The organism is Halomonas denitrificans (assembly GCA_019800895.1).
GTDB lineage: Bacteria > Pseudomonadota > Gammaproteobacteria > Xanthomonadales > Wenzhouxiangellaceae.
This window is the reverse complement of record JAHVKF010000003.1, coordinates 857,674-915,344: the sequence shown is the minus strand read 5'-3', so window position 1 is coordinate 915,344 and position 57,671 is coordinate 857,674. Positions and strand designations below refer to the sequence as shown.

Annotated in this window: 49 protein-coding genes and 3 tRNA genes (2 of these 52 only partly in view); 21 read left to right on the top strand and 31 right to left on the bottom strand. The window is 68.1% G+C overall.

Annotated features, from left to right (window positions below; genetic code table 11):
• Positions 1–3,962, bottom strand: the 5' portion of a protein-coding gene (locus tag KUV67_12660; GenBank protein MBY6205735.1) for an NAD-glutamate dehydrogenase. The gene continues 1,030 nt to the left of window position 1, outside the view; 3,962 of the gene's 4,992 nt are visible here — the first part of the coding sequence; its start codon is at positions 3,960–3,962; its stop codon lies off the left edge, out of view.
• Positions 3,963–4,041: 79 nt separating this feature from the next.
• On the bottom strand, positions 4,042–5,205 hold the full coding sequence (locus KUV67_12655) for an acyl-CoA dehydrogenase family protein (protein MBY6205734.1): 1,164 nt from the start codon (positions 5,203–5,205) through the stop codon (positions 4,042–4,044).
• A 443-nt stretch (positions 5,206–5,648) separates the two neighbouring features.
• Between KUV67_12655 and KUV67_12650 the strand changes: the two genes are divergently transcribed.
• Both KUV67_12650 and KUV67_12645 read left to right on the top strand, forming a co-directional pair.
• Positions 5,649–5,735, top strand: a tRNA-Leu gene (locus KUV67_12650).
• A gap of 110 nt (positions 5,736–5,845) precedes the next feature.
• Positions 5,846–5,930: transfer RNA gene (locus tag KUV67_12645), tRNA-Leu, on the top strand.
• Positions 5,931–6,712: 782 nt separating this feature from the next.
• Here the strand turns inward: KUV67_12645 and KUV67_12640 are convergent.
• Entirely contained in the window at positions 6,713–7,051 is a 339-nt protein-coding gene (locus KUV67_12640; protein ID MBY6205733.1) for a cytochrome c, read from the bottom strand.
• Positions 7,052–7,062: 11 nt separating this feature from the next.
• Positions 7,063–7,371 carry a cytochrome c gene (locus tag KUV67_12635; protein ID MBY6205732.1) on the bottom strand — a complete coding sequence of 103 codons (309 nt, stop codon included), beginning with the start codon at positions 7,369–7,371 and terminating at the stop codon, positions 7,063–7,065.
• Between the two features lie 158 nt (positions 7,372–7,529).
• On the opposite strand from KUV67_12635, the gene KUV67_12630 reads away from it, so the two are divergent.
• Complete coding sequence (locus KUV67_12630) at positions 7,530–8,693, top strand: acyl-CoA dehydrogenase family protein (GenBank protein MBY6205731.1); 1,164 nt, start codon at positions 7,530–7,532, stop codon at positions 8,691–8,693.
• Between the two features lie 154 nt (positions 8,694–8,847).
• On the opposite strand, the gene KUV67_12625 is transcribed toward KUV67_12630, so the two are convergent.
• The 14 genes from KUV67_12625 to KUV67_12560 form a co-directional block, all read right to left on the bottom strand.
• Positions 8,848–9,423 (bottom strand): NifU family protein, encoded by a 576-nt coding sequence (locus KUV67_12625; GenBank protein MBY6205730.1) that lies wholly within the window; start codon positions 9,421–9,423, stop codon positions 8,848–8,850.
• Between the two features lie 44 nt (positions 9,424–9,467).
• Positions 9,468–10,517, bottom strand: a complete 1,050-nt coding sequence (locus KUV67_12620) for a hypothetical protein (protein MBY6205729.1) — start codon at positions 10,515–10,517, stop codon at positions 9,468–9,470.
• Positions 10,518–10,541: 24 nt separating this feature from the next.
• Positions 10,542–12,464 (bottom strand): polysaccharide biosynthesis protein, encoded by a 1,923-nt coding sequence (locus KUV67_12615; GenBank protein MBY6205728.1) that lies wholly within the window; start codon positions 12,462–12,464, stop codon positions 10,542–10,544.
• Positions 12,461–13,477: a hypothetical protein gene (locus KUV67_12610; protein ID MBY6205727.1), complete on the bottom strand. Its 1,017-nt coding sequence runs from the start codon at positions 13,475–13,477 to the stop codon at positions 12,461–12,463. Before KUV67_12610 ends, KUV67_12615 begins: the two co-directional genes overlap by 4 nt.
• Positions 13,474–14,646 carry a lipopolysaccharide assembly protein LapB gene (lapB, locus tag KUV67_12605; protein ID MBY6205726.1) on the bottom strand — a complete coding sequence of 391 codons (1,173 nt, stop codon included), beginning with the start codon at positions 14,644–14,646 and terminating at the stop codon, positions 13,474–13,476. Before lapB ends, KUV67_12610 begins: the two co-directional genes overlap by 4 nt.
• Positions 14,639–14,890 (bottom strand): LapA family protein, encoded by a 252-nt coding sequence (locus KUV67_12600; GenBank protein MBY6205725.1) that lies wholly within the window; start codon positions 14,888–14,890, stop codon positions 14,639–14,641. Before KUV67_12600 ends, lapB begins: the two co-directional genes overlap by 8 nt.
• A gap of 2 nt (positions 14,891–14,892) precedes the next feature.
• Positions 14,893–15,192: an integration host factor subunit beta gene (locus KUV67_12595; protein ID MBY6205724.1), complete on the bottom strand. Its 300-nt coding sequence runs from the start codon at positions 15,190–15,192 to the stop codon at positions 14,893–14,895.
• A 95-nt stretch (positions 15,193–15,287) separates the two neighbouring features.
• Entirely contained in the window at positions 15,288–16,955 is a 1,668-nt protein-coding gene (rpsA, locus tag KUV67_12590) for a 30S ribosomal protein S1 (GenBank protein ID MBY6205723.1), read from the bottom strand.
• 178 nt (positions 16,956–17,133) lie between these two features.
• The gene (gene cmk / locus KUV67_12585; GenBank protein MBY6205722.1) at positions 17,134–17,832 is read right to left on the bottom strand and encodes a (d)CMP kinase; all 699 of its coding nucleotides are present in this window, start codon (positions 17,830–17,832) and stop codon (positions 17,134–17,136) included.
• Positions 17,829–19,166, bottom strand: coding sequence for a 3-phosphoshikimate 1-carboxyvinyltransferase (gene aroA / locus KUV67_12580; protein ID MBY6205721.1), 1,338 nt, complete (start codon positions 19,164–19,166; stop codon positions 17,829–17,831). Before aroA ends, cmk begins: the two co-directional genes overlap by 4 nt.
• 4 nt (positions 19,167–19,170) lie before the next feature.
• A complete protein-coding gene (gene hisC, locus KUV67_12575; protein MBY6205720.1) occupies positions 19,171–20,295 on the bottom strand; it encodes a histidinol-phosphate transaminase in 1,125 nt (374 codons plus the stop codon).
• Positions 20,296–20,391: 96 nt separating this feature from the next.
• Entirely contained in the window at positions 20,392–21,405 is a 1,014-nt protein-coding gene (locus tag KUV67_12570) for an NAD(P)-dependent glycerol-3-phosphate dehydrogenase (protein ID MBY6205719.1), read from the bottom strand.
• 19 nt (positions 21,406–21,424) lie between these two features.
• On the bottom strand, positions 21,425–21,919 hold the full coding sequence (gene secB, locus KUV67_12565) for a protein-export chaperone SecB (protein ID MBY6205718.1): 495 nt from the start codon (positions 21,917–21,919) through the stop codon (positions 21,425–21,427).
• A gap of 82 nt (positions 21,920–22,001) precedes the next feature.
• On the bottom strand, positions 22,002–22,574 hold the full coding sequence (locus tag KUV67_12560) for a rhodanese-like domain-containing protein (GenBank protein ID MBY6205717.1): 573 nt from the start codon (positions 22,572–22,574) through the stop codon (positions 22,002–22,004).
• Between the two features lie 250 nt (positions 22,575–22,824).
• Between KUV67_12560 and gpmI the strand changes: the two genes are divergently transcribed.
• Complete coding sequence (gene gpmI, locus KUV67_12555) at positions 22,825–24,348, top strand: 2,3-bisphosphoglycerate-independent phosphoglycerate mutase (protein ID MBY6205716.1); 1,524 nt, start codon at positions 22,825–22,827, stop codon at positions 24,346–24,348.
• A complete protein-coding gene (locus KUV67_12550) occupies positions 24,345–25,517 on the top strand; it encodes a peptidoglycan DD-metalloendopeptidase family protein (GenBank protein ID MBY6205715.1) in 1,173 nt (390 codons plus the stop codon). The genes gpmI and KUV67_12550 overlap by 4 nt, the downstream gene beginning before the upstream one ends.
• Before the next feature lie 22 nt (positions 25,518–25,539).
• Here the strand turns inward: KUV67_12550 and KUV67_12545 are convergent, their stop codons facing one another.
• The 6 genes from KUV67_12545 to putA all read right to left on the bottom strand — a co-directional run bounded on the left by KUV67_12545 (position 25,540) and on the right by putA (position 34,182).
• Entirely contained in the window at positions 25,540–27,120 is a 1,581-nt protein-coding gene (locus KUV67_12545; protein ID MBY6205714.1) for an AbgT family transporter, read from the bottom strand.
• Positions 27,121–27,341: 221 nt separating this feature from the next.
• Positions 27,342–27,653, bottom strand: coding sequence for a DUF1820 family protein (locus tag KUV67_12540; GenBank protein MBY6205713.1), 312 nt, complete (start codon positions 27,651–27,653; stop codon positions 27,342–27,344).
• A 4-nt stretch (positions 27,654–27,657) separates the two neighbouring features.
• Positions 27,658–28,356, bottom strand: a complete 699-nt coding sequence (locus tag KUV67_12535) for a rhomboid family intramembrane serine protease (GenBank protein ID MBY6205712.1) — start codon at positions 28,354–28,356, stop codon at positions 27,658–27,660.
• Between the two features lie 79 nt (positions 28,357–28,435).
• On the bottom strand, positions 28,436–29,239 hold the full coding sequence (locus tag KUV67_12530; GenBank protein ID MBY6205711.1) for a general secretion pathway protein GspB: 804 nt from the start codon (positions 29,237–29,239) through the stop codon (positions 28,436–28,438).
• 146 nt (positions 29,240–29,385) lie between these two features.
• A complete protein-coding gene (locus KUV67_12525) occupies positions 29,386–30,993 on the bottom strand; it encodes an AAA family ATPase (protein MBY6205710.1) in 1,608 nt (535 codons plus the stop codon).
• A gap of 21 nt (positions 30,994–31,014) precedes the next feature.
• Positions 31,015–34,182, bottom strand: coding sequence for a bifunctional proline dehydrogenase/L-glutamate gamma-semialdehyde dehydrogenase PutA (gene putA / locus KUV67_12520; GenBank protein MBY6205709.1), 3,168 nt, complete (start codon positions 34,180–34,182; stop codon positions 31,015–31,017).
• A 242-nt stretch (positions 34,183–34,424) separates the two neighbouring features.
• Between putA and KUV67_12515 the strand changes: the two genes are divergently transcribed.
• From KUV67_12515 to KUV67_12490, 6 genes are all read left to right on the top strand, one after another.
• Positions 34,425–34,928 (top strand): DUF2244 domain-containing protein, encoded by a 504-nt coding sequence (locus KUV67_12515; GenBank protein ID MBY6205708.1) that lies wholly within the window; start codon positions 34,425–34,427, stop codon positions 34,926–34,928.
• Positions 34,929–35,070: 142 nt separating this feature from the next.
• Positions 35,071–35,886 carry a cytochrome c oxidase subunit II gene (gene coxB / locus KUV67_12510; protein ID MBY6205707.1) on the top strand — a complete coding sequence of 272 codons (816 nt, stop codon included), beginning with the start codon at positions 35,071–35,073 and terminating at the stop codon, positions 35,884–35,886.
• Between the two features lie 125 nt (positions 35,887–36,011).
• A complete protein-coding gene (gene ctaD / locus KUV67_12505; GenBank protein ID MBY6205706.1) occupies positions 36,012–37,625 on the top strand; it encodes a cytochrome c oxidase subunit I in 1,614 nt (537 codons plus the stop codon).
• A 1-nt stretch (position 37,626) separates the two neighbouring features.
• Positions 37,627–37,806 carry a hypothetical protein gene (locus KUV67_12500; protein ID MBY6205705.1) on the top strand — a complete coding sequence of 60 codons (180 nt, stop codon included), beginning with the start codon at positions 37,627–37,629 and terminating at the stop codon, positions 37,804–37,806.
• A 25-nt stretch (positions 37,807–37,831) separates the two neighbouring features.
• Entirely contained in the window at positions 37,832–38,398 is a 567-nt protein-coding gene (locus tag KUV67_12495) for a cytochrome c oxidase assembly protein (GenBank protein ID MBY6205704.1), read from the top strand.
• Between the two features lie 32 nt (positions 38,399–38,430).
• Positions 38,431–39,291 carry a cytochrome c oxidase subunit 3 gene (locus tag KUV67_12490; GenBank protein ID MBY6205703.1) on the top strand — a complete coding sequence of 287 codons (861 nt, stop codon included), beginning with the start codon at positions 38,431–38,433 and terminating at the stop codon, positions 39,289–39,291.
• A gap of 174 nt (positions 39,292–39,465) precedes the next feature.
• Here the strand turns inward: KUV67_12490 and infC are convergent, their stop codons facing one another.
• From infC to KUV67_12475, 3 genes are all read right to left on the bottom strand, one after another.
• The gene (gene infC / locus KUV67_12485; GenBank protein MBY6205702.1) at positions 39,466–39,984 is read right to left on the bottom strand and encodes a translation initiation factor IF-3; all 519 of its coding nucleotides are present in this window, start codon (positions 39,982–39,984) and stop codon (positions 39,466–39,468) included.
• A 167-nt stretch (positions 39,985–40,151) separates the two neighbouring features.
• Positions 40,152–42,077 (bottom strand): threonine--tRNA ligase, encoded by a 1,926-nt coding sequence (gene thrS, locus KUV67_12480; GenBank protein MBY6205701.1) that lies wholly within the window; start codon positions 42,075–42,077, stop codon positions 40,152–40,154.
• Between the two features lie 793 nt (positions 42,078–42,870).
• Positions 42,871–42,947: transfer RNA gene (locus KUV67_12475), tRNA-Val, on the bottom strand.
• Between the two features lie 120 nt (positions 42,948–43,067).
• On the opposite strand from KUV67_12475, the gene dnaE reads away from it, so the two are divergent.
• Positions 43,068–46,637 carry a DNA polymerase III subunit alpha gene (dnaE, locus tag KUV67_12470; GenBank protein ID MBY6205700.1) on the top strand — a complete coding sequence of 1,190 codons (3,570 nt, stop codon included), beginning with the start codon at positions 43,068–43,070 and terminating at the stop codon, positions 46,635–46,637.
• Positions 46,638–46,852: 215 nt separating this feature from the next.
• On the top strand, positions 46,853–47,839 hold the full coding sequence (gene cysK, locus KUV67_12465) for a cysteine synthase A (protein ID MBY6205699.1): 987 nt from the start codon (positions 46,853–46,855) through the stop codon (positions 47,837–47,839).
• Here the strand turns inward: cysK and KUV67_12460 are convergent.
• Complete coding sequence (locus KUV67_12460; GenBank protein ID MBY6205698.1) at positions 47,818–48,258, bottom strand: hypothetical protein; 441 nt, start codon at positions 48,256–48,258, stop codon at positions 47,818–47,820. The genes cysK and KUV67_12460 overlap by 22 nt on opposite strands.
• A gap of 84 nt (positions 48,259–48,342) precedes the next feature.
• Here KUV67_12460 and KUV67_12455 point away from each other — a divergent pair, with 84 nt between their 5' ends.
• On the top strand, positions 48,343–49,440 hold the full coding sequence (locus KUV67_12455; GenBank protein MBY6205697.1) for a PQQ-dependent sugar dehydrogenase: 1,098 nt from the start codon (positions 48,343–48,345) through the stop codon (positions 49,438–49,440).
• Here KUV67_12455 and KUV67_12450 read toward each other — a convergent pair whose 3' ends face one another.
• On the bottom strand, positions 49,441–49,893 hold the full coding sequence (locus KUV67_12450; GenBank protein ID MBY6205696.1) for an SUF system NifU family Fe-S cluster assembly protein: 453 nt from the start codon (positions 49,891–49,893) through the stop codon (positions 49,441–49,443).
• A 121-nt stretch (positions 49,894–50,014) separates the two neighbouring features.
• Between KUV67_12450 and KUV67_12445 the strand changes: the two genes are divergently transcribed.
• The 6 genes from KUV67_12445 (at position 50,015) to KUV67_12420 (ending at position 55,189) form a co-directional block, all read left to right on the top strand.
• A complete protein-coding gene (locus tag KUV67_12445) occupies positions 50,015–50,752 on the top strand; it encodes a hypothetical protein (GenBank protein MBY6205695.1) in 738 nt (245 codons plus the stop codon).
• Positions 50,749–51,318, top strand: a complete 570-nt coding sequence (locus KUV67_12440) for a PadR family transcriptional regulator (GenBank protein ID MBY6205694.1) — start codon at positions 50,749–50,751, stop codon at positions 51,316–51,318. The genes KUV67_12445 and KUV67_12440 overlap by 4 nt, the downstream gene beginning before the upstream one ends.
• Before the next feature lie 144 nt (positions 51,319–51,462).
• The gene (locus KUV67_12435; GenBank protein ID MBY6205693.1) at positions 51,463–52,815 is read left to right on the top strand and encodes a DEAD/DEAH box helicase; all 1,353 of its coding nucleotides are present in this window, start codon (positions 51,463–51,465) and stop codon (positions 52,813–52,815) included.
• Positions 52,816–52,919: 104 nt separating this feature from the next.
• Complete coding sequence (locus KUV67_12430) at positions 52,920–54,032, top strand: S-(hydroxymethyl)glutathione dehydrogenase/class III alcohol dehydrogenase (GenBank protein ID MBY6205692.1); 1,113 nt, start codon at positions 52,920–52,922, stop codon at positions 54,030–54,032.
• A gap of 26 nt (positions 54,033–54,058) precedes the next feature.
• Entirely contained in the window at positions 54,059–54,895 is an 837-nt protein-coding gene (gene fghA / locus KUV67_12425; protein MBY6205691.1) for an S-formylglutathione hydrolase, read from the top strand.
• Positions 54,896–55,000: 105 nt separating this feature from the next.
• On the top strand, positions 55,001–55,189 hold the full coding sequence (locus KUV67_12420; protein MBY6205690.1) for a hypothetical protein: 189 nt from the start codon (positions 55,001–55,003) through the stop codon (positions 55,187–55,189).
• A 51-nt stretch (positions 55,190–55,240) separates the two neighbouring features.
• Here KUV67_12420 and KUV67_12415 read toward each other — a convergent pair whose 3' ends face one another.
• On the bottom strand, positions 55,241–56,302 hold the full coding sequence (locus KUV67_12415; GenBank protein MBY6205689.1) for a hypothetical protein: 1,062 nt from the start codon (positions 56,300–56,302) through the stop codon (positions 55,241–55,243).
• A gap of 183 nt (positions 56,303–56,485) precedes the next feature.
• Between KUV67_12415 and KUV67_12410 the strand changes: the two genes are divergently transcribed.
• Positions 56,486–57,187, top strand: coding sequence for an alpha/beta fold hydrolase (locus KUV67_12410; protein ID MBY6205688.1), 702 nt, complete (start codon positions 56,486–56,488; stop codon positions 57,185–57,187).
• A gap of 41 nt (positions 57,188–57,228) precedes the next feature.
• Here KUV67_12410 and KUV67_12405 read toward each other — a convergent pair whose 3' ends face one another.
• Positions 57,229–57,671, bottom strand: the 3' portion of a protein-coding gene (locus tag KUV67_12405) for a uracil-DNA glycosylase family protein (protein MBY6205687.1). It continues 184 nt past the right edge of the window; 443 of the gene's 627 nt are visible here — the last part of the coding sequence; its start codon lies off the right edge, out of view; its stop codon occupies positions 57,229–57,231.

Sequence of the window (57,671 nt, the reverse complement as noted above, 5' to 3'; positions counted from 1 at the left end):
CCGCGGGCGACCCGCTCGCGCAGCTCTTCCTCGTCCGGCAGGTCCTCGAGGTCGCGGTCGATCACGCCCTGGTGTTCGAGCATGGTGATGAAATGCGCTTCGGCGCCGAGACGGGTCGAAGTCATCGACTCCATCATGCTCAGCGCCTGGGTCTGCAGGTAGTTGGAGCGCAGCACCAGCTGCTCGACCTCGTCGGTCATCTCGCGCAGCAGGGCGTTGCGTTCGTCCAGCGTCATCCGGCCGGCGGTCACCGCCTGGTTGAGCAGGATCTTGATGTTGACTTCGTGGTCGGAGCAGTCGACGCCGGCCGAATTGTCGATGAAGTCGGTGTTGACCCTTCCGCCGTTTAGCGCGAACTCGATCCGTCCGCGCTGGGTCAGGCCCAGGTTGCCGCCCTCGCCGACCACCCGGCAGCGCAGTTCGCGACCGTCGACCCGGACCGGGTTGTTGGCGAGATCGCCGACATCGGCGTTCGACTGCGACTGGGCCTTGACGTAGGTGCCGATGCCGCCGTTCCACAGCAGGTCGTAATCGGCGGTCAGCAGCTTCTTGATCAGCGCATGCGGCGCCAGCTCCTCGTCCTCGATGCCGAGCCACTCGCGGACCTCGGGCGAGATCGGAATGGTCTTGGACTGGCGCGAGAACACGCCGCCGCCCCTGGAGATCAGCTTGCTGTCGTAGTCGCTCCAGCTCGACCGCGGCAGCTCGAACATGCGCTTGCGCTCCTCGAAGGACGTCTCGGGGTCCGGATCGGGGTCGAGGAAGATGTGCATGTGGTTGAAGGCGGCCTTCAGGCGGATGTGTCGCGAGAGCAGCATGCCGTTGCCGAACACGTCACCGGACATGTCGCCGATCCCGACCACGTCGAAGGGTTCGCTCTGGGTGTCGAGGCCCAGTTCGCGGAAATGCCGTTTGACCGACTCCCAGGCGCCCTTGGCGGTGATGCCCATGCCCTTGTGGTCGTAGCCGTTCGACCCGCCCGAGGCGAACGCATCGCCGAGCCAGAAATCGTGCTCGGCGGAAATCGCGTTGGCGATGTCGGAGAACGTGGCCGTGCCCTTGTCGGCGGCCACCACCAGGTACGGGTCGTCGCCGTCGTGGCGCACCACGCCTTCGGGCGGCACGATCCGGTCGCCGTCGAGGTTGTCGGTGAGATCGAGCAGCCCGTTGATGAACGAACGGTAGCAGTAGACGACTTCGGCCATGATCTCGTCGCGGTCGTCGGTTTCGGGCAGCCGCTTCGGGAAGAATCCGCCCTTGGCGCCGACCGGCACGATCATGGTGTTCTTGACGGTCTGCGCCTTGAGCAGGCCGAGGACCTCGGTCCGGAAGTCCTCGCGCCGGTCCGACCAGCGCAGCCCGCCGCGCGCCACCATGCCGCCGCGCAGGTGCACGCCCTCGACCCGAGGCGAATAGACCCACACCTCGCGGAACGGCCGCGGCCGCGGCAGGTCCGGCAGCCGCGCCGAATCGAACTTGAAGCTCATGTAGTCGTGGGGCTGGCCGCGGGCGTCGAGCTGGAACGCGTTGGTCCGGAGCATGGCCCGGAACACGTCGGCGAAGCTGCGCAGGATGCGGTCCTGGTCGGCGCTGGAGATCGAGTCCATCGTTCGCAGGATGGCAACGCGGACGGTCTGCGCGTCGTCTTCGCGATCGCCCGTCTCGCGCGCAACGTACACGTCGTCGAGAAACTCGTCGAGGACCGGGTCGTCGATCGACTCGGCCAGTTCCTTGCAGTGGCTTTCCAGCTGCTTGCGACCTGCGGCCCGCTGCTTGGCGGTCTCCTCGGTGCGACTCGGATCGAAGCGCGCCTCGAAGTATTCGACCAGCAGGCGCGAGACCAGCGGCCAGGCGGCCAGGGTCTGCTCCATGTACGTCTGCGAGAACGGCGAACCGGTCTGCAGCAGGAACTTGCCGCAGGCCCGGAGCACGCTGGCCTGGCGCCAGCTGAGCTTGGCCAGGAGGACCAGGCGATTGAAGCCGTCGTTCTCGTTGCGGCCGCGCCAGGTCTGCTCGAAGGCGTCCTGGAAGTGATCGCGGACCAGGTCGAGATTGAGATCGGTCCCGCCCGGGGGACGCATGTCGAAGTCCTGGATCCAGATCACGTTGCCGTCGGCCATCTTCAGCTCGTACGGCCGTTCGGAAACGATGCGCATGCCGAGGTTCTCGAGCATCGGCAACACGTCCGACAGCGGGATCGGCTGGTCGTACTTGAACAGCTTGAACCGCAGGATGCCCTTGAGCCGGCGGCGCGGCTTGTACAGGCTCATCTGCAGGTCGCTGATGTGGCGAAGGCGCGCTGCGGCCATCACGTCGAAGCTGGCCACGTGGGGCGCCACGTCGCCCTGGTAGCTGAGCGGGAACGCCTGGCCGAAGCGACGCAGCAGTTCGAGGCCCTGCTCTTCGCCGCAGTTTCGTACCAGGATTTCACCGAGTTCGTCGGTCCAGGAGCGGATCGCCAGCTTGATCTTCGACTCGATCTCGGCCGTATCGATCACCGCCGGCGGTTCGCCCTTGGAGCGGACGATGACATGCATCCGGGCCAGCTTGGATTCGCCGACCTGGACCGAGAAATCGAGCCGCTCGCCCTTCAGCGCGCGTTTGAGGATGTTCTGCACCTTCTGCCGGTTCTCCGTGTTGAACCGGTCGCGCGGGATGAACACCATGCAGGAATAGAAGCGTCCGAAGCGCTCGCGCCGGATGAACAGGCGGGTCTGGGTCCGTTCCTGCAGGTCGAGGATGCCGGTGCTGAGCTTCAGCAGCTCCTCGGCGGTGGCCTGGAACAGCTCGTCCCGGGGCAGGGTCTCGAGGATGTGCAACAGCGCCTTGCCGGCGTGGCTGCCCGGCCGCAGCCCGGACATGCGCAGCACGTCGAGGACCTTGCGGCGGACCAGGGGCGTGTCCTGGCAACGGCGGATGTAGGCCCCGGACGTGAACAGCCCGATGATCCGCTTCTCCCCTGCCACGCCGCCGTCTTCATCGAAGCGCAGCACGGAGATGTAGTCCATGTAGCCGTCGCGGTGGACCGTCGAGCGACCGTTGGTCTTGGTGATGATGATCGGGTGGCTGACGTGCTTGCGGCCCGAATCCGAGTCGCGCGACAGCTCCCGGCTGGGCGAGGCGCGATGGTCCTCGCGCATCAAGCCCAGTCCGCTGCCTTCGACCACCTCGAGCAACCGGCGATCGTCGGACTCGGTGATCTCGTACTCGCGGTATCCAAGGAAGGTGAAGTGATCGTCGGCCAGCCAGCGGAAGAACTCGCGCGCCTCTTCCAGCTCTTCGTCGTCCAGCCCCGATCGGCTGTCGGCGAGCTCGCCGGCGATCTCCTCGGCCTTGCCCAGCATTGCCTTCCAGTCCTTGACCGCGCGGCGGACGTCGGCCAGCGTCGACCGGATCCGCCGTTCGATGCGCGCCAGCGCGTCGGGCGCGGTCTGCCGGTCGATCTGAAGGTGCATCAGCGATTCCGCGTGCGCGTTCGAATCGGTGTCGCCGGCAAGCGCCATCAGGTGACCGGCGGGATCGCGCTGGAGCGCGACCACCGGATGGATGATCAGGTGAACGGACAGGTCGAACCGCGACAGCGCGAGAACCACCGAATCCACCAGGAACGGCATGTCGTCGTTGACGATCTCGACGACGCTGTGGCTGCAGGTCCAGCCGTGCTCGTCTTCGGTCGGGTTGAAGATGCGCAGCTTGACGTCGCCGATGCGACGTTCCCGGACGAATTCGCTGAAGCCTGCGACGATCCGCGCCAGGACCTCCGGCGGCAACTCTTCCGGCTCGATCGCCGGCAGGTTGCGGAGGAACGCGCGGGCAAAGGCCGGATCGACCTTTCCCGGCTGCGCCTCGAGCGCATCGAGGACGCGCTGGACCTCCCGGCGGGTGCTGCTCTTGTCATGCTTGTCGTGCTTCTGGCTGTTGGCTGCGCCCTGCTTGCGGCGCGAGCGCCCTGACTCTGACATCTTCGTCTACCCCGACGTTGGATGCGTGGCGTGTGCGCGGCGGCGGCTCCCCGCCGCGCCCGACGCGATGATCTCGCGACTATCTCAGGCCGGTCTCCTGCCGGCCGATGACCATCCGCTGGATCTCGCTCGTGCCCTCGTAGATTTCCGTGATCTTGGCGTCGCGGAAGTAGCGTTCCACCGGCATTTCCTTGCTGTAGCCCATGCCGCCGTGGATCTGGACGGCCTGATGGGTAATGTACATGCACGCCTCGGACGCGACCAGCTTGGCCATCGATCCATCGACCGTGAAGCGTGCGCCGGTTTCCTGCGACTGGATCTTCGCCCAGGCGGCTCGCAGGGTCAGCAGGCGGGCGGCTTCGAGCCGGCACTTCATGTCGGCGATCTTCGCCTGGATCATCTGGAAGCTCCCGATCTCGCGACCGAAGGCCTTGCGGTCGCGCGACCATTCCAGGCTGGCCTTGTACGCGGCCTGGGCAATGCCGACGGCCTGCGCCGCGATGCCGATGCGACCGGCGTCGAGCACGCCCATCGCGATCTTGAAGCCCTCGCCTTCCTTGCCCAAGAGGCAATCGGCCGGACATTTGTAGCCGTCCAGTTCGATCTCGCAGGTCGCGGAGGCGCGGATTCCCAGCTTCGGCTCGGTCTTGCCGCGGGAGAAACCCTCGACGGTGGTGTCGATGATGAATGCCGACACGCCCTTGGCCCCGGCATCCGGATCGGTCATCGCGAACAGCACGATGTAGTCGGCATGCGGGCCGGACGTGATCCACGACTTGCGTGCGTCGATCACGTAGTGGCTGCCGTCGTCGGACTTGACCGCGCGGGATTTCATGTTGGAGGCATCGGACCCGGACTGCGGCTCGGTCAGCGCGTAGGCGCCGATCGCCTCGCCGGTAGCGACCGCGCGGACGTACTTCTGCTTCTGGTCCTCGGTGCCGTGCTTCAGGATGCCGTTGCAGAACAGCGAGTTGTTGACGCTCATGATCGTGCCGTGCGCCGCGTCGGCCTCGCAGATCTCCATCAGCGCCAGCGCGTAGCCGATCGTGTCGAGTCCGGCGCCGCCGTACGCCTCGGGAACCTCGATGCCCATCAGGCCGAGCTCGCCCATCGCCCGGATGTTCTCGAGCGGGAATTCCCCCGATTCGTCGAACTCGGCGGCGACCGGCGCGATCCGTTCCTGGGCGAACTCGTGCGCCGCGGCCTGGATCATCTGCTGTTCTTCGGTCAATCTGAAATCCATGCTGAATATCGTCCTTTCGGTGCGGGCCCAATGGCGAAGAATTCCGGCCGACCGACACCCGTACGGGGCCGGCCGAAGCTTCGCTCGATCAAGCGTTGAAGTATAGCACCGGGGCGTGGATCGACCCGTGTCCACGCGCTCGTTCCGCCAGGGCGCGTGAGCGGTTCGAACGGCCCGGAACGCTTCGCGACGACCCCCTCCCGCGGGGCGCGAAACGACCGCTGCTCCGGCCCCGGTCCATCGCGCCGATCGATGCCCGAACGTCGGCGAAACCGGGGCGTGAACGCCGCGGAAAAGCGGGTCGCGGATGTGTCGTTTTGTGACGGAGTACTCTTGACATGACTGCGTGACGGGTTAGAATTTCGTCTCCGGTCTGGGGTTCCCCCCTTCCCCGAGCCGGATTGTGGCCGAGGTTCCCCCCTTGCCTCGGCCACTTCTTTTATGCCGAGGTGGCGGAATTGGTAGACGCGCTAGCTTCAGGTGCTAGTGTCCGTTAGGACGTGGGAGTTCGAGTCTCCCCCTCGGCACCATCCCCAGGTGCACTTTCTCGAAACGACGCCCGGGTCGGTCGACAGCATCCTGTGACGCTCGACTGGCCGCCCCGCGGCCACGCCGCGCTACGCGCTACAATTCGCACCGCGCCGAGGTGGCGGAACTGGTAGACGCGCCAGGTTTAGGTCCTGGTGGGGCAACCCGTGGAGGTTCGAGTCCTCTCCTCGGCACCATGTTTCTATTATTTTGACCTGAGGTCGGTCGGGAGCCGTTGTGTGTTTCCACGCAACGGCCCTCGTCTCTGTGCGGCGCGGCGCCCTGACGCGCTGAACGCTCTTGTTGCCGGGTTCTCTGACGATCGAAAAGAGAATCGACCCCTAGAAGCATTTCGCCCCGCGCTTCGCGCTTGCGGGCGACCTTCTTTTGTCAGGCGCAACAAAAGAAGGTAAGAGCGCTCTTCAAAAGCGGGTCGTATCGAGGGGCGAAATCCCCGGGTACGCCGTGGCGACAATACTCGGTGGTCGGCCTCGGGAAAGGGGAAGCTGTTGGTCGCAACCTCCAGGGTTACCCAGGGTGGACGCGGTGAGGAAAACACTCCGGGCGGGCAGCGACCTCGGGATTGCTCCCTCCGACGAGGGGATCGGGCTTCGATCCCTCGCCCGGTAGCCAACGACTGGCGCTCGACAGCTTCTCGTGTCTCAGCGCGGTAAGCGATTTTCTGCGCCGCGCCTCGACCTGACGGGCAACCCCGCTCTCTTCGTACCGCTTTTAAAAGCGCTTTTGGGTACTTTTGAGACGATTGTCAAAAGTACCTCGCCAGCAAGCGGGCGCAGCGCGCGTGGCGAAACGCGTTTGAAATTGGCCGGCACGAGAGCCTCGACTCTACCGCAAGCCCTCCCCGTGGCGAGACTGCGCTGGAACGAAAAAGCCCGGCATCGTGGCCGGGCCGGGAAGTCTTGGGGGTCGTCACGACCGGCCGAGCCGGGGCCGGCTCGTCGGTCGGATCAACGCGGAGTCAGTCGATCGTCAGGTCGACGAGGCCGTCCTGGCTCGCGAACCAGGCCGCGAGGTCCTCGATGTCCTGATCGCTGAGGTTGGCGGCAAAGCCGGCCATGACGGCGTTCTGGCGGTCGCCCGAGCGGTAGGCCTTCAGCGCATGAACGAGGTAGTCGGCATGCTGGCCGGCGAGGATCGGGTAGCTCGGCTGGAGGGCTTCGTCGCCGTTGCGTCCGTGGCAGGACTGGCAGACCTGGGATTTCTCCAGGCCGCGCTGCGCGTTGCCTGCCGCCTGGGCGTCGACGGTGCCGAGGCCGGTGGCGGCCAGGACCGCGATGAATGCGGTGAGCTGTGCCATGCTGAACCGGTTCATGATGCGTCTCCTTCCAGCGTGGCCAGCGACGCGAAGTAGGCGGCGATGTCCTCGATGTCCTGGTCCGACAGGGTGTTGGCCTGGGCCTGCATGGTCGCGTGCTGGCGTTCGCCGGAGCGGTAGGCCTTCAGCGCCGCGACGATGTACTCCTGGTTCTGGCCGCCGAGCCGGGGCACCGTGTAGGTCGGGTAGACGTTCTTGTAGAACGGGATGCCATGGCAGCCGGTGCAGGTGTAGGAGAGCTGCTCGCCGCGGGCCGCGTCGCCGTCGGCCAGCGCAGTCAGCGGGAGCCCGAGCAGCAGCATCAGGGCGATCAGTCGACGTCGCATCAGTATCCATTCCGATTGGTTGAAACGATCCGCCCATTATAGCCGCCCGACCACCTCGCATGCAGGCGCGGGATGTACAATTCCGGTTCATGTCGGACCTCCGACCTGCCCCCTTCACACGACGCCGAATCGCCATGCCCGCACTCGATCCGCTCGACCTCTACCGTATCGCCGACGAACTGACCGACGAGGAGCGGATGATCCGCGAATCGGTGGCGCGCTTCGTCGACTCCAAGGCGATGCCGCTGATCGCGGAATGCTTCGACGAGGGGCGGTTTCCCTCCGAGCTGGTGCCGGAAATCGCCGAGCTCGGCCTGCTCGGCTCCAGCCTCGATGGCTACGGCTGTGCCGGCCTGAACTCGGTCAGCTACGGGCTGATCTGCCAGGAACTCGAGCGCTGCGATTCCGGCCTGCGCAGCTTCGTTTCGGTCCAGTCATCGCTGTGCATGTACCCGATCCACGCCTTCGGCTCCGAAGCCCAGAAGGAACAGTGGCTGCCGCGGATGGCCAGCGGCGAGGTGATCGGCTGCTTCGGCCTGACCGAACCGCACGGCGGCTCCGACCCGGCCAACATGAAGACCCACGCGAAGAAGGACGGCGACGACTGGATCCTCAACGGCGCCAAGATGTGGATCACCAACGGCTCGATCGCCCAGATCGCGATCGTCTGGGCACGGACCGACGACGGCATCCAGGGATTCATCGTCGAGACCGATTCCGACGGCTTCGAGGCCCGCGACGTCAAGGCCAAGATGTCGCTGCGCGCCTCGATCACCTCGGAGCTGTACTTCGACAACGTCCGGGTGCCCGACGCCAACAGGCTGCCGAACGTCAAGGGGCTGAAGGGCCCGCTGTCGTGCCTGACCCAGGCCCGCTACGGCATCACCTGGGGCCCGATCGGCGCCGCCCAGGCCTGCCTGGCCGAAGCGCTGCGATACGCCGAGGATCGAGAGCTGTTCAGGCGCCCGCTGTCGGCCAACCAGGCCGTCCAGCTGCGCCTGGCGGACATGGCCCGGCGGATCACCGGCGCACAGTTGATGTCGCTCCGCCTCGGCCGGCTCAAGGATGCCGGTGAAATGCACCCGACCCAGGTCAGCCTGGCGAAATGGAACAACGTGCGCATGGCGCTCGATATCGCACGCGAATGTCGCGACCTGCTCGGCGGCTCCGGCATCACGCTCGAGTACGTCCCGATCCGCCACATGCTGAACCTGGAATCGGTCATCACCTACGAGGGCACCGAGACCATCCATCAGCTGGTCGTCGGACGCGAACTGACGGGGCACAACGCGTTCTGAGGGCGGCGTCCGCGGCCGGGCCGCGAGCGACATCCGTGTCGTCCTGGTCAGAGCCGGCCGGATCTCGCCGGGCGGCCCGCCCACCGGATGGAATCACCGCATCCCATGGAAGAGAGCCGGGCCCGCCGGTCGCCTGCGATCAGTAGTCCGGCACTCAGTAATAGGGTTTGCTGCCGGTCGAATGATCGGTAGCATCGACTACGTTCCGGATTTCCGGCACGGCCTCGCGCAGCTGGGTCTCGATGCCCTGCTTCAGGGTCACGTCGACCATTCCGCAGCCATGGCAGCCGCCGCCGAACTGCAGGACCACGTCACGATCCTCGGTCACTTCCACCAGCCCCACCCGGCCGCCGTGCCCGGCGACCATCGGATTGACGCGCGTATCGAGCACCCAGGCCACGCGCTCGGACAGCGGCGCATCGGCTCCGGGCGCCCGACCCTTCAGGCCCGGGGCTCGGATGCTGAGTTCACCGCCGGTCTCGTCGGTCTCGAAATCGATCATCGCGCCGCTGAGGGCCGCGCTGCTGTCGCGTTCCACGAACAGGGTGAAGCTGCCGCAGTCGTGGGCCTCGTCGTCCGCGGCTTCACGACCGGCAGGACAGTAATTGAGCTCCACGTCCGCATGGGGCGTGCCGGGATCGCGAACCACCAGCCTCAGGCCGGTCTTCGGCGGTTGTTCTTCGAGCAGCCGGGCGAAGTAATCGCGCGCAGTGGGGGTCACGGTCAACATGGGCAATCGCTGCGAAACGTCTGCACGAAGTATATCGTACCGAATCAGTCCTGTTTGAGGCGACCGACCAGCCAGGGCAGCGAGCGGTCGAAGCGCACGTCCATGCCGCTGTGGGTGCCGTCGAACTCCTCGTGGCAATGGTCGATTCCCGCTGCCTCGAGCCGCCGGTGGAATTCACGGGTGCCGTAGTGGATGAAGTACTGGTCCCGGCTGCCGGCGTCGATCCAGAGCCCGCCGAGGGCCGCCAGCACGTCGAGGTCCCGGTCGGGCCAGTGGACCGGGTCGAACGCCAGCCAGCGTTGCCAGACCGCCTCGTCGAGCCGGGCGGTTTCCAGGTCGAAGGGCAGCGCGAGACCCAGCGGCCGGTCCGCGTCCGGCGAGTAGCTTGCCGCCAGGCACAGCACCATCAGCGTGTGGAACATGCGCCCCGATGGCCGTCTCGACCGCCAGAACGCCCGCACGAAGGCTTCCAGGTCGCGGTCGTGCCGCGCCAGCTCGTCGCAGGCGGCCGGGAAATCGCGCAGGTAGACCCGATCGAAGCCGGCATCGCCCGCGTGGCTGGCCACCGCACCGAACAGGCCCGGGCGGGTCCGCGCGAGGTGCAGCGCGCCGAAGCCCCCGGAGGACTTTCCGAAGGCGGCGCGGCCGCCGGGGTCGGCGATCGTGCGATAGCGCCGGTCCACTTCGGGGATCAGCTCGTCGGCCAGGTAGCGCGCGTAGTGGCCGATGGCCGGCGAATCGACGAACTGGTTGCCGCCGAGTGCGGTGTAGGTGTCGGGCATGACGCACAGCACGGGCGCCATCTCACCGCGGGCGATCAGACGATCGAGGCGCTGGGGGAGTGTTTCGCCGTGGTTGCGCCAGGCCACCTGGGCCGGGCCGGAACTGGTATAGGCCGGCAAGGACCACAGCACCGGGTAGCGGCGCCGATCGGCGTCGTAGCCGGGGGGGAGGTAGACCGCCACACTGCGCCGCGTCGGGTCGCCGAGCGGATTGCCGGCCAGCTCGGACGAGACGAACTCGAAGAACTCGACCCGCCCCCCTTCGTCGACCGGGCGTGGCCGCAGCGGCGGTGCGTGCCCCGTGTCCGTCATCCGAACTCCATCATCCGGGCACTGTCATCCGAGCGGGATCACCTTGCGCTCGCGCGCAGGCACGCGCTCGAGCTCGGGCACCAGCTGCATCAGCACGTCCCGGATGGCCTCCGAGTCGTACTGGCGGACCGCCTGCTCGGCCTGCCGCAGGCGTTGCTCGAAGCCGGCGATATCGGGATACGCGTTGCGGGCGAGGAGAATCTTCTCGTGACCGGTCTTGGCGTAGGCCTCGTGTTCGTGGAACAGTTCCTCGAACAGCTTCTCGCCCGGACGCAGCCCGGTGTAGACGATCTCGATGTCCCGCCCCGGTTCCTTGCCGGCCAACCGGATGAGCTGTTCGGCGAGGTAGCCGATCCGGACCGGCTCACCCATGTCGAGCACGAACACCTCACCGCCCTCGCCCAGCACGGCGGCCTGGAGGATCAGCTGGCCGGCCTCGGCGATGGTCATGAAGTAACGCGAGATTTCCGGGTGCGTCACGGTGACCGGACCGCCGGCGCGGATCTGCTCGTTGAACAGCGGAACCACCGAGCCCGTCGAATTGAGGACGTTGCCGAAGCGAACGGTGATGAACCGGGTTTCGCCGTCCCTCCCCTCCTCGCCGGCCTGGTGGCCCCGGGCGTGACGGTTGCTGTGCTGGCAATAGAGCTCGGCCACACGCTTGGTCGCGCCCATCACGTTGCAGGGGTTGACCGCCTTGTCGGTCGAGATCAGGACGAAGGTCCTGACCCCGTGACGCCGCGCCGCGTCGGCCATCCGCACGGTACCGAGCACGTTGTTCCGGAAGGCTTCCCGGACCTGGTTCTGCAGCATCGGCAGGTGCTTGTACGCCGCGGCGTGGAAGATCACTTCGGGCCGATGGCGGGACACCACGCGCTCGACGGTCGCCGGGTCGCAGACGTCGCCGAGCACGCTGTCCATGACCAGGTCGCGGAATTCCTTGCGCAGCCGGTAATCGATCCGGTAGAGGTTGTACTCGGAACTGTCCAGCACCACCAGGCCGGCCGGATCGAGCCGGGCGATCTGCCGGCACAGCTCGGCGCCGATCGATCCGCCGCCGCCGGTGACCAGGACCCGCTTTCCGGCCAGGCCCGAGCGGATCGCATTCCAGTCCAGCGAAACCGGATCGCGGCCGAGCAGGTCGTCGATCGCGACCGGCTTCAGGTCTTCGAAGCGGGTGATGCTGGCACCGAGCTCCTTGAGCGTCGGAAGGGTCTTGAACTCGATGCCGGCCTGCTCGCAGAGCTCGACGATCCGCTGCATCTGCATGTTGGTGGCCGACGGAATGGCGATCACCGCGAGGTCGACCGCGGCTTCGCGCACGACGCGCGGCAGACGGTCGATGCTGCCGATCACCGGTACGCCGTCGATTTCGGCGTTGCGCAGGCGCTCGTTGTCGTCGAGGAAGCCGACCACTTCGAAGCCGCCGCGGCGACGCAATTCGGGCAGCAGCAGGCGCGCCGACCGGCCCGCGCCGAGGATCACGGTGCGCTGGCTGGCGCGCCGCCAGCGGACCTCGGTCCGCATGTCCTTGATCGTCCTGAAGACCAGCCGGGGAAGTCCGAGCGCGAGCAGCAACAGCGTCGGATACAGCCACAGCAACGGCACCAGATCGCGCGACGGCACGTCCAAGGCGAGCAGCACGGTGGCCGCCGCGACCGCGCCCAGCAGCGAAGCCCGGACGAGGTTGCCGAGATCGGGAAGACTGGCGAAGCGCCACAGCCCGCGGTACAGGCCCACCCGCCAGTGGATCAGCGCCTGCAGCGCAATCAGCAGCGCGGACTCGGCCAGGAGCTGGGCGGTCGACGGCCACGCGACGCCGAGCACCGCTGCGGCGGCCCAGCGCGCCGCGAACCACGCGCCCACGGCCACGAGCAGGTCGTGGAGGATGACGAAGACCCGGATGTTCTGGTACCGCGGCGTACGCCTGAGCACGCGAAAGTTCATTCGTCCCTGTTCTCCGCCTTCGCTCGCTGCCTGGCCGCCGACCAGATCGCGAGCAGCATGACCCCTGTGCACGCTGCGATCGCCGCGTCCCACGCCGGAACCTTCGATGCGAGCACGAAAGCCGGCAGCACGACCGCGAGGTCGAGAACCACCAGTGCGCCGAGAACGCGGGCATGGCTCCAGCCCATGCGGATCAGGCACTGGTAGGCGTGATCGCGGTGCGGAGTATACCATTCACGTCCCGAAACCAGCCTCGCGAGCAGCGTCGCGGTAGCGTCGATCACGAACGGCGACACCGCGATTGCCGCGGCCCAGACCGACACGGATCCGGTCACGGTCCCGGCCAGCGCGAGGAAGGCGAGCACGTAGCCCAGGGTCAGCGAACCGGAGTCGCCGAGGAAGATTCGCGCCGGCGGCCGGTTCCAGAACAGGAAGGCCAGCGAGGCGGCCGCGAGCGCGCCGGCCAGGGCCCCGAGCCCGGTCTCGCCGGCATCCAGGAAGCCGAGCGCCAGCACCAGCCCGCTGAACGCCGCCTGGCCGCTCGCCAGACCGTCCGAGCCGTCCATGAAATTGAACAGGTTGATCATCCAGACGATGGCCAGCACGGCCAGCGGTGTCCAGGCCAGCCACGGTCCGATCGACTGCCCGGCGAACTCGATGACGGGCACGCCCCCCACGGCGGCGACCAGCGCGGCAGCGACGGCAAGCTGGACCGGCAGGCGGATCGCGACGCGCAGCGGCCGGTGATCGTCGGCAAACCCCAGTGCGACGATCGCCAGCAATCCGACCGGGAACGCCGCGCCGCCCGGAACCGGCGGAATCATCAGCGCAGCGGCGCCCACGCCGACGGCCAGCGCAACTCCGCCGCCGCGGGCGACCGGCGCAACGTGGCTGCGGCGCGGGCCCGGCTGGTCGATCAGCCCCCGGCGGCGGGCATAGGCACGCGCCAACGGAGTCAGCACCAACGTCAGCACGAATGCGGCGACCAGCGACATCCAGGAGGCCGCGGTCACTCGCCGAGCACCCCGATCACGGGCCGGGTCGATTCCCAGCCCCGGCAGCTCGGGCACTGCCAATGCCAGGTCTGGCCGCTGAAGCCGCAGTCGACGCAGCGGAACCGGGGCTGGCCGTCCATGAGGCGATCCATCAGCCGCGTCAGCAGGTCCGGGTCGATGGCATCGAGCCGCTGGCCGTGCCGGTGCATCAGATCCAGCAGATAGCGCAGACCGCGAACGCTCGGCCGCTTCTGCAGGCCTTCGAGCAGCAACTCGATGGCGACCTCCGGAGCGCGCTCGGCTTCGAGGCGCGCCAGCCCGAGCAGCGGTGCGGCCGTGGTCGAGCGCTGCTCCATCCGTTGCAGGAAATCGACCAGCTCCTCGGAGCGATCCAGTTCGGCATGGGCGTCGATCAGCCGCTCGAGGACCAGGGCGACCAGGTCGGGGTCCTGCTCGCAGGCCGCGCGGTCGGCCTCGATCGCCTCGGCCCAGCGCTTCTCGTCGAAGGCCAGGCGGGCTTCGATCAGGTGCGCCCGGGCGCAATCGGAGCGGTAACTGCGGGCCGACGCCAGGTGACTCCTGACCGTATCCCGATCGCCGGCCCGACGCGCCTGTTCGGCCAATTCACAGTGGAACTGCGCCGAAAGCGCGGCCGTCGATTCGCCGGTGACCCGTTCCAGGGTGCGAGCCTGGACGATCGCGCCGGGCCAGTCCTTTTCCTGCTGGTAGATCGCCAGCAGGCTGCGGACGGCGGTCTCCGAGAAGCGCCCTTCCCGCGCCAGTTCGCTGAACAGCTTCTCGGCCCGGTCCAGCAAGCCGGCGCGCATGTAGTCCTCGCCCAGTTCGAGCAGCGCCTGGGTCCGGTGCTGCTCGGACAGCTGGGAGCGGGTCATGATGTGCCGGTGAAAATGGATGGCCTTGTCGACCTCGCCGCGGCGACGGAACAGGTTGCCCAGCGCCAGGTGGGTCTCGACCGTATCGCGGTTGACATCGGCCAGGCGGAGAAAGACCTCGATGGCCTTGTCGGGCTCCTCGTTGAGCAGATAGTTGAGGCCGCGGAAGTAGTTCTTCGACAGGGACCTGTCGTGACGCCGCTGTCCGGGATCCGGGTAGCGCCTCGCCAGCCACCAGCCGCTGGCTGCAGCGACCGGCAACAACGCGAGCGCGATCCAGGTCAGTTCATTCATCGGTCGGCAACGTCGTGCCGACTGATGGCGCCCGGCGCCGCCGTCCCAACCGGCCCAGAACGGCGCCGGCGAGAAGTCCGATCAACATCCCGAGCCCGACCGCGGCGGCCACGACCGCACCCAGCGAGGCTTCCCAGCGCACAAGGCCGAGATCGAGCACCACCGGATCGGCGTTGAGCACGCCGAGCAGCAGCCCGAGCGCCGCGCCCGCGATCACGATCAGGGCGAAGAACCAGCGCAGCATGGTCAGTCCCGCGCCGCTTGCGCGGCGTCGTTGACGCGCTCGCGAAGCTCCTTGCCGGGCTTGAAGTGGGGAACGTGCTTTCCCGGAAGAGCGACCGCTTCGCCGGTCTTCGGGTTGCGCCCCATGCGAGGGGGGCGGAAATGGAGTGAAAAGCTGCCGAACCCGCGGATCTCGATCCGGTCGCCGCTTGCCAGCGTCGCACTCATCTGATCGATGATCGACCGAACCGCAAGGTCGACGTCCGCGTGACTCAGGTGCTTCTGGTCAGCCGCAAGCTTATCGATCAGTTCCGACTTGGTCATGGGTCGACGGGGTCCCTTCAGCCGAATGGTTACGGTTCGAGTGCCGGTTGCAACGGGCCGCCGCGCGGCGCGGCGGCCCGGAAGGTAGGCGTGGATCAGTCCTTGCCGAGCTGCTCGCGCAGGAGTTCGCCCAGCTTGGTGCTGCCGGCCTTCGGCGCCTGGTACTGGTCGACCGCATCGGCGAGTTCATCCTCGTCCTTGGCCCGAACCGACAGCGTCAGGTTGCGGGACTTGCGGTCCAGGGCCACGAACTTGGCTTCGACTTCGTCGCCGACCTTGTACACCTTCGTGGCATCGTCGACGCGCTCCTTGAGCATGTCGTTGGCCTTCAGGTAGCCATCGACGCCGTCGGCCAGCTCGACGACCGCACCGCGTTCGTCGATCTCGCGCACGCGACCGGTGACGATCGAACCGCGCGGATGCTCGGCCATGAAGGTCGCGAACGGATCCTGGTCCAGCTGCTTGATGCCCAGCGAGATGCGCTCCCGCTCGGGATCCACGGCCAGCACCACGGCTTCCACTTCCTCACCCTTGCGGAAGTTGCGGATCGCTTCCTCGCCCGGGGTCATCCACGAGATGTCGGACAAGTGGACCAGGCCATCGATGTCGCCTTCCAGGCCGATGAAGATGCCGAAGTCGGTGATCGACTTGATCGTGCCGGAGACCTTGTCGCCCTTGTTGTGCAGGGCGGCAAAGGCTTCCCAGGGGTTCGGCTTGACCTGCTTCATGCCCATCGAGATGCGGCGGCGCTCCGGATCGACGTCCAGCACCATGACCTCGACCTCTTCGCCGATGTGCACGACCTTGTTCGGGTTGACGTTCTTGTTGGTCCAGTCCATTTCGGAGACGTGGACCAGGCCCTCGACACCATCCTCGATCTCGACGAAGCAGCCGTAGTCGGTGATGTTGGTGACGCGGCCGAACAGGCGCGAGCTCGGCGGGTAGCGCCGATCGATGTTGTCCCAGGGATCCTCGCCCAGCTGCTTCAGGCCCAGCGAGACGCGCATGCGTTCGCGGTCGAAGCGCAGCACGCGGACTTCCAGCTCGTCGCCGACCTCGACCACTTCGGACGGATGGCGGACGCGCTTCCAGGACATGTCGGTGATGTGCAGCAGGCCGTCGATACCGCCGAGGTCCAGGAACGCGCCGTAGTCGGTGAGGTTCTTGACCACGCCCTTGACGACCGCGCCCTCTTCCAGGCGTTCGATCAGGTCTTCGCGCTCGGCGGCGAACTCGTGCTCGACCACGGCGCGGCGGGAAACGACCAGGTTGTTGCGGCGACGATCCAGCTTGATGATCTTGAACTCGAGGTCCTTGCCCTCGAGGTAGCTCGGATCGCGCACCGGCCGAACGTCGACGAGCGAGCCCGGGAGGAATGCCCGGATGCCGTCGATGCTGACGGTGAAGCCGCCCTTCACCTTGCCGGTGATCTGGCCGATGACGTTCTCTTCCTTCTCGGACGCCAGCTCCAGCGTGTCCCAGATGCGGGAACGCTTGGCCTTCTCACGCGAGAGGCGGGTCTCGCCGAAGCCGTCCTCGACGGCGTCCAGCGACACTTCGACATCGTCGCCCAGCTCCACTTCCAGCTCGCCGTCCGGCTTGCGGAACTGGTGGATCGGGACGATGCCCTCGGACTTCAGTCCGGCATTGATGACCACGACGTCGTCGCGGATATCGACCACGCGGCCGGTGACGATGGCACCGGGGCGCAGGTTGGCTTCATTCAGGCTCTGTTCGAATAGTTCGGCAAAAGATTCAGTCATTGAAATACGAAGGTTCCTGCAAGAGGCCGGTGCAACGGGTTCCTTGAAATGTTGGGGTTGGGGCCCGGCTTCTTGTCGTCTGCGCCCCACTCGGGCGCTCGTGAGTGAACGCGCCCAGGAGCCGATCTCCGGCCCCTGCGACGCACGCTTGGGTACGACTCTGGTCGTGCGGTACTTCTTAAGTCCTTTCCGGCGGCAGGTCGAGGCAACGCCGAACGCGTTCGAGAATGGTCGCGACGACCTCATCCAGCCCCATGACGGTCGAATCGATCACGATCGCGTCCGAGGCCGGGACGGTCGGTGCGACGCTCCGCTCGCGGTCGCGTCGATCCCGTTCCTGCATGTCCCGAAAAAGACGCGCAAGAATAACAGGTTCCCCTTTTTCCTTCAACTGGTTATAGCGCCTGCGCGCGCGTTCCTCGACGCTCGCCTCGAGGAAGACCTTGACCGGCGCGTCGGGGAAGACCACGGTGCCCATGTCGCGCCCATCGGCCACCAGCCCGGGCGCCCGCCGGCAGCCCCGCTGCAGGTCCAGGAGGGCCTCGCGGACTTCGGGGATCGCCGCGACCTTCGACGCCATCACGCTGACCGGCTCGGTGCGCAGGCGGTCGCCGACCGGTTCACCGTCGAGCAGGACGTCGATTCCGTCACGGCCCGGCCGGAATTCCAGCGGCAGATCGCGGCTCAGCTCGATCAGCGCCTCGCGCTGTTCGGCGGCGATGTCGCGGTCCAGCGCGGCCAGGGCGACCGCGCGGTACACCGCGCCGGAGTCGAGCACGCGCCAGCCGAGGGCGTCGGCGACGCGTGCCGAGACCGCGCCCTTGCCCGCCCCGGAGGGTCCGTCGATCGTCAGCACCGGCGCGGTGTCCTCGCTCATCGCTCCTCGACCTCCACATGACCTTCGTTTTCGACTTCGACCTCGGCCCCGAGCGCGCGCAGGTCGTCGACGAAGCCCGGGTAGCTGGTCGCGATCCAGTCCGCACCGTCGATCTCGACCGGCCCCTCGGCGACCAGGCCCAGCACCGCCAGGCTCATCGCCACGCGGTGATCGCCCGCGGCGTCGACCCGTCCTGCGCGCACGGCGCCGCCGACGATCGTCGCCCCGTCCGGGGCTTCCTCGACCTCGACGCCCAAGCGACGCAGCTGGGTCGTCATCACCGCGATGCGGTCCGACTCCTTGACCCGCAGCTCTTCCGCACCGCGGATCCGGGTGGTCCCGGCGGCGACCGCCGCCAGCGCCATCAGCGCGGGGAACTCGTCGATCGCCAGCGGCACCAGTTCCGGAGAGATGTCGAGCCCCCGAACGGGGCCGAGCGAACGGATTTCGAGGTCGGCGACCGGTTCGTCGCCCGCTCCGCCCTCGACCCGACGCACCTCGACCGCGCCGGACTCCACCATTCCGGCAAGAATCTGCAGCACGCCGTCACGGGTCGGGTTGATGCCGACGCCCCGCAGCAGGATCCGCGAGCCTGGAACCAGCAGCGCGGCAATCAGCGGAAAGGTCGCCGAGGACAGGTCGCCGGGCACGGTCACCTTGGTTCCGGTCAGTTTCGCCGGCCCTTGCAGCGCGGCGCACAGTCCCTGGACGTCGACATCGACGCCGAATGCCGGCAGCAGCCGCTCCGTGTGATCGCGCGACGGCGCCGGAGACACCACCTCCGTGCGGCCCTCGGCGGAGAGACCGGCCAGCAGCAGCGCCGACTTGACCTGCGCGCTGGCCACGCCGAGCTCGAAATGGCCGCCGGTCAGTGCGCGCGGCCGCACGGTCAGGGGCGCGCAGCCCGCGGTGCTTTCGATCGACGCACCCATTCGGGTCAGCGGCTCGACGATGCGTGCCATCGGACGCGCGCGCAGCGACGCGTCGCCGGTCAGGACCAGTTCGGCACCTCGCAGCTCCGGCCGGCCGGCCAGGGCGCCGGTGAGCAGCCGGATGCCGGTCCCCGCGTTGCCGAGATCGAGCGGTCCGTTCGGTGCATGCAGTCGTCCGCCACGGACCAGGATCCGGTCGCCGCGGCGCTCGACCTCGGCGCCCAACGCCTGCATCGCGGCCAGGGTCGCGCGCGTGTCCTCGCCCTCGAGAAAGCCGACGATCTCGGTCTCGCCGTCGGCCAGTCCGCCGAACAGCGCGGCGCGGTGGGAGATGGACTTGTCGCCCGGCGGCGTGATCTCGCCGGCCAGCGGGCCGCGCGCCGGATGGACCCGCAAGCGCATTGGGTCAGTCCCCGAGGATGTCGCCGAGCGCGTCGAGCAGCCGGCGATTCTGCGCTTCCGTGCCGACGGTGATGCGCAGGTAGTCGTCGAGCCCGTAGTTGCCGACCGGACGGACGATGATGCCGCGGCGCAGCAGCGCCTCGTTGAGCTCGGCGCCCGGGCGATCGAAGCGGGCCAGGACGAAGTTGGCCGCCGACGGCACCACGGCGACGTCCAGCGCCTCCAGGCCTTCGCGGAGCTGAACCAGGCCGGCGGCGTTCAGGGTCCGCGATCGCTCGATGAAGGCGTGATCGCCGAGCGCGGCCCGGGCGGCGGCCAGGGCCAGGGAGTTGACGTTGAACGCCGGCCGGACGCGGTTCAGCAGGTCGGCCACGCCCGGGTTCGACAGCGCGTAGCCGACGCGCAGGCCGGCCAGCCCGTAGGCCTTCGAGAAGGTCCGGGTGACGACCAGGTTGGGGAACTGCTCCAGCCAGGTCGAGGCATCGCCCAGTTCGTCGGACTCCGCGTATTCCGTGTAGGCCTCGTCGACGACGCAGATCACGTGCCCCGGCAGCGAGGCCAGGAATTCCCGGATCCTCTCGCCGGAAAGCCAGGTGCCGGTCGGATTGTTCGGATTGGCCAGGAACACCAGCCGCGTGTCGGCGTCGATGCGCTGGTACATCGCGCGCAGGTCGTGGCCCAGCGCCATCGGATGATCGGCGGGCAGCGCCGGTGCGACCGAGGCTTCGGCGCCGACCATCTGGGTCGCGATGGGATAGACCGCGAAGCAGTACTGCGAAAACACCGCCTTCAGGCCCGGCGCCAGAAAGGCCTGGGCCAGGAACACGAGCACGTCGTTCGAACCGTTGCCCAGGGTGATGCAGGCCGGGTCGACGCCGTGCTTCTCGGCCAGGGCGGCCTTCAGGTGGAAGCCGTTGGCATCCGGGTACAACCACAGGTCGTCGATCGCCTCGCGCACGGCCTCGAGCGCCCGCGGACTCGCGCCGAGGGGATTCTCGTTGGACGCCAGCTTGATCGAGTCGGACACGCCGTACTCGCGCTCCAGTTCCTCGATCGGCTTGCCCGGCGTGTACGGCTTGAGCTGGCGCACGCCCGGCACGGCCAGCTCGTTGTAATCCAGCGTTTCCATCGACCCTCCTGGGTTACCGCTGTCCTGACGTTTCTGATGAATGCGATCCCTCGGATGCGTCGACCTGAATCCGTCGAGGCCACCGCACGCGCGGGTTCAATCGGTTTCGGCCTTCGGCTCGCGCTCCATCAGCACGCGTACGCCCTTGGCCGCGTTCCAGCCCTTGAACAGGATGCCGTGAACCTGCTCGGAGATCGGCATCTCGACCCCGGCGCGTTCGGCCGCACGCATGACCTCCTCGGCGGCGCCCACGCCTTCGACCACCTGGCCGATCTCGGCCCGGGCCTCGTCGGCGGTCGCGCCCTTGCCCAGCGCCAACCCGAAGCGCCGGTTGCGCGAGGCATCCCCGGTACAGGTCAACACCAGGTCTCCCATGCCGGCCAGACCCATCAGGGTCCGGGTGCGACAGCCGAGCGCTTCGCCGAGGCGCATCAGCTCGGCCAGGCCGCGCGTGATCAATGCCGCCCGCGTGTTGTTGCCGAGACCCAGCCCGTCGGCCATGCCGCAGGCGATGGCCAGCACGTTCTTGACCGCCCCGCCCAGCTGGGCGCCGACCAGGTCGGCGGTGTAATAGGCGCGGAAGCTCGAGCCGTGCAGCAGCGCGGCCCAGTCGCGGCCGAATTCCGGTGTCGAGGCGCCGACGGTCACCGCCGTGGGCAGTCCGCGTGCGACTTCACCGGCGAAGGACGGACCCGACACGGCGGCCAGGGGAACGCCGTCGCCGAGCCGCTCCACCGCCAGCTCGCTGAGCAGGCGGCCGGTCCCGGGCTCGAAGCCCTTCGTGGCCCAGGCCAGACCCGTGTCCTCGCGGACCGCGGACGCGACGGCCTCGAGGCTCTCGGCGAACGCGTGGCTGGGCGTGACCACGAGAATCCGCTCGGCGCCCTCGAGCGCCTCGTCGACGCCTGCCACGGGGCGAATCGAGGCGTCCAGTTCGACGCCGGGCAGGTAGCGGGCGTTGCAGCGGTCGCTGCGCATCGCCGCGACGTGGTCGCGATCGCGCGCCCAGAGCCGGACCTCGTGGCCGACCCGGGCCAGCTGGATGGCCAGCGCGGTCCCCCAGGAGCCCGCGCCGAGCACCGCAACGGTGCGACGCTCCGACTCGCTCACCGCACGACTCCCGTCGTCATCACTCGGCCGCGCCGTTCGGCGCCTGCTCCGACTGCTGCTGCTGGACGCGCTGGGCGTAGATGGCCTCGAAGTTGATCGGCTGCAGCGGCGGCGCGACGAAGCCGCCGGCGGCGATCAGGGTGCCGACCTGCGTGCGGGCATAGGGGAACAGCACGTTCGGGCACATCACGTTGATCACGTAGGGCAGCTGCTGCTCGCTGAAGCCGGCGAACTGGAACACGCCCGAGTAATGCACTTCGGCGATGAACGCGGTCTTCTCGCCCTGCTTCGCCGTCACGGTCACGGTCAGCACCACTTCGTAGCGGTCGTCGCCGAGCTGGTTGACCCGCTGCGCGAGGTTCAGGTTCATGTCGGGCTGGCCTTCGGCATTCTCCATGCCCATGGCGCCCGGCGCCTCGAACGAGGCGTCCTTCAGGAACACGTGCTGGACGGCCATCTGGGCCTGCTGCTGGGTTTCGCCGCCTGCGGCGGTATCGATCTGTTCGTCTGCCATGTCTGTCGGTTCCTCGAGAGTGTCTGTTGAAAGTTCGTGGCCCGGCGGTCGTGCCGGCTCGCGGGCGCTGCGGCCCGTCGAATCAATCGCTGCGGGCGCTGTCTCGCGCGCTGTCCGCGGCGCGATTCGACTCGTCGGCACCGGGATCGGTCCCGCGCTTCGCGTCCGTGCCCTTCCCGCCGTCTGCCTTGCCCGCCTTGCGGCCCGTGGACTTCGGCTTGGACCGGCCCTTGCCGCGCGTCACCGGCTGGTTGTCGGAGCGCCACTGGGCGAGACCGCCCTTGAGCACGTGGACCTGCTCGAACCCGAGCTTGGTCAGGCGCGAGGCCATCTGCGGCGAGACCTGGCCGTTCTTGCAGTAGAGCAGGACCGGGCGGTCCCTGTATTTCATGAGCTTCTGGTTGCCCGCCTCGAGTCGCGACGGCGTGACGTTCTCGGCGTTGAGGATGTGCCCCTCCGCATAGTCCTTGCTGCTCGAAACGTCGAGGATCAGCGGATCCTCCCGGTTCATCAGCAGGATGGTCTGGTGCGTATCGAGCTCTTTCCAGCGGCGGGCCATCCGGCCCATTTCGCTGGCAATCAGCGCGGCCAGCACAACCGCGAACGCGCCGGTCAGCACCGGGTGGTTTCCGATGAAGGTCAGGACCTGTTCCATGGATTCTCTACGGGTCGTTCCGTGCAAACCGCCATTATCCCGCATTCCCGCCGGCCCTGCTGGAGCGCGCCGCCTTCCCTTCGGGGCGTGTGGGATAATTCCCGGATTCGGGACTCCGGGCCGACACCGCGGTGTCTCCCGCGACCGGGCGCCGAAGCGGGGCCGGATCAGCGCTGGAGGGAGCCCGGCCGCACGCCGGGAGGAACCGGACCCGAACGCCGACCGATACCGTAGCGAGACGCCCAACGAAATGACCGCCCGAACTCCATTGCTGCTGCTCATCCTCGACGGCTGGGGCATTCGCGAAGCCGCCGCCGACAACGCGATCAGCACCGCCGACACCCCGAACTGGGACCGCCTCTGGGCCGACGATCCGCACGCCCTGCTCGAAACGTCCGGCGAGGCGGTCGGGTTGCCCGCCGGCCAGATGGGAAATTCCGAGGTCGGCCACATGAACATCGGCGCCGGTCGGATCGTCTACCAGGACTTCACCCGGATCACGAAGGCGATCGAGGACGGCGAGTTGACCGAAAACGCGGCGCTGAAGAAGGCGATGACCGAATCCGGCGACCGCACGCTGCACCTGATCGGTCTGCTCTCGCCGGGCGGCGTGCACAGCCACGAAGATCACCTGTTCGCGACGCTCCGGATGGCCGCCGAACTTCACCCCGGGCCGATCGCCGTGCACGCCATCCTCGACGGCCGCGACATGCCGCCTCGCTCGGCCGCCCCGTCGCTCGAGGCGCTGGAACGCGAGGTCGGCGCCATCGATCGGGCCCGGGTCGCCACGGTCGGCGGACGCTACTTCGCGATGGATCGCGACAACCGCTGGGACCGGGTCCGGCGGGCCTGGGACGCGATCGTCGACGCACGCTCCGAGCTACGTTCCGAGCGGCCGTCCGATGCGCTCGAGGCCGCGTACGCACGCGACGAGAACGACGAGTTCGTCCAGCCCACGCTGATCGGCGACGGCGTACCGATCGAAGACGGCGACGCGGTGATCTTCTTCAACTTCCGCGCCGACCGCGCCCGGCAGTTCTGCCAGGCCCTGGTCGATCCCGCGTTCGACGGCTTCGAGGCCCGCCGACCTGCGCTTTCCGTACTGACGACGATGACCGCCTACATCGACGGGCTGCCGGCCGAGGTCGCCTTTCCGCCGACCCGCATGGACCACCTGCTCGGCGGTGAACTGGCCCGGGCCGGCCTGAGGCAACTGCGGATCGCCGAGACCGAGAAGTACGCGCACGTCACCTACTTCTTCAACGGCGGCGAGGAACAGGTGTTCGACGGCGAGGACCGGGTCCTGATCCCCTCCCCCGACGTCGCCACCTACGACCTGAAGCCGGAAATGAGCGCGCCGGAACTGACCGATCGCCTGGTCGCCGCCATCGGTGCAGGCGACCACGACGTCATCATCTGCAACGTGGCGAACCCGGACATGGTCGGCCACAGCGGCATCTTCGAAGCCGCGGTGCAGGCCGCCGAGGCGGTCGATCGCCTGCTCGGGCGGGTGGTGAGTGCCGTCGACGAGGCCGGCGGCGAACTCCTGGTCACCGCCGATCACGGCAACGTCGAGCAGATGCTCGATCCCGAGACGGGCCAGACACATACGGCGCACACGACCAATCCCGTACCGCTGGTGTTCCATGGGCGGGCCGCCACGGTCGAGGCCGTCGGCAGCCTGCGCGACATCGCGCCGACGATGCTGACGCTCCTCGGGCTCGCGGTACCCGGCGAAATGACCGGCCGAGCCCTGGTTCATCCGGAGGAATGAAGCGCAAGGAGTGCCAGCTGCGAGCGGCGGCGTTCAGTGCACTCGTCGTCGGTGCACTCGTCGTCGCTCCCCCGGCGCCGGCCCAGGTCTCGCAGCGCGAAGCATCCGAGATCGAGACCGAACTGGCCGAACTGCGCGCCGAGATCGAGGCGATCCGCGAAACGCTCGAGCAACAGCGCTCGGTCGCTGCCGATGAGCAGGACGCCCTGGCCGCGTCCGAACGCGAACTCGCCGCCCTGGCCCGCGACCTGCGCGAAACCGAATCCGAACTGAGCGAGGCCCGCGCCGCCGTGGCCGAGCTGCAGGACCGCGCCGAAGAACTGCAGCTGCGCATCGAGGAGCAGCGCGAGCGGCTGGCCGCCCAGCTGCAGGCGGCGTACCGGCTGGGTTCACGATCGCGCCTGCGCACGCTGCTCAACGCCGAGGACCCCAACCGGATCAGCCGCCAGCTGGCCATGCACGGCTACCTCGGACGGGCCCGCGCGGAACTGGTCGACGCCCTGATCGCCAGCCGGCGCGACCTCGACGCCGTGCTCGACGCGCGTCGCGAGCGGGAACGGGACCTGGCCGCTCTGGTCGAGCGGCAACAGGCCTCGCTGGCCGCCCAGCGCTCCGCCCGCGAAGAGCGCGAGATCGCCCTGGCCGAACTGCGCGAACGGATCCGCACCGACGAAGCCCGCCTCGCTGAACGCCGCACCGCGGCCGCCGAACTCGAAACGCTGCTCGACCGCCTGGCCGGCGCCCTTGCCGATATCCCGCCAGAACTGGCCGCACCCCCCTTCGCCGACCTGCGCGGGACCCTGCCGATGCCAGTGCCGGGCCGAGTGCGCGCCGCGTTCAGCGACGCCCGCAATGCCGAGTCGACCTGGCAGGGCTGGCTGATCGAGGCGGAGACCGGGGACGAAGTGCGCGCCGTCGCCTACGGCCGGGTCGCCTACGCGGACTGGTTGAGGGGCTACGGGATGATGCTGATCGTCGATCACGGCGACGGCTGGATGAGCCTCTACGGCCACAACCAGGCGCTGCTGGCCGACGTCGGCGACTGGGTCGAACCCGGCCAGGTCGTGGCCCTGGCCGGCAGCTCCGGCGGCGAGACGCGCGCCGGACTCTATTTCCAGCTGCGTCGTGACGGCGAGCCGGTCGACCCGGCTCGCTGGATCCGGCGCTGAACGGGCCGGCTCCCGACGTCGATCAGCCAGCCGGGTACGGGTAGACGTAGCTGGTGCCCGGGCCGAGCGGCAGGCCCAGCATCCAGTAGCCGATCAGGAAGACCGACCAGACCAGCAGGAACACCACGGAGAACGGCAGCATCAGCGACACCAGCGTGCCGATGCCGGTCGACTTCACGTAGCGCTGGCAGTACACCACGACCAGTGGGAAGTACGGCATCAGCGGCGTGATGATGTTGGTCGACGAATCGCCGACCCGATAGGCTGCCTGGGTCAGCTCCGGCGAGAAGCCGACCTGCATCAACATCGGCACGAAGATCGGCGCCAGCAACGCCCATTTGGCCGACGCCGACCCGACGAACAGGTTGACGAAGCCGACCAGCAGGATGATGCCGAACAGGGTCAGCCCGCCCGGCAGCGCCAGCTCGCGCAGGAAGTTGCCGCCTTCCACCGCCAGCAGCACACCCAGGCCCGAGCGGCCGAACTCGGCCACGAACAGCGCGCAGAAGAACGCCATGACGATGTAGTAGGCCATCGAGCTCATCGTCGTCGACATCGCGTCCACGACGTCCTTGCTCTTCTCGAAGGTGCCGGTCATGTAGCCGTAGATCACCCCCGGCACCACGAAGAAGATGAAGATCAGCGGCACGATCGACTGCATGATCGGCGCCGAGAACTGGGTCAGTTCGCCGGTCGCGGCGTCACGGAACGGCGAACCGCCCGGAATCAGCGCGAGGACCAGGAGCACGAAGCCGATCGCCATGACGGCGGTCGACACCCACATCGCCCGGTTCTCCTTCGTGCTGATGTCGTGCATCTCGGGCATCTCCTCCTTGTCGCCGTCCAGCGGCGTGTCGGCGAGGCGCGGCTCGATGATCCGGTCGGTGATCCACCAACCGAGCAGCACGATCACCAGACACGAGGCCGAGGTGAAGTACCAGTTGATCAGCGGGTGGAGTTCCACGCTCGCGTCGGCGAGCTGGGCGGCCGGCAGCGTGAAGCCCATCAGCAGCGGATCGATCGCCGACGGGATGAAGTTCGCCGAGAAGCCCCCGGACACACCGGCGAAGGCCGCCGCGATGCCGGCCAGGGGGTGGCGACCGGCGGCGTAGAAGATGATGCCGCCGAGCGGAATCACCACCACGTAGCCCGCGTCGACCGCGGTATGGCTGATGATCGCGATCAGGATCAGCATCGGCGTGAGCAGCATCTTGGGCGTGAACGCCAGCAGCTTCTTCAGCAGCGCGTTGATGTAGCCGCTCTGTTCGGCCACGCCGACCCCGAGCATGGCGACCAGGACCACGCCCAGCGGCGCAAAGCCGGTAAAGGTGTCGACCATGGTAGTCAGGAAACTGACCAGGTTCGAACCGGTCAGCAGGTTGGTGATGGTGATGGCCTCACCGGTCGACGGATGCTGGGCGCCGAACTGAACGCCGGACAGCAGCCAGGACAGGATCCAGACCACGATCATCAGCAGCAGGAACAGCATGGCCGGGTCGGGCAGCTTGTTGCCGACGACCTCGATGAAGTTCAGCGCGCGATTGAGCCAGCCGCCCTCGTTGGTGGTTCCGCCGTTGTCGGACGGCTTCGATTCGGTGTTCATTGCGGAAGGCTCCCCGTGGTTGTGCGGATCATCGTGATTGTCGTTTCGTCGTTGTCGTTGTGCCGGTCGTGGTGTGGACCGCGATTCCGGGGCCTGCATCGGCCCGGCGCCTGCGGGATCCGGGGTCCGGAGCGACCGGATGAAGCGGCTGCGGGCGCGCCGGGAAAGCTACCACAACCGCCCTGCCCCGACCAGTTCCGCGCCGGCGGCGCCGTCCGGGCCTAGCGCTTGCGTCCGGGACCGTCGACCGGCAGCGGCGTGACCTTCTCGCCGCTGGTCCGGTCGCGGATCACGCTGGCCCCGCGCTTCTTCACCTTCTCGATCCGGATCACCGACTGCATCGGCAGCAGCAGCTGCTCCGTGTCGGCGAACTCGCGACGCATCCGTTCCTCGGTCGGATCGATGACGACCCCGGTCTCGGTGTCGAACAACAGCTTCGTCACGGTCACGAAGCCGACCAGGTGGCTGGACTCGACGGCCTCGGCGAACAGCTCGTAGACCTGGCCCCGGTTCAGGAACACGATCTTGTACATCGATTCAATCCTCTTTCGAGTCGAGCCGCGGGTTGCGTCTCAAGCGGAACAAGCCCGCGACCGCGACGCCGGACAGGAAGCCGGCGACATGGGTCCACCAGGCCACTTCGCCCGACTGCGGGCCGAACACCCAGTAGAGCAACTGGAGCGTGAACCAGGAGCCGATCACCAGCAGCGCCGGAATCCGCGCGAACTGGAGGAACACACCCAGCGGCAGCCACAGGCCGATCCGTCGGGTCGGGAACAGGCCCAGGTACAGACCGATCACCGCCGAGACGCCGCCGCTGGCGCCGACCACGGTCCGGCCCAGATCGGGGCTCCCGAGCACGACCGAGAAATTGGCCAGGGCGCCGAGGAGCACGAACGCGAGCACGAACTGCGCGTGGCCGATCGCACGTTCGACGGGAATACCGAACACCCACAGGTAGGCCAGGTTGCCGACCAGGTGGAGCCCGCTGGCATGCACGAACAGCGCGGTGAACAGGGCGCCCACCTGGCGCAGGTCTCGCTGCTCGCCCCCGGACAGGGCAGCGCTGACCTGGTCGGGCGAGAAGCCCCAGAACTCGAGCCAGTTGCCCGCCGCCGGTCCGATCTGGAGCAGGTGGACGCCCCACATCAGCGATGCGACCAGCGAAACCCCGAACACGCCGCCGGGAAAGCGCGAGGCGCGCGAACGCCGTTCCGTGCGGTGGACGACGCTCACCGGCCCCCGCAGGGTCGAGGCCCCGCGCCGACCGCCGGCCAGTGCGCCCGATTGCGCGGCATCCGGGGCCGGGCCGTGCTCATTCGATCCGGATCCGGTAGTTGCGGTACCCGACCACGATGCCCCGCGGCCTGATTTCCTCGAGCTGCACGCCGCGCGCCAGGGCATCGCCTTCGCCGTAGCGCTCGCCGTCGACCAGCACGAAGCGATCGGCCGGATCGGGCGCGAACACGTGGACCGCCACCTCGATCCGGGGGAATTCCGCACGCAGGCCTGCCGGAAGCTCCCACGGCAGAATGCTGTCGTCTCGCGACGCCGTGGCCGGGGCATTTCCGGCGACCTCGGGAGCGTTCTCGAGCTCCTCCCGCGGGCGACCCGCTGTCTCGGCCGGCGCGCTCGAAGCCGCTGCCTGCGTTCGCGGCGACGCATCGAGCGCGGCCGCCGCATCGTCGAGAGCGGATTCCGGCGGCTCGGGGCGATTCGCAGTCGCGGCGCCGCTCGGCGCTGCGGATTCCACGCCGGCAGCCGCGGTGGGCTCGCCGTCCAGCGTCGGATCGGGCTCCGGAACGGCGTCGGCCCCTTCGCCTGCCGCCGGCGTCCGCGGCGCGGCCGCGAGCGACGCCTCCGCAGGCTCGATCGCGGCGGCAACCTCCGGCGAGGTTTCAACGGCGGGTTCCGGGGCCGGACGCCGATACACCGGGGCGACCAGCTGCTGCTCCGGTTCGAGTTCGGGTTGGGGGTCGTCGTCGGCCGAGCGCGAGCCAGCGTCCGCCGCGGCCGGCGAATCGGCCCAGGACCGCCACGCCGAGGCCAGTTCCGCCGAGCCGGGCCGGCCCGCGGCCCACCAGGCGGCCGCAAAGAGCAGCGCCAGCAAGATGAGCACGAGGACGAGCCAGGGGCCGCGGCGGCGCGAACGCGGGGCCGATGCCCGCTCCCCGGCCGCGGGACCGGTCGGCAGGCCCAGCGGCGGCGGCGACCCCGTCGTCCGCCGCTTTTCCGATTTCCTGAGTGCCTCGAGCAGCAGCGACATCAGCGCGGCCCCGCCGGCGGTTCATCTGCACCGTCGTCCGATGTCGCGGGCGCCGTGGCCCCGGTCGGTGCCAGCGCGCCGTTCGCCGCCACCGTCCCGGCCGACGGCGCCGTCATGTAGAGCCGGGTGACCGGGCCGATCATGCCGTCTTCGCGCAGCCCGTTGCGGCGCTGAAAGCCCCGCACCCAGTCCTCGAAGGCCGCGTCGTAGCGATCGTCCAGGGCGCCGTTCCAGGGCGATTCGGCATGCGCAGCGGCGGTCCGCTTCAGCGATTCGATCGCCGCATCGCGTTCGCCGCTGCGCCAGATCCGGCCGCTGTCGGGCCAGATCGCGAGAAACTCACCACGCCACCGCCGCTCCACCGCGTCCGACGGCACGCGGAAGTCCTGGCCCGACTGGCGGATCCGCAGCTGCCGGTCGCCGAGCGCGACCAGCAGCACCATCGCGTCCTCCGGCTCGGCCAGGCGCAGCAGCACCGGTCGGCCGAGGTCGCGGATCAGGGCCAGGTTGCCCCGCAGGCGGTAGCAGGCCAGGCCCTCGGCGTGCTGGTCGCGGCAGGCGGTCTCGACCAGCGCGGCGTCCACGCCGGGCCAGAGCGCGGCGGCTTCGCGCATCGCATCAATGGCGCTGGCATCGTCGAGCACCTGCCTCCACATCGGCTGCGGCTCGTCCGGCGGCGGTTCGGCGGGCACCCGGTTCAGGGACCAGACCACGCCCGCGGCAACGACCAGCACCAGCACCACCGCGGCCAGCGAAAGCCCCGCGGTCAGGCTGCGTCGACCGCCCTCCTCGTCGCCGACCACCACCTCGCCGGCGGCCCGATTGATCAAGGCCGGCGTGATGCGGTCGCTCTCGGCCGCGTAGCCGGCCATCAGCGCGCGATCGGCAATGATGTTGATCAGCCGCGGCACGCCGCCGGAGACGTGGTGCAGCGTGCGCAGCGCCGCCGGCGTGAACGGGCAGCGCTCGGCGCCGGCGATGGTCAGCCGGTGACGCACGTATTCGGCGGTCTCGGTCGGCGCCAGGGGGGCCAGGTGATAGCGTGCGGTGATCCGCTGCGCGAGCTGGCGCAGCGACGGGCGCGACAGTAGTTCGCGCAACTCCGGCTGGCCGAGCAGGATGATCTGCAGCAGCTTGTCGGTGGCGGTCTCGAGGTTGGTCAGCAGGCGGACCTGCTCCAGGGTCTCGCGGCTCATGTTCTGCGCTTCGTCGACGATCAGGACCGCGCGCTCGCCGGCGGAATGGATGTCGAGCAGCCGCCGGTTGAGGCGCTCGTTGAGATCCTCCAGGCTGCCGTCGGAGTCCTCGAGCGGAACCGCCAGCTCGCGGCAGACCGCGCGCAGGAGCTCGCGCGGCTCGAGCATGGGGTTGAGCACCAGCGCGATGTGCGTGCGTTCGGGCACCTGCTCGAGCAGCAAGCGGCACAAGGTGGTCTTGCCGGTGCCGACTTCGCCGGTGAGCTGGACGAAGCCCCCGCTGCCGCCGCGGCCGATGCCGTACAACAGGTGCGCCAGGGCGTCCTGGTGGCGCTGGCTCAGGTAGACGAAGCGCGGGTCCGGGGTGATCGAGAACGGGCGCTCGTCGAGACCGTAGAACTGTTCGTACATGTCAGCGGGCTGCGCTCATGGTCAGTCCGACAGCACCATCAGCGAAGCGTTTCCTCCGACGGCCGCGGTGTTGATCGTGCGCACGCGCTCGACGGCAAAGCGCGCGAGGTAGTGCGGGCCGCCGGCCTTCGGTCCGGTGCCCGAGAGGCCCTCGCCGCCGAACGGCTGGACGCCGACCACGGCGCCGGTCATGTTTCGATTGACGTAGGCGTTGCCGACATGGACCCGCCGGCACAGGGACTGCTGGACCCGGTCGATGCGGCTGTGCACGCCCAGGGTCAGGCCGTAGCCCGTTGCGTTGATCGCGTCGATGACCTTGTCGATGTCGCGCGCCCGGTAGCGCACCACGTGCAGCATCGGCCCGAACACCTCGCCGTCCAGGCTCTCGATGCCGCTGATCTCGTAGGCGCGCGGCGCGAACCAGAACCCCTCGGGCCGGCGCCCTTCCAACGGCACCTTGGCGAGCAGCTTGGCGCCCGATTCCATCCGGTCGGCGTGCGACTGCAGCATCTGCAGCTGCGAGGCGTCGATCACCGGGCCGATATCGCTCTTGAGGTGGCCGGGCCAGCCGACGCGCAGCTCCTTCATCGCGCCGGCCAGCATCGTCAGCATATGGTCGGCGACGTCGTCCTGCACATACAGCACGCGCAGCGCGGAGCAGCGCTGGCCGGCCGACAGGAACGCCGACTGGATGACGTCGCGGACGACCTGTTCGGCCAGGGCCGAGGAATCGACGATCATCGCGTTCTGGCCGCCGGTCTCGGCAATCAGGGTCGCCAGCGGGCCGTCGCGCTCGGCCAGGGCCCGGTTGATCGCCCGCGCCGTCTCGGTCGACCCCGTGAAGGCCACCCCGGCGATCCGCGGATCGCGGGTCAGCGCCGCACCCAGCCGCCCGTCGCCGGGCAGCATCTGCAGCACGCCCTCGGGAATGCCTGCCTGGTACATCAGTTCGACGGCGCGCGCAGCGACCAGCGGGGTTTGCTCGGCGGGCTTGGCAATGACCGCGTTGCCGGCGACCAGCGCGGCGACCACCTGGCCGGTGAAGATCGCCAGCGGGAAGTTCCACGGGCTGATACAGACGAACACGCCGCGACCGTGCAGGGACAGCTCGTTGTGCTCGCCGGTGGGCCCCGGCAGGACCGTCGGCCCGGCGAACTCGCGGCGTGCTTCCATCGCGTAGTAGCGGCAGAAATCGGCGGCCTCGCGGACTTCGGCGATGCCGTCCTTCAAGGACTTGCCGGCTTCGCGCACGCACAGGGCCATCAGCTCGTCGCGATGGTCCTCGAGCAGGTCGGCCAGGCGATCCAGCGTGGCGGCCCGGTCGGCGGCCGGCGTCGCATCCCAATCGCGCTGCTTCGAAAGCGCCACTTCGATGGCCGGGCCGGCGGCTTCGGGTACCGCGAACGCCACCTCGCCGACCCGATCCTCGCGATCGGCCGGCGAGCGCACGACGCGGGCGGCTTCCGACGGCAGGCCGGAAACGCCCATCGGCGCGGCCCGCCATTCGCCGCTGCCGGTGGCCTTCATCTGCTCGGCCAGGCGTTCCAGATCGCCCTGTCGGGCGAAATTGATGCCGCGGGAATTGCACCGGTCCTCGCCGAACAGATCGACCGGAAGCGGGATCTTCGGGTGCGACAGCACGTCGAAGCGCTCGACCGCCTCGATCGGGTCGGACACCACCTCTTCCGGCGGCAGCCGCTCGTCGACGATGCGATTGACGAAGGAGGTGTTCGCGCCGTTCTCGAGCAGGCGCCGGACCAGGTACGGGAGCAGGTCCTTGTGGTTTCCGACCGGCGCGTAGACGCGGCAGTGGCCCTGGAACCCGTCGTTGTCCAGCACCTCTTCGTAGAGCTCCCGGCCCATCCCGTGCAGGCGCTGGTACTCGAAGTCCGTGCGCGACCCGGCCATTTCGCTGACCGCGCAGATCGTGTGCGCGTTGTGCGTCGCGAACTGCGGGTAGAAGGCACCGGGCAGATCGAGCAGCTTGCGCGCGCAGGCCAGGTAGGACACGTCCGTGTTCGGCTTGCGGCTGAACACCGGGTAGCCGTCGTGCCCTTCGACCTGGGCGAACTTGATCTCCGTGTCCCAGTAGGCGCCCTTGACCAGCCGGATCGGAATCCGGTGACCGGTCCGCTCGGCCAGCTCGGCGAGCCAGTCGATCGCGGCCCAGGCGCGCTTCTGGTAGGCCTGCAGCGCCAGGCCCAGGCCGTCCCAGCCGGCCAGCGATTCGTCGGCCAGGACCGCGGCGAACACGTCCAGCGACAGCATCAGCCGCTCGGCCTCCTCGGCATCGACGGTCAGCGCGATGCCCGCATCGCGCGCCCGGCGGGCGAGATCGAGGAGTACGGGTGCGAGCTCGTCGAGGACCCGCTGGCGCTTGGCCGGCTCGTAGCGCGGGTGCAGCGCCGAGAGCTTGACCGAGATGCTCGGCACGTCGAACACGTCGCGCTCGTCGCCGGCCTTTCGGATCGCCGCGCCGATCGCGTCGATCGCATCGGCGTAGGCCTGGCGGTAGCGCTCGGCGTCCTCGGCGGTCAGCGCCGCCTCGCCGAGCATGTCGAAGGAATAGCGGAAGCGGCGGTTGCCCTTCTTCCCCGCGCGATCCATGGCCTCGGAGATCGTCCTGCCCATCACGTACTGGTGGCCCATGATGCGCATGGCCTGGCGAATCGCCAGGCGCACCACCGGTTCGCCGGACTTGTTGGCCAGCCGCGCCAGGACCGAGCTGAAATCGCGCCGCGCGGACTGCCCCACGCGAACCATCCTGCCGGTCAGCATCAGGCCCCAGGTCGAGGCGTTGACGAACAGCGATTCGCTCTTGCCGAGATGGGTTTCCCAATTGGCTTCCGACAGCTTGTCGGCGATCAGCGCTTCGGCCGTATCGGAATCCGGGATGCGAAGCAGCGCCTCGGCCAGGCACATCAGCACCACGCCCTCCTCCGACGACAGGTCGTACTCGCGCATGAACGCTTCCATCGCGCCCTGGTCGTCGGCGCGCTTGCGGACCCGGCGAACCAGGTCCACGGCACGGTTCGAGATTGCCGCGCGGGCGTCGGTGCCCAGGCGAATCTCGGCCAGCAGCGACGGCACGTGCTCCGATTCCGGGACGGCCCAGGCCTCGTCCATGGCCCGGCGGAGGGGATGGTCGGGCAGATCGCCCGGATCAACGAAAGGAAAGTCTGCGCTCATCGCGGCCCGCTGCTCCAGAAAAAGGTGGCGAAAATACGAGTCGGTCGGCGCCCGAACAGCGTCCGGACGGGGCCGCTCGGGGCGGCCGGCGCCAGTGTAACGCAACGTCACGCCCGTGCGATTCCGCCCGCACATCCGGCGCCGACGGAGCACGACATCCGTGAACGCCGGCAACGCCTCGAACGATCCGAATCCGTTACAATACGTCGTCTGAGGAACCGCCTGTTCGACGGTCGAACCCGATGCTGAAAATCGAAGCAGCCAGCGGCGCAAGCGGGACCCGCCGCGCCGAGTTGCTTTCGAACCTTTCACTGACCCTCGACCGGCTGGCCGTCGTGTTCCTGGTGCTCAGCGCGATCACGCTGCTGGTGGCCCTGCTGCCGACGCTGATGGGGTTCTGGCCGGTGTTCGCGATCGCGATGGTCCACCTGGCGATCGTCGGCTGGTGTTTCCGGCTGGCCTGGCGGGGGCACTGGCATCGACAGGAAGTGTGCGTCGATGCCGACCGCCTGACGCTGGTCGACTGTTCCGCTCGAGGACGCGTCGAGCGAAGCTGGCCGTCGAGCTGGGTGCGGATCGACGTCGACCGGAGCGGCATCGATCCGCGACTGTTCATCGGCATGCACGATGAACGCACCGAGATCGGCGCGTTCGTGCCGGCCGAGGAGCGTCTCGAAGCGGCCCGGTGGTTGCGCGAGACGCTGGCGGACTGCCGGACCGCCGCGTCCCGCCGGGACGACCGATGACAGCGACCGGCGAAGGGCGTCGCAAGCAGGTTGAGCGACACGGACGAAATGCAAGAATTCAAGCGCGAATTCCACGAATCGTAAATCGACAACGAGCGAGTTCAGGATGAAGAGAACCAACGAACTGATCGTCGGCCTGGCCATGGTTGCGGTGATTGCCGCAGTCACCTGGGCTCTGTTCGCCGTGGGCGACAACATGACGCCGGGCGTGACGCCGTTCAGCCAGGACGTCTACCAACTGCACATGGTGATCCTGGGCATCGTCACGGTCATCGGCGTGCTGGTGTTCGCGGCGATGTTCACCTCGATCTACCTGCACCGGAAATCCAAGGGCGCCGAGGCCGCGCAGTTCACCCACTCGACCAAGGCGGAAATCACCTGGACGGTGATTCCCATCCTGATCCTGGTCGTGATGGCGATCCCGGCCACCCGGGTCCTGATCGACATGGAAGACACGAGCGGCGCCGAACTGAACATCAAGGTCACCGGCTACCAGTGGCTGTGGGGCTACGAGTACATCGAGGACGAGATCCAGTTCTACTCGGCCCTCGACCGCGACAGCGCGCTGGCCCGACAGATCGGCTCCGGCATCGACCCTGCAGAGGTCGAAAACTACCTGCTCGAGGTCGACAACCGGGTCATCGTGCCCACCGACACCCGGATCCGCTTCCTGCTGACCTCCGACGACGTCATCCACTCCTGGTGGGTGCCGGACCTCGGCTGGAAGCGCGATGCGATCCCCGGCATGGTCAACGAAGCCTGGACCCTGATCGAGGAGCCGGGCGTGTACCGCGGCCAGTGCACCGAGTTGTGCGGCAAGGACCACGGCTTCATGCCGGTGGTCATCGAGGCCGTGCCGCCGGAGGAGTACCGCGCCTGGGTCGACAGCCAGAAGGCCGGAATGGCCGCCAGCACGACCAGCGGCGCGGTCGCCGACAGCGGTCCGGCCAGCCCCTGACCGGCCCGACCCGGCACGCCATCGAGGCACGGAACCACGCAGACGAATGAATCCGCGACCTGCGGGTCGCGTACGGAAAACGCAGCAGCCCACTGTTCGCAGTTACCTGTTTCAAGGGATCGCTAATGACGACGCAAACCGCACACGTTGACGACCATCACCACGATCAGCCCAAGGGCCTGAAGCGCTGGCTGTTCACGACCAACCACAAGGAGATCGGAACGCTCTACCTGTTCTGGTCCCTGGCCATGTTCCTGATCGGCGGTGCGATGGCGATGGTCATCCGCGCCGAGCTGTTCTCGCCCGGACTGCAGCTGGTCAACCCCGAGTTCTTCAACCAGATGACCACCATGCACGCGCTGGTCATGATCTTCGGCGCGGTCATGCCGGCCTTCGTCGGCCTGGCCAACTGGATGGTGCCGCTGATGGTCGGCGCGCCGGACATGGCGCTGCCGAGAATGAACAACTGGTCGTTCTGGATCCTGCCCTTCGCGTTCCTGATGCTGCTGTCGACCCTGTTCATGCCGTCGGGCGGCCCGGCCTCGGGCTGGACGCTGTACCCGCCGCTGTCGCTGCAGGGCGGCAACAGCTTCGCCTTCGTGATCTTCTCGATCCACCTGATGGGCATCTCGTCGATCATGGGCGCGATCAACATCATCGCGACGATCCTGAACATGCGCGCGCCGGGCATGACCCTGCTTCGCATGCCGCTGTTCGTCTGGACCTGGCTGATCACCGCCTTCCTGCTGATCGCCGTGATGCCGGTGCTGGCCGGCGCGGTGACCATGCTGCTGACCGACCGCTTCTTCGACACCAGCTTCTTCAACGCGGCCGGTGGCGGCGACCCGGTGATGTACCAGCACATCTTCTGGTTCTTCGGTCACCCCGAGGTCTACATCATGATCCTGCCGGCGTTCGGGATCATCTCCGAGATCATCCCGACCTTCTCGCGCAAGCCGTTGTTCGGCTACACCGCGATGGTCTACGCCACGGCCTCGATCGCGTTCCTGTCGTTCATCGTCTGGGCGCACCACATGTTCACCGTGGGCATGCCGCTGGGCGCCGAACTGTTCTTCATGTACGCGACCATGGTCATCGCGGTGCCGACCGGCATCAAGGTGTTCAACTGGGTATCGACCATGTGGCGCGGATCGATGACCTTCGAGACGCCGATGCTGTTCGCGATCGGCTTCGTCATCCTGTTCACGATCGGCGGCCTGTCCGGCGTGATGCTGGCCATCGTGCCTGCCGACTTCCAGTACCACGACACCTATTTCGTGGTCGCCCACTTCCACTACGTGCTGGTGACCGGTGCGATCTACTCGATCATGGCCGCGACCTACTATTGGCTGCCGAAGTGGACCGGCAACATGTACGACGAGCGGCTCGGCAAGATCCATTTCTGGTGGTCGACGATCTCGGTCAACGTGCTGTTCTTCCCGCAGCACTACCTGGGCCTGGCCGGCATGCCGCGCCGTATCCCGGACTACGCCGTCCAGTTCGCCGAGTTCAACCTGATTTCCTCGATCGGCGGCTTCGCGTTCGGCCTGGCGCAGCTGCTGTTCGCCTGGATCGTCATCAAGTGCGTGCGCGGCGGCGAGAAAGCCACTGCGCGGGTCTGGGAAGGCGCTCGCGGCCTCGAGTGGACCGTGCCCTCCCCGGCTCCCCTGCACACCTTCGACACGCCGCCGGTCGTCGACGACTCCGTCGCGGTGCACGAGGACAAGGTGCCGGGCTGACATGGTCGACCGCACGGACTCGAACCGCACGGATCCCGAGCGCGGCGGCACGGCCCGCCGCGACGACGACCGGGACGCACGACGGCGGGGCGTTCGACGCACCGCCATCGCGCTGGCCGTCGTCGCGCTCGCGGTCTACGGTGCGTTCATCCTGAGCGGCGTCTTCGGACGCGCGGTGTAACCCGGCTTCTCCGGACATCCATCCCATGAGCCAGAACGCAAGCGATCGGAAGGAAACGAACACTGCACGCACCGCCGGCAAGCTGGCGCTGCTGGCCGTCGCCATGTTCGGCTTCGGCTACGCGCTGGTGCCGCTCTACGACAAGTTCTGCGAGATCACCGGCATCGGCGGCCGGACCGGCGACGCGGTCGCCGAAGTGGTCGATGCGGGCGACTCGGATCGCACGATCCAGGTCCACTTCGACTCGAACGTCAATTCCGCCCTGGCGTGGGAATTCCGACCGATGGAGAAGTTCATGGACATCCAGCCCGGCCGGATGTACGAGACCGCCTACATCGCCCACAATCGCAGCGACCGGACCCTGGTCGCCCAGGCCGTACCCAGCGTGGCGCCCGGTCAGGCATCGCTGTATTTCAACAAGACCGAGTGCTTCTGTTTCGAACAGCAGCTGCTGGCGCCGGGCGAATCACGCGAAATGCCGGTCCGCTTCTACGTCGATGAGAAGCTGCCGGGCGGGATCGACCTGATCACCCTTTCCTATATCGTCTACAAGAACGAGGATGCGACCGAGCAGGCGTCCGTCGGACCCTGAACGATTCGCCCCGAAACCCACCGGGAGTCAACATGGCAAGCGCAAACTACTACGTCCCCCACACCGCCAAGTGGCCGATCGTCGGTTCGATCGGTCTTTTCCTTCTGGTGTCGGGCTTCGCCAACTGGATGAACGGCAGCGACCTCGGTCCGTGGATGGCCATCGCCGGCGCCGCGACCGTGATCCTGATGATGTTCGGCTGGTTCGCCGACGTGATCAAGGAGTCCGAGTCCGGCCTGTACAACAACAAGGTCGACGCCTCGTTCCGCCAGGGGATGATCTGGTTCATCTTCTCGGAAGTGATGTTCTTCGCGGCCTTCTTCGGCGCGCTGTTCTACGCCCGGGTGCTCTCGGTGCCCTGGATCGGCGGCGAAGGCACCGGCGTGATGACCAACCAGCTGCTCTACCCGGACTACCAGCCGGCGTGGCCCACCAACGGGCCGGCCAACATCGGCGGCGACTTCCAGACGATCGGGGCCTTCGAGCTGCCGCTGATCAACACGCTGATCCTGCTCACCTCGGGCTGGACCATCACCATGGCCCACTGGGCACTGAAGAAGATGCAGCGCCGTGCGCTGGTGCTCTGGATGTTCGCGACCGTCGCGCTGGGTGCCCTCTTCCTGTACCTGCAGGCGGCAGAGTACGTCCACGCCTACCAGGACCTGGGCCTGACGCTCGGCTCCGGCATCTACGGTTCGACCTTCTTCATGCTGACCGGCTTCCACGGCCTGCACGTCACGGTCGGGTCGATCATGCTGCTGGTCATCGCGTTCCGCTGCATGAAGGGCCACTTCAAACCCGACCACCACTTCGGTTTCGAAGCGGTGGCCTGGTACTGGCACTTCGTCGACGTGGTCTGGCTCGGCCTGTTCGTGTTCGTCTACGTGGTCTGACCGGGCCGCCCGGTTCCGGGCCACAACCCGACCACGAAAAAGGGGCCCGGCGGGCCCCTTTTTCGTATCCGGCAATGTGCCGACGTGTCTTCTTCGAGGGATGCGGCCAGCCCGTCGAACGAGCCGTCGAACGATCACTCGTACGGTCGGCCGCGCATCCTCATCGCCTGACGATCATGTCTTCTTCGGCGCGATCATCATCACCATCTGGCGGCCTTCCATGCGCGGAAACTGCTCGACGGTGATCTCGCCTTCCATGTCGCCCTCGACCCGCTTGAGCAGGTCGCGGCCGAGATCCTGGTGGGCCATTTCGCGGCCGCGGAAGCGCAGCGTGACCTTGACCTTGTTGCCTTCCTCGATGAAGCGGCGCAGGTTGCGCATCTTCACGTCATAGTCGTGGTCGTCGGTGCCGGGCCGGAACTTCACTTCCTTGACCTGGACCTGCTTCTGCTTCTTCTTCTGGGCCTGCTGCTTCTTCGATTCCTCGAAGCGGAACTTGCCCCAGTCCATGATCCGGCACACCGGCGGATCCGCCTGCGGCGCGATCTCGACCAGGTCCATGCCCTCTTCCTCGGCCAGCGCGATGGCGTCCTGGATGCTCCGGATGCCGACCTGGTCGCCGTTGGAGGCGACGACTCGCACCTTGGGCGCGGTAATGTCCTGGTTGCGCCGGGTCTTCTTGTCAGTGGCGATGTGGATGTCTCCTTAGCTGTGGATTGAGTTTGTTCGGTGTAACCGCTTCGGCCCCGCCGTTCCGGGCGGGCCTGACATTATGGCCAATCCCGGCCCGATGCCGGCAAACGTCTGCCGGAGGCCGGGCGAACATTGTCGCAGGCCTGCGGCAATGCGGAGAACCGGTGTCAGTCCGCCGGATTCGTCCGACCGCGCTGGGCGACCCACTGACCGAGCTTGTCGGCGAAGGCCTCCAGGCGCATCGAGCCGAGGTCGTTGCCGCTTCGCTGGCGGACGGCGACCGTGCCTTCCTCGACTTCGCGGTCCCCGACCACCAGCAGGAACGGCACCTTGGCCAGGGTCTGCTCGCGGATTTTAAAACCGATCTTTTCGTTCCTCAAGTCGGCCTCGGCGCGGAACCCGAGCTCCTCGAGCCGCCGTGCCACGCCCTGGGCGTACTCGGCCTGGGCGTCGGTGATGTTCATCACCACCGCCTGGACCGGCGCCAGCCACACGGGGAGGTTGCCCGCGTAGTGCTCGATCAGCACGCCGATGAATCGCTCGACCGAGCCGAGGATGGCCCGGTGCAGCATCACCGGCACCTGCTTCTCGCCGTTCTCGTCCACGTAGGCCGCGCCCAGGCGGCCGGGCATCGAGAAATCGACCTGCATCGTGCCGCACTGCCAGACCCGGCCGATGCAGTCGGTCAGCGAGAACTCGATCTTCGGGCCGTAGAAGGCGCCCTCGCCCGGCTGGATTTCATATGGAATTTCAGCGGCTTCCAGCGCTTCCTTCAGCGCGGCCTCGGCCCGGTCCCAGACCTCGTCGGAACCCACCCGCTGCTCGGGCCGCGTCGACAGCTTGACCTGGATGTCCTCGAAGCCGAAGTCCTTGTAGACGTCGAAAACCAGCTCGTTGAAGGCCAGCACCTCGTCGCGCATCTGCTCGGGCGTGCAGAAGATGTGCGCGTCGTCCTGGACGAAGTTGCGCACCCGCATCAGCCCGTGCAGCGAGCCCGACGGCTCGTTCCGGTGGCAGGAGCCGAACTCGGCCATGCGCAACGGCAGGTCGCGGTAGCTCCTGAGGCCCTGGTTGAAGATCTGCACGTGGCAGGGGCAGTTCATCGGCTTGACCGCGTAGGTGCGGTCCTCGGACGAGGTGATGAACATGTTGTCGGAGAAATTGTCCCAGTGGCCCGATTTCTGCCACAGGCTCAGGTCGACGATCTGCGGCGTGTGGACCTCCTGGTAGTCGGCCTCCTGCAGACGATCGCGGATGTAGTCCTGGATCATCCGGTAGATCCGCCAGCCGTGGTCGTGCCAGAACACCATGCCCGGCGCTTCCGGCTGGCTGTGGAACAGGCCCAGCTGCTTGCCGATCTTGCGGTGGTCCCGCTTCTCGGCCTCTTCCAGGCGGCGCAGATAGGCTTTCAGGGCCTTCTTGTCGCCCCAGGCCGTGCCGTAGATGCGCTGGAGCATCTCGTTGTTCGAGTCGCCGCGCCAGTAGGCACCGGCCAGCTTGGTCAGCTTGAACGCCCCCAGCTTGCCCGTCGACGGCACGTGCGGCCCCCGGCACAGATCGATGAAATCGCCCTGCCGGTAAAGCGACAGCGCCTCGTCGGACGGAATGCTCTCGATGATCTCGGCCTTGTACTCCTCGCCCTGGTCGCGGAAGAACTTCACCGCCTCGTCGCGCCCCATCTCGGACCGCTCGACCGGGATGTCCTCGGCCACGATCCGCGCCATCTCCTTCTCGATCGCCTCGAGATCCTCGGGCTTGAAGGGCTTTTCGCGGGCGAAATCGTAGTAGAAGCCGTTATCGACCGTCGGGCCGATCGTGACCTGAGTTTCCGGGAACAGCCGCTTGACCGCCTGCGCCAGCAGGTGCGCCGTCGAATGCCGGATGATCTCCACCCCGTCCTCGTCGCGCCCGGTGATGATCTTCAGGTCCGCGTCGCCGGTGATCCGGAACCCCGTATCCACCAGCTTCCCGTTCACCTCCCCGGCCAGGGCCGCCTTCGCCAGCCCCGGCCCGATCGACTCCGCGACCTCATGCACCGTCACCGGCGCATCGAACGACTTCCGACTCCCGTCGGGCAACGTGATCTCAGGCATGCAAATTCCGTGCAGTCAAAACCGATACGAACCTGCAATTGTACCGGACCGAGAGGAGCCTCCAAGCCGCAAAGCAGCAGTCGGAACCTCCAATCCGACCGCTCGGCAACGACTCGGTGACGCCCAGCTCGCAGTCGGCTACGCCAGCGGCGAGCCGAGGGTATGCTAGCGCAGGAGGGAATTCCGACCTTCAGGGCGTTGGTGATGCGCGACTGGACCGACGCGCGGAGTGCAGGAAACGCAGTGTTGAGACTCGTCGGACCCGGGACCGCCCCGAGCCCGACGAGTCTTGGGGCACATGAGGATCGCGAGCACCGAACGACGGCGCAGGCGGCGTGCCAGGGAGATGGTGGAAATGCAATTCCCTTCTTCAGGGCTTTCCGGGTGCGTCGATTGCACCGGCGCGCGGAGCACAGCGACCGCAGTGTGCCTTGATGGCACATGAGGATCGCGAGCACCGAACGACGAAACAGGCGGCGTGCCAGGGATCTGGAGGAAATGAAATTCCCTTCTTCAGGGCTTTCCTGGTGCGTCGAATGCGCCGGCACGCGGAGCGCAGCGACCGCAGTGTGCCTTGATGGCACATGAGGATCGCGAGCACCGAACGCCGGCCAAGGCGGCGTGCCGGGGACCTGGAGGAAATGCAATTCCCTTCTTCAGGGCTTTCCTGGTGCGTCGAATGCGCCGGCGCGCGGAGCGCAGCGACCGCAGTGTGCCTTGATGGCACATGAGGATCGCGAGCACCGAACGACGGCGCAGGCGGCGTGCCAGGGAAGTTCTGAAGGAGGGAATTTGGTGGGCGATGCTGGATTTGAACCAGCGACCTCTGCCATGTCAAGACAGCGCTCTAACCAACTGAGCTAATCGCCCGTACAGCGAAGCGCGCCAAGATACCAAATCGCCCCCGATTTGGCAATACCGCGAACGAAATTTCTGCTCGACCCGTCCACCGCCCCGCCCCTCGCTCCACCCTTCCCTATAATCGAATCCATGTCCGCCGACCCCGCATCGATCCCTGCGCCCTCCGCCGCCGACGATGCGCGGGTCGAGCCGGCCCCGGCGACCTTCGTCCACCTCCGCGTCCACTCCCAGTACAGCCTCGAGGACGGCCTGTCGAAGCCGGCCGAGCTGGTCCGGCGCGCCCGCGAGCTGGGGATGCCGGCGATCGCGATCACGGACTGGCACAACCTGTTCGGCCTGGTCAAGTTCTACCGCGAGGCGCACAAGGCCGGGATCAAGCCGCTGGTCGGCGCCGACGTGCGGATCGCCTCGTCGAGCCGGCCCGAGCCCCACGTGGCGACGCTGCTGGTCGCCGACCGGACCGGCTACCTGAACCTGTGCCGGCTGATCTCGAAGAGCTTCGTCGAGGGCCGCCACGAGGGCCAGCCGCGGGTCCACGAGGACTGGCTCACGCCCGAGGCCTGCGAGGGCCTGATCGCCCTGACCGGCTGGGCCGGCGACGTCGGCCAGGCGCTCTCTGCGGGCCACCCCAACGAGGCGCACCGGCGCCTGGACGCCTGGACCCGGCGCTTCCCGGACCGGGTCTACATCGAACTGACCCGGACCGGGCGCGCCGGCGAGCGCGAGGTCGAGGGCGGGCTGCTGGCCGCGGCGATCGAGGCCGACGTGCCCGTGGTCGCGACGAACGACGTCCGCTTCGCCCAGCCCGACGAGTACCTGGCCCACGAGGCCCGGGTGTGCATCCATCAGAGCCGGCTGCTCGACGACAAGCACCGGCCGCGCGACTACGTCGAGGCGCAGTGCCTCAAGTCGCCGGAGGCAATGGCCGAGGTCTTCGCCGACCTGCCGGTGGCGCTGGAGAACTCCGTCGAGCTGGCCAGGCGCCTGAACCTCGAGCTGACCCTGGGCGAGTACGCCCTGCCCGCCTTCCCGCTGCCGGACGGCGACACGGCCGACGACTACCTGCGCCGCAAGAGTTTCGAGGGCCTGGAGCGCCGCCTTGCGACCCACGGCATCGCGCCGGGCTACGAGGAGCAGGACTACCGGGACCGGGTGGAGCGGGAGCTGGCGGTCATCATCAAGATGGGGTTTTCCGGCTACTTCCTGATCGTTGCCGACTTCATCGCCTGGGCACGCAACAACGACGTGCCGGTCGGGCCCGGTCGCGGTTCCGGCGCCGGCTCGCTGGTCGCCTGGTGCATCGGCATCACGGACCCGGACCCGCTGCGCTACGACCTGCTGTTCGAGCGCTTCCTGAACCCCGAGCGCGTGTCGATGCCCGACTTCGACATCGACTTCTGCGTGGCCGGCCGCGACCGGGTCATCGACTACGTGGCCGATCATTACGGCCGCGACCGGGTCAGCCAGATCATCACCTACGGCACGCTGGCCGCCAAGGCGGCGGTGCGCGACTGCGGCCGGGTGCTCGGCTACAACTACGGCTTCGTCGACTCGATCGCCAAGCTCATTCCGCCGGACCTGAACATGACGCTGGCCAAGGCACTGGAGCAGGAGCCGGAGCTGAAGCAGCGCTTCGAGCGCGAAGACGACACGCGCAGCATCCTGGACCTGGCCATGCAGCTCGAAGGAGTGGCCCGCAACGCCGGCAAGCACGCCGGGGGCGTGGTCATCGCGCCCGGTCCGCTGACCGACTTCACCCCGCTCTACACCGACCCGCGCTCGGGCTCGGTGGTGACCCAGTTCGACAAGAACGACGTCGAGGCCGTCGGCCTGGTGAAGTTCGACTTCCTCGGCCTGAGGAACCTGACGATCATCGACTGGGCGATGAAGTCCGTGAACCGCGCGCGGCGCCAGGCCGGCGAAGACCCGATCGACCTCGAAGCGCTGCCGCTGGAAGACGACGAGACCTTCCGCCTGCTGCAGAAGGCGCACACCACGGCGGTGTTCCAGCTCGAGTCGCGCGGCATGAAGGACCTGCTCCGCAAGCTGGTCCCCGACAGCTTCGACGACATCGTCGCCGCCGTCGCCCTGTTCCGCCCCGGCCCGCTGGACGCCGGAATGGTCGACGACTACGTCGAGCGCAAGCACGGCCGGGCCACGGTCAAGTACCCGCACCCGATGACCGAGCCGATCCTCGCGCCGACCTACGGCGTGATCCTGTACCAGGAGCAGGTCATGCAGATCGCCCAGGTCGTGGCCGGCTACACGCTCGGCGGCGCCGACCTGCTGCGCCGCGCGATGGGCAAGAAGGACCGCGACCTGATGGCCAAGCAGCGCGAGATCTTCTGCGCGGGGGCGGCCGAGAACGGGGTCGACGCCAACGATGCGGGCCACCTCTTCGACCTGATCGAGACCTTCGCCGGCTACGGCTTCAACAAGTCCCACTCGGTCGCCTACGCGCTGGTCGCGTACCACACGGCCTGGCTGAAGGCCCACTACCCGGCCGAGTTCATGGCCGCGGTGCTGTCGGCCGACATGGACAAGACCGACAAGGTGGCCAACCTGATCGAGGACTGCCGGGCGATGGGCCTCGAGATCCTGCCGCCGGACATCAATGCCTCGGTCTACCGCTTCGAGGTCGAGGACGGCCGGATCCGCTACGGCCTAGGCGCGGTCAAGGGCGTCGGCGAGGGCGCGATCGAGAACATCGTCGCGGTGCGCGAGCGCACGGGCCCGTTCGAGTCGCTCGGCGGGCTCCTGCGCGAGCTCGACCTCGGCAAGCTCAACAAGCGCACGATGGAGACGCTGATCCGCGCCGGCGTGCTGGAGAGCATCAGCGACAATCGCGCGGCGCTGATGCAGGCGCTGCCCGATGCCTGGGCCGCCGCCGAGCGGCACCAGGCCGATTCGGCCGCCGGCCAGGCCAGCCTGTTCGGTGGAGGGGCCGGCGGCGGCGATGCGCCCGGTCCCGACGACGAGCCGCCGCTGCCCGACGTGCGGCCCTGGAACGCCCGCCAGCGCCTGCGCGCCGAGCGCGAGACCCTGGGGCTCTACCTGACGGGCCACCCGATGGACGACCTGGCCGACGAGATCGGCGGCTTCGTCAGCTGCCGGCTCGGCGACGTGGCGGACAAGCTGGGCGGGCAGCAGCCACCGCCGGGCAGCAACGGCGACGGCCGCCGGCGCGGCCGCAACCAGGGCACGCCGATGACCCTGGCGGGCCTGGTCGTGGCGCTGCGTCGACGGCCCGGCAAGGGCGTGTTCGCGGCGATCGACGACGGCAGCGCACGGATGGAAGTGGCGGTCTTCGATCGGGTGATGTCCGAGAGCGGCGATGTGCTGGTCGCCGACGAGGTGGTGGTGGTCAGCGGCAAGGTCGATATCGACGACTTCAACGGCGGCTACCGGATGATCGCCGAGCAGGTCTTCACCCTCGACCAGGCGCGCGAGCGCTTCGCGCGCCACGTCCAGCTCCGCCTGCGCCCGGACGCCCCGCCGGACAGCGTCCACCACGACCTCGCCGCCGCACTCCGGCCATATCGTCCGGGCGACATTCCGGTCATCGTGCAGTTCGGCAACGGGCGCGCCGAGGCGACCCTGAAGCTCGGCGCCGCGTGGCGGGTCCGGCCCTGCACCGAGCTGCTTGCGGCGATCGCGGGGCTGGAGGCGGTGGAAGCGGTGGAGTTGGTATACCGGTGATATCGGTGAACGGGGCGAGGAACGCGACAGGCCCCTGACGATTCGCTCGCAAGCTCACTCCTACAGACGGGGCTTCGTTTCATCCGGCGACCTCAGTCGCTGCACGATTCGACCGCTCCTGCCGGTCCCCTCCATGGCATCCCGACGTCACGCCGCTCGGAAATCCACGGCGCTAGACTCGGAGATCCGTCGAGTCCACCTTGCGAGGAACCACCGTGATCCACGACAACATCCTGACCACGATCGGTCATACCCCGATCGTCCGGCTCAACCGCATCGGTCCGAAGAATTCGAACAAGAAGGTGGACCTGTTCGCGAAGCTGGAGTTCTTCAATCCCATGTCGTCGGTCAAGGACCGGCTGGCGATCGGCATCATCGAGGACGCCGAGCGGCGCGGTACGCTGAAGCCCGGCCAGACCGTGATCGAAGCGACGTCGGGCAATACCGGCATCGCCCTGGCCATGGTCTGTGCGGCGAAGGGGTATCCGTTCGTGGCGCTGATGGTCGAGACCTTCTCCATCGAGCGCCGCAAGCTGATGCGCGCGCTCGGCGCCAGGGTGATCCTGACCCCGAAGGAGGAAAAGGGCTCGGGCATGGTCCGCCGGGCCGCCGAACTGGCCGAGCGCAACGGCTGGTTCCTCGCCCGCCAGTTCGAGAACGAGGCCAACCCCGCCTACCACGCCAGCACGACGGGGCCGGAAATCCTCCGCGACTTCGCCAGCCGTCGCCTCGATTACGTGGTCACCGCCTGGGGCACCGGCGGCACGATGACCGGCGCCGGCAAGGTCCTGAAGCAGGCTCGTCCGGAGCTGCAGATCGTCGCCACCGAGCCCGCCGGCGCGGCACTGCTCTCGGGCAAGGAATGGACACCGCACAAGATCCAGGGCTGGACGCCGGACTTCATCCCCGAAATCCTCGATCGAACGATCGCCGACCGCATCGAGCCGGTCACCGACGAGGAAGCGATCGAAATGGCCCAGCGCATGGCGCGCGAGGAAGGCATCTTCACCGGCATTTCCGGCGGCGGCGCGGTGGCCGCCATGGTCAAGGTGGCGGAAACGGCGCCGGAAGGCTCGACGCTGGTCGCGGTGGTCGCGGATACGGGCGAGCGCTACCTGTCGACGCCGCTGTTCGAGAACGTCAACGAGGGCACGGACCGGGACTGGCTGATCGAGCGGGGTTACGCCGACGAGGACTTCTGAGCAGAGGTCCAGCCGACGTAGACGAGGCCGCCCAGCGCACCGGCCAGGCACAGCGCAAGCGCGCCCGGCATGGTGCGCGCGGCAGCGATCGCGGTGACCGGCAAGGCCAGCTCCATCATCCAGAGCATCGTGGCCAGCGCCGCGAAGCCGGCGACGGGAAAGAGCAGGCGGCGCCACCGCGGACGCCAGCGCGCCAGTGCCCCGGTCACCGGCCAGGCCACCAGGAAGGCCGCCGCGACCAGGGCGCTGTAGGTCGGTGCGAAGTGCAGCAGGTCGTGGCCGAGCATCGAACCACGCTCGCCGACCGGCACGGAGACGCCGAGCGCGGCGATGGCCGACGCATTGAGGTGGACCTGGACCGCCGTGCCCCCGATCGCGGCGGTCACAACGGCCAGCGCCCAGGCCAGCACGCGCTTCATGCCGCCGCTCCGCTGCTATGCTCGACGCGCCACCGCGAACCGGAGCCGGAACCCATGACCACGTTGCGACGACTGCTCATCCTGATGCTCCTTGCCGGGCTGGCGACGGCCATGATGACGGCCGGGCCGAGCGTGGCCATGGCGCGAGACTACCAGATCGAAACCGTGGTCGACGGACTGGACTGGCCGTGGGCGCTGGCGATCCTGCCGGACGGTCGGATGCTGGTGACCGAGCGCACCGGCGCGCTACGCATGATCGACAACGGCGTCCTCGTCGACGAACCCGTCGCGGGCGTTCCGCCGGTCTACGCCAATAGCCAGGGCGGCCTGTTCGAGGCGCTGCCCCACCCCGACTTCGAGCGCAACGGGCTGGTCTACCTGTCCTACGCGCACGGCACCTCGGACGCCAACGCGACCCGCGTCGCGCGCGCCCGCCTCTTCGATCGGGAACTGGTCGATTTCGAAGTCCTGTTCACCGCGGCCCCCGAAAAGGATACGCCGGTGCACTACGGCGGCCGGATGGCATGGTTGCCGGACGGCAGCCTGGTCATCGGCCTCGGCGACGGCTTCGATTACCGCGAGGAAGGCCAACGTCTGGACAGCCATCTCGGCACCCTCGTGCGACTCCGACCCGACGGCTCGATTCCGACCGACAACCCGTTCGTCGGGCGGGACGACGCGCGCCCGGAGATCTGGAGCTACGGTCATCGCAACGTCCAGGGCCTGGCCTGGGATGCCGAGCGCGGCGTGCTGTGGCAGCACGAGCACGGGCCGCGCGGCGGCGACGAGGTCAACATCATCGAGGCGGGCGCCAACTACGGCTGGCCGGTCGCCACGCGCGGCGTGGATTATTCCGGCGCAGCCATCTCGCCGTACTCCTCGCGCCCCGGACTCGTCGATCCGGTCCTGGTCTGGACGCCGTCGATCGCGCCGGCGGGGTTGGCCGTATATCGCGGCGACGCGTTTCCGGCATGGGACGGCGACCTGCTCATCGTCGCGCTGGCCAGCCGGGAACTGCGGCGGGTCGAGCTGGACGGGCAACGCGTGGTCGATCAGCACCGGATGCTCGGCGAACTCGACGAGCGCCTCCGCGACGTCCGGGTCGGGACGGACGGATCGATCTACGTGCTGACCGACTCGGACACCGGACGCCTGCTTCGCCTGCGGCCAATCGACGGCTAGTCAGCGCGGACCGGCGTCCCTGCCGCTCGCGTCGCTGCCCAGCGCATCCAGGGCGGTCTGCCACGGGAGCCAGGCGTTCCTCTTTCTCGAAGGAAACTTAGACACTGATCGCAGATAGTTGATTTCATTCAACTCTTCAGCATCGGCCTCCGCCGGATCGTCGAGCAAACCGGCGAAGCGCTCGGCCGCACTACGAACTTCTTCGACGGTCCGCCCGGGCAGCCACTCGGTCAGCATCGATGCCGATGCGGTGGTGACCGCGCAGGCCTCGCCGCTCCACCCCGCCGCACGGATCCGACCGTCCTCGCCTACCGCCAGTTCGATCACCAGGTCGTCGCCGCACAGCGCATCGAGGCCGCGGGCACGGTGGCTCGCGTCCGGCAGGGGACGTCGGTTCTTCGGCGCCCGGTTGTGGTCCAGGATCGCCTGCTGGTAGAGCTCGTTCAGCGCCATGGGCTGCATTCTAGTCGGACGGCGATCGAACGCCGGGCTTGACGGACGGGCCACGGAGGTATATAACGCTTACTATAGTTAATGTTATATACCTCCGCGTACCACTCGAAGGGAGCCGACCATGGAAAGCACACTCGATCTCAACCGCCTGATTCACATGACGTTCGGATTCATCGGCCTGGCCGCGTTCTGGGTCCCGGTCTTCGTGCGCAAGGGCGGCCCGCTGCATCGCTCCGCCGGCAAGATCTTTTGCTGGTGCGCCATCGTCGTGCTGACCGGGGCAGGCATCGCGGTGGTCGGGAACTTCCTCGACGCCATGGCGCGCGGCGTACCGTTCTCCGAAAGCCGCGAGGGCTGGGCCTTCCTGATCTTCCTCGGTTACCTCGCGCTGGTCACCGGCGTGAGCCTCAGCCACGGCATCGCCGTGCTGAAGCACAAGCGCGACGCCACGGGCATGGATTCCCCCTATCGCCGGTTCATCGGCTGGGCTGCAATCCTCTCCTCGGTCGTGGTCATCGGCTGGGCGCTGTACTGGCGACCCGCGAACATGATCGTGCTGCTGGCGCTCTCGCCGATCGGCTTCGCCACCGGAATGCAGGTGCTGCAGGTCATTTCCGGCAAGCGCAACGAGCCGGGCCTGTGGAAGCTGGAACACCTCAACGCCATGCTCGGCTGCGGCATCGCGTTCCACACCGCCTTCGCCGTGTTCGGCATCAATCGCGTCACCGACTACAGCCTGCCCGGCCTCTGGCAGGTGGTTCCGTGGGTCCTGCCGGCGGCGATCGGTATTCCGGCCACCAGCATCTGGATGCGCCGCGAGCGCGCCAAGTTCGCGCGATCGAATCCGCATCCGGCATGAGCCTGCCGAACATCCTCCTCGGTCTGCTGGCCACCCCGGCCAGCGGCTACGACCTGAAGCGGCGCTTCGAAGAACGCGAGCGGCACTACTGGTCGGCGAACCTGGCCCAGATCTATCCGACGCTGAAACGGATGGAGGCCGACGGCCTGCTCGAGAGCCGGGAAGAACCCTCCGACAAGGGGCCGCCGCGCAAGGTCTACCGGCGCACCCCCGCCGGCACCGATGCACTCACCGCGTGGCTGGCCGAGGGTCCGGAGGTCCACTCGGACCGGCTCAGCTGGCTGGCCCAGGTCGGCTACCTGGCGCATCTTCCGACCGAGCAGCAGCGCGACTTCATGCAGCGGCTCCGCGAGGCCTTCGTCCGGCATCGCGAGGAACTGGTGCAGATCGAGTGCGGTTGGTCGTCGAGCGATCCGCGCTTCCCCGATGCCCTGCCCGACGACGAACTGTTCGGCCACTTCACGCTGCGGCTCGGCCTGAGCAAGTACCAGGCGATCGTCGACTGGTGCGACGAGTGCCTCGAGCGGCTGGACCGCCGCGACGCGAAAATCGCCGCCGGCGGCTGAAACGTGGTAGTGTGCGCACCGCGCTGTTCGATCCGAGCGGCGCGCGCTTCGCGGATGTGATTTCCTACCAAGGCCCCTCCCCGATTTGCCCCTTGCCGCCGACACCGGCGGCCGCTCGCCTTGGTACACAAGGAACACGATTCCATGAACTTCGATTCCCTCGGCCTTCGAGCCGAACTCCTGCGTGCCGTCCAGGCCCAGGGCTACGAAACTGCCACGCCGATCCAGGCCAAGTCCATTCCCGTGGTCCTGGAAGGCCGCGACGTGATGGCCAGCGCCCAGACCGGCACCGGCAAGACCGCCGCGTTCGCGCTGCCCACGCTGCACCGTCTCGCCGAGTCCACGCGCCCCCGCGGGCCGGTGCGCGCGCTGGTCCTGACGCCGACCCGTGAACTCGCCGCACAGGTCCACGACAACGTCCGGGACTACGGTCGCGACCTGAAGCTGAGTTCCGCCGTCGTGTTCGGCGGGGTCAACATCAACCCGCAGATCGACAAGCTCAAGCGAGGCGTCGACGTGCTCATCGCCACCCCGGGCCGCCTGATCGACCTGATGCAGCGCCGCTCGATCGACCTGGGCCGGCTCGAGGTCCTGATCCTCGACGAGGCCGACCGGATGCTCGACATGGGCTTCCTCCCGGCCATCCAGCGCATTCTCAAGGCCCTGCCGAAGCAGCGCCAGACCCTGCTGTTCTCGGCCACCTTCTCGCGCGAGATCACCCAGCTGGCCCAGCAGTTCCTGCAGGACCCGGTGCGGATCGAGACCGCTCCACCGAACAGCACCGTCGAGGCGATCGCGCAGAAGGCCATCCCGGTCGACCAGGCGAAGAAGCGCGAACTCCTGTCGTGGATGATCGGCAGCAACGACTGGCGCCAGGTGCTGGTGTTCACCCGCACCAAGCACGGCGCCAACCGCCTGGCCAAGCAGCTCGAATCCGACGGCGTCAGCGCCGCGGCGATCCACGGCAACAAGAGCCAGGGCGCGCGCACCCGTGCGCTCGGCGAGTTCAAGTCCGGCCGGATCCGTGCCCTGGTCGCCACCGACATCGCCGCGCGCGGCCTGGATATCGAACAGCTGCCGCACGTGGTCAACTACGACATCCCCGAAGTGCCGGAAGACTACGTGCACCGCATCGGCCGCACGGGCCGGGCCGGCCGCGACGGGCTGGCTGTCTCGCTGGTCTGCGGGGCCGAGCACGGCAAGTTCGAAGCCGTGCGCAAGCTGGTCAAGGTCGAGATCCCGACCGAGACGATCGAGGGCTACACGCCGACGGAACCGCTGAACCATTCGACCAAGTCGCCTCGTGGCGGCGGTGGCGGTGGCGGCCGCGGCCGCGGTCGCGGCCAGGGCGGACCGTCCGGCAATCGCAACGCCCGGGGCCGCGGTGCGCCGCGATCGGCCAACGGCGGCGGACGGGCGAACTCGTCGCGCAGGAACGACGGCAAGCGAAGCGGCGGTCGCAACGGAAACCGGAACGGCAACCGCAACGCCGCCTGATCCGGTCTGCGCACTCGACCCTCCCGCCCCGGGAGGGTTCGCCGGCTTCGACCTGCCCGAACCGCCCCGGTATCATCGGGGTCCGTTCACGCTGGAGCCCGCCGATGCAGACCCGCGCCGCCGTCGCCTTCGAGGCCGGCAAACCGCTCTCCGTGGAGACCGTCGACCTGGCCGGCCCCCGCGCCGGTGAAGTCCTGGTCGAAATCAAGGCCACCGGGATTTGCCATACGGATGCCTTCACGCTCTCCGGCAAGGACCCGGAAGGCCTGTTCCCGAGCATTCTCGGCCACGAGGGGGCCGGCGTCGTGCTCGAGGTCGGCGAAGGCGTCCGCTCGGTCGCACCGGGCGATCACGTCATTCCGCTCTACACGCCGGAATGCCGCGAGTGCGACTACTGCCTCAACCCCAGGACCAACCTCTGCCAGGCCATTCGCGAGACCCAGGGCAAGGGCGTGATGCCCGACGGCAGCAGCCGCTTCAGCCTGAACGGCGAGCCGCTGCACCACTACATGGGCACCTCGACCTTCGCCAACCACACGGTGCTGCCGGAGATCGCGCTGGCGAAAATCCATCCGGACGCGCCCTTCGACAAGGTCTGCTACATCGGCTGCGGCGTCACCACAGGAATCGGCGCGGTGATCTGGACCGCCAAGGTCGAACCGGGCGCCAGGGTCGTGGTGTTCGGCCTCGGCGGCATCGGCCTGAACGTCATCCAGGGCGCGCGCCTTGCCGGCGCGGCGCAGATCGTCGGCGTCGACATCAATCCGGCCCGGCGTGAGCTGGCCGAAGCGTTCGGCATGACCGACTTCGTCGACCCCGGCGACGTCGAAGGCGACCTGGTGCCCTACCTCGTCCACCTCACCGGCGGCGGCGCGGACTACAGCTTCGAGTGCATCGGCAACGTGCAGGTCATGCGCCAGGCGCTGGAGTGCTGCCACAAGGGCTGGGGCACGTCGGTGATCATCGGCGTGGCCGGGGCCGGCGAAGAGATCGCGACCCGCCCGTTCCAGCTGGTCACGGGGCGCAACTGGCGCGGCAGCGCCTTCGGCGGCGCCCGCGGCCGCACCGATGTACCGCGGATCGTCGACTGGTACATGGACGGCCGGATCAACATCGACGACCTGATCACCCATACGCTTCCGCTGGAGAAGATCAACGACGGCTTCGACCTGATGCACGCCGGCGAATCGATCCGCTCCGTGGTTGTCTACGACTGACCGCGCGGAGGCCGCCGACGATGCCGATCGAACTCGAACAACTCCATCACTGCCACGGCGGACGCCAGGGCGTCTACCGTCACCGGTCCGGCGAATGCGGCGGCGAGATGCAGTTCTCCGTGTACGTACCGCCCCACGAAGTCGGTGATCGCCTGCCGGTGCTCTATTACCTATCCGGATTGACCTGCGGGCCGGACGTGTTCCCGATCAAGGCCGGGGCGCAGCGCCTGGCCTCCGAGCTCGGACTGGTCCTGGTGGCACCCGACACGTCGCCGCGAAACACCGGCTACGAGGGCGCGACCGACGATTGGGACTTCGGCGAGGGCGCGGGCTTCTATCTCGACGCCACCGAGGCGCCGTGGTCGGAACGGTTCCGCATGTACAGCTACGTCACCCGGGAGCTGCCGGCGCTGATCGAAGAGGAATTCCCGGTCGATCCCGGACGCTGCGGCATCTTCGGCCATTCGATGGGTGGCCACGGTGCCCTGGTCATCGGTCTGCGCAATCGCGACCGCTATCGCTCGATCTCCGCGTTCGCGCCGATCGTCGCCCCGACGCAGGTGCCGTGGGGCCACAAGGCGCTGCCCCGCTACCTCGGGGACGACCCGGACGCCTGGCCGCGCTACGACGCCTGCAACCTGGTCCGGCAGCACCCGTTCGACGGTACGCTGCTGATCGACCAGGGCCTCGAGGACCCCTTCCTGGCCGAACAGCTGAAACCCGAGCTCTTCGAGGCGGCATGCGCCGAGGCGAACCAGGCGCTACAGCTGCGCCGGCACGCCGGCTACGACCACGGCTACTTCTTCATCCAGACCTTCATCGACGACCACCTGCGTCACCATGCCGCCGCGCTCGGCGCCTGACGCCACTGGACGAAGTGCCGGATCGGGGGTACCGTGGAGGTCGAGAGGTCGCCCGCAGCCACGGCGGCACCGGAATGGGAGTCCCGGTACCGAGACATGGAATTCATGCGCAAGCACCATATGCTGGGTGCACTCGTGCTGCTGTCCGCCGCCGTGGTGGTCTATTTCTTCGGCTTCTCGCAGGGAGCCATCGCGCTGATCGCGGCCGCGGTCACGCTGGAACTGGCCGGCTGGTACCTGGTGTTCGCCGAGTTCATGAACCGCCGCGACGCCCGCCGCGACGACCCTCGCTGAGCCGGCGGTCCACTCGACGAACAGATTGCCGGTCCGGACCGGCCGCCGCGTTCAAGCGGGTGGCGGCGTGGCGCGGACGATGCCGGCCTGCAGCTCCGGCCGCGCGCCGAGCCGGTAGCGGAACCGCAGCCCCTCCCCCGCCACCGGCCATCGGTCCAGCGCCAGGGGCCGCGGCGAGGTGAGTCCGGAATCGTAGGCCTCGAGCCGGTGGTCGCCGAACGCCCGGATCCGCGTGAACAGCATCGCATCGTAGCGCCCCCCGGGCCAGGCCGGAACCTCCAGCACCGGGCCTTCCAGAACCGGCCCCTTCTCCCCGGCCCAGGCCAACGCCCGATCCCGGTCCAGCCGGAACGCGGTGCCGAGTTCGATCCGGTCCCGTTCCGGCCCGCTGCCGTCGCCGCTCAGGTCGAACTCCTTCGACAGGTCGACCAGCACGACATCGATGCGGACCTGTTCGGGAACGAGCAACGCATCCGGCGCCTGCTGCACTAGATTCCTGGTCACCGCCACCTGCGGCTCCTTGCCCAGTGCCGCCTGCATCACTTCGGCCACGATCAGGTCCGGCCTTCGGTCCGCGGCAATCCGGTAGTCGGCCGCGTCGGCAACCTCGAGCCGGACGGCCGCATTTTCGAGATCGAGCATGCGCAGCAGGTGGCGAACACGTTCGATGCTCTCGGAGTGGATGTCGATCAGGGTCGCCCGCACCGCGACGTCGCTTCGAGCGGCCAGCAGCGGCACGAGCAGCAGCGCGTAGGGTCCGCAGCCGGCGTACAACACCTCGACGGCTCCCGGCTTCGCCCGAGTGGCGGCGTCGAGGGCCGCGGACACACCGCGCAGGAACACGACGGTCCGTGCGACGTCCTCGCCGCAGATCACCGCGTGGCCGGGCGAGATCGCCAGGCCCTGGGTCGTGGCCGTCTCGCCGACGTCGAGCGGCTCGTCGGCCGGGCGGACGTAGCCCGTCAGTCGGCCCAGGTGTTGAAGCAGCTCCAGCACCTCGGGGCGCAGGCTGAAGGTCGGATTGCGCTCGTCGAGCAGAGACCGGACCAGCGACTCGATGCGAACGGTCGCGTCGGTGGAGCGACGGGAGTCGGCGTCCGGGGACGAGTCCATGCGCACGCGATCCAGGGGAGCGTCGCAGGACTATAGCATCGGCACCCGCGCGCAGACTCGAGTCCACGATCCATCGGCGCGGCCCCGCTGCACGGCGGAATCGATCGGCCTTCCCTTTGGTCCACTACCCCCGGTCCGCGTCCCGATGCACCGTGGCTGGAGGCAATCGAGGGAGCGACCACCATGACACGCACTGCATTCCGGTTCACCGTTCTCGGACTCCTGACAGTCTTCGCGCTCGGCGCCGGCCCGGCTTTGGCCTGCCGCGACGCCGTCGTCCTGGTCCACGGCAATACGGGCAGCCCATCGGACTGGGACGGCACCGTCGACCGGCTCCTCCAACGAGGCTGGAGCGCCTCGGAGATCTTTCGCCCAGCCTGGGGGTCATCCTGCGCGGCCTGCAACAATCACTCGGGCAGCGAGGAGACTCCGGTCCGCCTGGCCCTTGCCGACGCGTTGGATGCCTCCTGCACCGGGCGGATCGACGTGCTCGGCCACTCGATGGGCGCGACACTCGCCGCCGGGCAGATCGCCGAAATCGGCCTCGACGGATCGGTCGATGCGTTCGTCGGCATCGCCGGGGCGTTTCGCGGCCTGTGGTCCTGCGGCCGCTACCCGTGGAACGTCTGGACCTCGACCTGCGGCTACTGGGGACTCTCGGTCGGCAGTCCGTTCCTGAACTGGCTCGATGGCAAGCCGCTCGGCGCGCGGGTCTTCTCGATCAAGTCCTGGTCCGACCAGGTCGTCTGCGCCACGGGCGTCTGCACCGTCGGCGGCCTCCACAGTTCCCGCATCGCCGGGGAAGACGCGACCTACAGCTTCGGCTACGGTCACTTCGGCCTGCAGTCCTCGACCTCGTCGTTCCAGGTCGACCTGATCGACTGAGGCGGCTCGGCGCGTCGCCACGCCCGGCCGCGGGCGCTCGCTCAGGCGTCGCCCGCCAGCGCCTCGCGCACCCGCGCCTGCAACCGGGGAACGAAGACTTCTTCGAACCACGGATTACGGACCAGCCAGGGATTGTTGCGCGGGCTCGGGTGCGGCATCGGAACGATGTCCGGCACCTCGGCGGCTGGAGCGTCCAGCCATGCGCGCGCCAGGTCGACGATCGGGCTCGCGGCCCGCGGCCCGAGATGCCAGCGCTGGGCGTGGCGACCGATCACCAGCACGAGCCGTAGACCGGTCAAGCGTTCGAGGATCCGCTGCCGCCACAGCGGCGCACATTCCGGCCGCGGCGGCGCATCGCCGCCGGCCCGCCCCGGCGCCTTGCCGGGATAGCAGAACCCCATCGGCACGATCGCGACGTTGCGGGGATCGTAGAACGCCGTGTCGTCCAGTCCCATCCACTCGCGAAGCCGCCTGCCGCTCGGGT

Bases quoted from the DNA above. Each gene is read 5' to 3' on its own strand.
- KUV67_12545 (MBY6205714.1), bottom strand. From the start codon at position 27,120: ATGAACACCGAATCGAAGCCGTCCGACAACGGCGGAACCACCAACGAG.
- KUV67_12600 (MBY6205725.1), bottom strand. From the start codon at position 14,890: ATGCTGCGCTGGTTCTTCGCCCTGATCGTGATCGCGGGCGCGGCGCTC.
- KUV67_12435 (MBY6205693.1), top strand. From the start codon at position 51,463: ATGAACTTCGATTCCCTCGGCCTTCGAGCCGAACTCCTGCGTGCCGTC.
- KUV67_12525 (MBY6205710.1), bottom strand. From the start codon at position 30,993: ATGTACGAACAGTTCTACGGTCTCGACGAGCGCCCGTTCTCGATCACC.
- KUV67_12410 (MBY6205688.1), top strand. From the start codon at position 56,486: ATGACACGCACTGCATTCCGGTTCACCGTTCTCGGACTCCTGACAGTC.
- KUV67_12445 (MBY6205695.1), top strand. From the start codon at position 50,015: ATGGAAAGCACACTCGATCTCAACCGCCTGATTCACATGACGTTCGGA.
- lapB (MBY6205726.1), bottom strand. From the start codon at position 14,646: ATGAATGAACTGACCTGGATCGCGCTCGCGTTGTTGCCGGTCGCTGCA.
- aroA (MBY6205721.1), bottom strand. From the start codon at position 19,166: ATGCGCTTGCGGGTCCATCCGGCGCGCGGCCCGCTGGCCGGCGAGATC.
- cmk (MBY6205722.1), bottom strand. From the start codon at position 17,832: ATGAGCGAGGACACCGCGCCGGTGCTGACGATCGACGGACCCTCCGGG.
- secB (MBY6205718.1), bottom strand. From the start codon at position 21,919: ATGGCAGACGAACAGATCGATACCGCCGCAGGCGGCGAAACCCAGCAG.
- hisC (MBY6205720.1), bottom strand. From the start codon at position 20,295: ATGGAAACGCTGGATTACAACGAGCTGGCCGTGCCGGGCGTGCGCCAG.
- coxB (MBY6205707.1), top strand. From the start codon at position 35,071: ATGGTTGCGGTGATTGCCGCAGTCACCTGGGCTCTGTTCGCCGTGGGC.
- rpsA (MBY6205723.1), bottom strand. From the start codon at position 16,955: ATGACTGAATCTTTTGCCGAACTATTCGAACAGAGCCTGAATGAAGCC.
- putA (MBY6205709.1), bottom strand. From the start codon at position 34,182: ATGAGCGCAGACTTTCCTTTCGTTGATCCGGGCGATCTGCCCGACCAT.
- KUV67_12490 (MBY6205703.1), top strand. From the start codon at position 38,431: ATGGCAAGCGCAAACTACTACGTCCCCCACACCGCCAAGTGGCCGATC.
- KUV67_12560 (MBY6205717.1), bottom strand. From the start codon at position 22,574: ATGGAACAGGTCCTGACCTTCATCGGAAACCACCCGGTGCTGACCGGC.
- KUV67_12615 (MBY6205728.1), bottom strand. From the start codon at position 12,464: ATGAACTTTCGCGTGCTCAGGCGTACGCCGCGGTACCAGAACATCCGG.
- KUV67_12430 (MBY6205692.1), top strand. From the start codon at position 52,920: ATGCAGACCCGCGCCGCCGTCGCCTTCGAGGCCGGCAAACCGCTCTCC.
- KUV67_12640 (MBY6205733.1), bottom strand. From the start codon at position 7,051: ATGGCACAGCTCACCGCATTCATCGCGGTCCTGGCCGCCACCGGCCTC.
- KUV67_12440 (MBY6205694.1), top strand. From the start codon at position 50,749: ATGAGCCTGCCGAACATCCTCCTCGGTCTGCTGGCCACCCCGGCCAGC.
- KUV67_12550 (MBY6205715.1), top strand. From the start codon at position 24,345: ATGAAGCGCAAGGAGTGCCAGCTGCGAGCGGCGGCGTTCAGTGCACTC.
- KUV67_12455 (MBY6205697.1), top strand. From the start codon at position 48,343: ATGCTCCTTGCCGGGCTGGCGACGGCCATGATGACGGCCGGGCCGAGC.
- KUV67_12420 (MBY6205690.1), top strand. From the start codon at position 55,001: ATGCGCAAGCACCATATGCTGGGTGCACTCGTGCTGCTGTCCGCCGCC.
- thrS (MBY6205701.1), bottom strand. From the start codon at position 42,077: ATGCCTGAGATCACGTTGCCCGACGGGAGTCGGAAGTCGTTCGATGCG.
- KUV67_12450 (MBY6205696.1), bottom strand. From the start codon at position 49,893: ATGGCGCTGAACGAGCTCTACCAGCAGGCGATCCTGGACCACAACCGG.
- dnaE (MBY6205700.1), top strand. From the start codon at position 43,068: ATGTCCGCCGACCCCGCATCGATCCCTGCGCCCTCCGCCGCCGACGAT.
- KUV67_12460 (MBY6205698.1), bottom strand. From the start codon at position 48,258: ATGAAGCGCGTGCTGGCCTGGGCGCTGGCCGTTGTGACCGCCGCGATC.
- KUV67_12595 (MBY6205724.1), bottom strand. From the start codon at position 15,192: ATGACCAAGTCGGAACTGATCGATAAGCTTGCGGCTGACCAGAAGCAC.
- KUV67_12630 (MBY6205731.1), top strand. From the start codon at position 7,530: ATGCCCGCACTCGATCCGCTCGACCTCTACCGTATCGCCGACGAACTG.
- gpmI (MBY6205716.1), top strand. From the start codon at position 22,825: ATGACCGCCCGAACTCCATTGCTGCTGCTCATCCTCGACGGCTGGGGC.
- KUV67_12625 (MBY6205730.1), bottom strand. From the start codon at position 9,423: ATGTTGACCGTGACCCCCACTGCGCGCGATTACTTCGCCCGGCTGCTC.
- KUV67_12655 (MBY6205734.1), bottom strand. From the start codon at position 5,205: ATGGATTTCAGATTGACCGAAGAACAGCAGATGATCCAGGCCGCGGCG.
- KUV67_12415 (MBY6205689.1), bottom strand. From the start codon at position 56,302: ATGGACTCGTCCCCGGACGCCGACTCCCGTCGCTCCACCGACGCGACC.
- KUV67_12495 (MBY6205704.1), top strand. From the start codon at position 37,832: ATGAGCCAGAACGCAAGCGATCGGAAGGAAACGAACACTGCACGCACC.
- ctaD (MBY6205706.1), top strand. From the start codon at position 36,012: ATGACGACGCAAACCGCACACGTTGACGACCATCACCACGATCAGCCC.
- KUV67_12515 (MBY6205708.1), top strand. From the start codon at position 34,425: ATGCTGAAAATCGAAGCAGCCAGCGGCGCAAGCGGGACCCGCCGCGCC.
- KUV67_12635 (MBY6205732.1), bottom strand. From the start codon at position 7,371: ATGCTGCTGCTCGGGCTCCCGCTGACTGCGCTGGCCGACGGCGACGCG.
- KUV67_12540 (MBY6205713.1), bottom strand. From the start codon at position 27,653: ATGTACAAGATCGTGTTCCTGAACCGGGGCCAGGTCTACGAGCTGTTC.
- KUV67_12500 (MBY6205705.1), top strand. From the start codon at position 37,627: ATGGTCGACCGCACGGACTCGAACCGCACGGATCCCGAGCGCGGCGGC.
- KUV67_12620 (MBY6205729.1), bottom strand. From the start codon at position 10,517: ATGACGGACACGGGGCACGCACCGCCGCTGCGGCCACGCCCGGTCGAC.